Raw genomic sequence first — 56,102 nt, forward strand, 5'->3', positions numbered from 1 at the left:
CCGACCCCTCCCCCGCCCGCCCCTGGGTCCGCCCCCTGCTGAACCCCATGACCGCCCTCGCCGCGCGTGCCGCCGCCCCCGCCGCCCATGCCGCCCCTTCCGCCGGTGAACCCCCGGTACCCGCGTCCCCGGGGCGACGGCGGGCCGCCCGCCGGGTGACCGGCGCGGCCGGGCGACAATGGAGGGGTGTACAGCGAGTGGGCGCACCCGGTCGGCGGGGTCACCGTGTGGTCGCGGACGGACGGCGGCGGTGAGTACCGCGTGCTGCCCGACGGCTGCATGGACCTGATCTGGCACGACGGCACCCTCCTGGTCGCCGGCCCCGACACCGCGGCCCACGCCGCGCACGACCGGCCGGGCGCCGCCTACGCCGGACTGCGCTTCGCGCCGGGCGCGGGCCCGGGGCTGCTGGGCGTGCCCGCGCGCGAGATGCGGGACCTGCGGGTGCCGCTGGCGGACCTGTGGCCCGGGGCGCGGGCCCGGCAGCTGGCCGAGCGCGCCGGGGACGATCCGGTGGCGGTGCTGGAGCAGTGGGTCTCCCGCCGCACCCGCGAGGTGGGCCCGGCCGACCCGCTGCCGCGCCGGGTGGCCGGGGCGTTGGCGGCAGGGCGCACGGTCGCTGAGGTGGCCGGCCGGACCGGCCTGGGGGAGCGGCAGTTGCGGCGCCGCTGCGAGGCCGCGTTCGGGTACGGGCCGAAGACGCTGGCGCGCATCCTCCGCCTCCAGCGGGCGCTGGAACTCGCCCGCGCGGGCACGCCCTTCGCCGACGTGGCCGCGGAAGCCGGCTACGCCGACCAGCCGCACCTCTCCCGCGAGGTGCGCGCGCTGGCCGGCGTGCCGCTGGGCGAACTGGTCAGGAAGTAGCGCCCGTGGCGACCGAAGGCAGCGCCGCGAACAGCTCCACCGTGTTGCCGTCCGGGTCGTGGACGACGGCGTACCGCTGGCCCCAGAAGGCGTCCCACGGCTTGAGGTGACCCTCGTGACCCGCGTCCGTCAGCTCGCGGTAGCAGGCGTCCACCCCTTCGGGACTCCCGCAGTCGAAGGCGAGCGCCACCCGCGCGCCGACCGCCGGCGTCCACCCCGGGTCGAACGAGCGCACCGTCTCCACGGTGTCCCACGCCACCCGCAACCCCCCGGGCAGCACCACCTCCACATGCGGCTGCCCGTCGGCGTCGTCCGGCAACTCCAGCCCGAGCCGGCGGTAGAACGCCAGCGATGCGGCCATGTCGGCGACGGTGAGCGAGGCGAGGTCAAGGCGGGGCGTGATGTGTGCGTTCATGCCATCCACGCTAGGCGCCGCCCCCGAGGCGGGTCTTGAACGAAACGGACACCGTGCCGGCCGCGCCCCTTGGCGGGGTGACGCTCCTTCCACGGAGGAGCCGCACGAACCAAGGGGCGCGGGGAACCGCGCGACCAGCCACCGCCGGTGTCAGCCGCGAACGAGACCTCGGCAGCGACGGCGGGTTGCCGTTCACCCGCCCGGCACCACCGCCGGGTTGTCGGCGTTCGTCAGGGTCTCCCAGGCGACGAAGAGGTCGTTCGTGCCTGCGGGGCGGCGGGACTCGGTGAGGGTCTGGGTGTTGGTCATCGCGATGCCCATCCGGTTGTGGAGGGCGTTGAAGCCGACCTCGGTGACCGGTCCGAGCCCGAGGTCGAGCTGTCCGCCGCACAGCCAGGACGGCGGCGTGGTGCCCAGTTCGTACTTCGACTGGAAGCCGAGCGCCTGCCGCAGTCGCTCGCCGACCTGGGGGTAGAGGTCCTGGCCCTGGATCGCCGCGGTCTCGGCGATGTCGGAGATGGACGCGATGCCGTACCCGGTGTGGGTGAAGTCGCGGCAGGTCTCCTGGGTCAGACCGTCGACGAAGGTCGACTGGCCCTGCCAGTAACTGATGATCTGCGCGGAGGTGTTCAGCCCGCTGCCCGGCACGGTCTTGGGCAGCGATCCGTCCGAGGACAGGTAGATGTACGCCGGCACCCGGTTGAGGTAGCGCGCGATCGCCTTGTCGTAGTCGGACGAGTCGTTCAGGAAGATGGAGATGCCGACCGCGGCCTCCATCATCGTCAGCTCCCAGTTGCCGTTGCTGTTGGAGCCGTTGATCACCTCGGGCAGGTAGACGTTGCGCAGCATGTCGGAGAACCTGGCGATGTCCGACGAGGACCAGCCGTCGTACGTGTAGCGGATGATCTCCGCGGCGCGCGGCCACACCGAGCCCGCCCAGCCGGTCTGCAGCGGGGCGTTGCTGTTGGTGTGCTCGGTGATGGTCGACGCCCAGGCGTTCATCAGGTCGATGGACTTCTGCGCGTAGGCGCTGTTGCCGGTGATGTACCAGGCCAGCGCGTCGGTGTACGCGGCGATCGCGTCCTGCCGCTCGTCCGTGCAGCCGTAGTTGGGGTTGGAGTACGACCCGCACTCCACGTTGGCGCGCGGCTTGGGGGTGCGGGACAAGGAGGCGTACGAACTCCCGATCATCTGGTCGTACGCGTCCTTCCACGGCTCGGCGTTCGCCTGCACCTTGCCCTTGATGTAGTCGAGTTGGGGCAGGCTGACCATCACGCCGGGGTGGGTGAAGGTGGTCGGCGCGGCGGCCACGGCGGGGGCGGCGTGCGCGGCGGGCCGCGCGGCGGCGGAGGCCGTGGTGGAGGCTGAGGCGGTGCCGGTACCGGGCAGCGCGGCGACCGCGGTGCCGAGCGCGGCTGCCGCGGCGACCAGGATCATGGCGCGCCGGAAGCGTCTCCGGCCGCCGGCCGGCGGGGGAGTGCGGTGCGGGACGCTGTCGCGCATGGGGGGCTCCTCGGTCCGCGGTGGGGGTGCGGGTGCGGGTAGCGGTGCGGGGTAAGGAAACTTTCCTGTCCGTGGTACGGGAGGATCGCGCGGTGACGACAGTGCAGTCAAGGGGCTGAACGAAAGTCAATTGGCTGATCCGGCAGGCCCGTTGGGCGGTCACGGACTCAATCGCTGGTCACCGACGTGAACATGGTTCGGACCTCTGCGGCGCCGGCGCGGTCAGGCCGGATAGGCGTGCGTCTGGGCGGCCTTCACCGACGCCCACACCTCCGCGCCCTCGCGCAGGTCGAGTTCGGCGACCGCGGGCGCGGTCAGGTCCGCGGCCAGCGGCAGGCCGTCCTCCGCGCCGGCCAGCGCGATCCGGAACTGCGCGCCGTGCGACTCCATGCCGGTGATCCGGGCCCGCCAGGCGTTGCGCGCGGAGCTGTCGGGGCGCTGCCGGTGCAGGGCGACTGCGCTGGGCGGGAACGCCACGAACGCCGGTCCGGTCAGCTCCTCGGTGCCGGTCAGCGTGAACCGCGGCCCGACCCGGACCAGATGGCCGTCCGCCTCGCCCCGGTACAGGTTCAGGCCGACCAGCCGGGCGATGTAGTCCGTGCGCGGGTGGCGGGCGATCTCGGCGGGCGTGCCCTGCTGCACCACGGTGCCGTGCTCGACCACCACCAGCCGGTCGGCGAGCACCATCGCGTCCAGCGGGTCATGCGTGACCAGCACCGCGACCGCCTCGAACGCGGCCAGGTGCCGGCGCAGTTCGGCGCGTACGTCCAGCCGGGCGCCGGCGTCCAGGGCGGCCAGCGGCTCGTCGAGCAGCAGCAGCCGCGGGGCGGTGGCCAGCGCCCGGGCCAGCGCGACCCGCTGGGCCTGGCCGCCGGACAGCCGGCGCGGCTTGACGTGCGCGTGGTCGGCCAGGCCCATCCGGTCCAGCAGGCCGGCGGCGAGCGCGCGCGCCTCGGACCGGGTGGCGCCGTGGCAGCGCGGCCCGAACGCCACGTTGTCCAGGGCGCTCAGGTGCGGGAAGAGCAGGTAGTCCTGGAAGATCACGCCGACCGGGCGGCGCTCGGGCGCGACCCGCACCCGCCGCTCGGGCTGCTCCAGCACCCGGCCGTCCAGCCGCAGATGCCCCCGGGTCAGCTCGGTCAGCCCGGCCAGGGCGCGCAGCGACGTGGTCTTGCCGGCGCCGTTCGGGCCGAGCAGCGCCAGCACCTCGCCGGGGGCCGCGGACAGCTCCACGTCGAGCCGGAAGGTCCCGCGGTCCACCACGAGACGGGCGTCGAGACCGGTCTCCGGGTCGCCCCCGCCCGTACCGCGTTCGCCCGCCCCCGCGCCGCGCTCGCCCGCGCCGCGCTCGCCCGCGCCGCGCTCGCCCGCGCCGCGCTCGCCCGTACCGGGTCCGTCCGCGGCACCCGTGCCCGTACCGCCCTCGCCCGCGCTCATACCGCGCTCGCCCCCGTCCAGCGGTCGCGCAGGCCGGCGAGGACCGTGATGGAGACCGCGAGCAGCACCAGGCTGAGCGCGACGGCCGCGTCCGGGTCGTCCTGCAGCGCGAGGTAGACCGACAGCGGCATGGTCTGGGTGCGGCCGGGGAAGCTGCCGGCGAAGGTGATCGTCGCCCCGAACTCGCCGAGCGCGCGCGCCCAGGCGAGCACCGCGCCGGCCGCCACCCCGGGCGCGATCATCGGCAGCGTGACCCGGCGGAAGGCGGTGAAGCGGGACGCGCCCAGCGTCGCCGCGGCCTCCTCGTACCGGCTGTCGGCGGCCCGCAGCGTGCCCTCCACGCTGATCACGAGGAACGGCATCGCCACGAACGCCTCCGCGACCACCACCCCGGCCGTGGTGAACGGCAGGGTGATCCCGAACCACGAGTCGAGCCACTTGCCGACGATCCCGTTGCGGCCGAGCGCCAGCAGCAGCGCCACCCCGCCGACCACCGGCGGCAGCACCAACGGCAGCGTCACCAGGGCCCGTACCAGCCGGCGGCCGGGGAAGCGGGTCCTGGCCAGCAGCCAGGCCAGCGGCACCCCGAGCACCAGCGCCACGGCCGTCGCCGAAGTCGCCGTCTCCAGCGACAGCCGTAGCGCCTGCCACACCGCGGAGCTGGTCAGCAGGTCGGGCATGCCCCGCCAAGGGGCCCGCACCAGCAGCGCCAGCAGCGGCACCAGCAGGAACGCCAGGCCGACCACGGCGGGCAGCAGCAGGGGCAGCGGGACGGCGCCACCCCCGCCGCGCGGGCGCCGCGGCCGGGACAGCCGTCCCGGCGCCGTGGCGCCCGCGTTCTTCACCGCGGGGCTCACGGGTTGAGGAAGCCCGCCTGGGTGAGCACCTTCTGGCCCTCGGCGGACTTCACCAGGGCGATGAACGCCGCCGCGCCGTCAGGGTTCGGCGCGTCCTTCAGCGGCGCGATCGGGTACTCGTTGATCGCCTTCGCGGACTCGGGGAAGTTCACGCCCTGCACCTTGCTGCCCGCGCTGTTGACGTCGGTCTGGTAGACCACCGCCGCGTCGGCCTCCTTCAGCTCCACCTTCGTCAGCGCGGACTTCACGTCCTGCTCGTACGACTTCGGGGTGAGCTTGAGGCCGCTGGCGCTCAGCGCCTTCTGCGCGGCGGCGCCGCACGGCACGGTCTTGGCGCACAGCACGACCGACAGGCCGGACTTGGTGAGGTCCTTCAGGGTGCGGATCTGCTTCGGGTTGCCCGGCAGGGTGGCGATCTCCAGCTGGTTGCGGACGAAGTCGGCGGGCGTGCCGGCCGCGTCCCCCTTGTCGGTGACGGTCTTCATGGTGGCCGGGCTGGCCGCCGCGAACACGTCGGCCGGCGCGCCGCCGGTGATGCTCGCCGCGAGCTGGTCGCTGCCGCCGAAGCTGAAGACGACCTTCGTGCCGGGGTACGCCTGCTGGAAGTCCTTGCCGAGCGCCGTGAAGGTCTCCTTCAGGGAGGCCGCCGCGAACACCACCACGGTGCCGGAGACCTTCTTCTGCGCGCCGGTGGCCGACGCGCCGGACGAGGGCTTCTCGGAGGACGTCGACTTGTCCGAGGAGGACGACGAGGAGCAGGCGGAGAGCGCGAGCAGCAGCGCGGCACCGCCGGCCACCGCGCACAGGCCACGGGACCGTGCGGCACGGGTGGTCCGGGCGGACCGGATACGTCGGGTGGTCACAGAAACTCTCCCTCTCCGCCGCGCCGCCGGGCGCGGGCACGTGCAAGATGATAGTTCCGCATCTGCCAGGAGAAAGTCTGCTGTCACATTGCATAATCCAAACAACCGGCGGCCCCACCTTTGCTTGTGCGATCGCACGACGATCGCGTCAGAGCAGGTGGGGCCGCCGTCGGTCCGGCCGCGCCGGGCCCGCTACGGCCCGAAGCTGCGCCCTGTGGCCCGAAGCTGTGCCCTACGGCTCGAACCCGTCCCTCATGGCTCGAACCGGTAGCCCATGCCCGGCTCGGTGACGAAGTGCCGGGGCCGGGTCGGGTCGTCCTCCAGCTTCCGGCGCAACTGCGCCATGTAGACCCGCAGGTAGTTCGTCTCCGTCCGGTAGGACGGCCCCCACACGTCCCGCAGCAACTGCTTCTGGCTGACCAGCCGGCCCGGGTTGCGGACCAGCGCCTCCAGCAGGTGCCACTCGGTGGGGGTCAGCCGGACGTCCGCACCGTGCCGGGTCGCCTTCTTCGCGGCCAGGTCCACGGTGAAGGCCGCCGTCTCCAGCCGGGCGGCCGCCGGCCCCTGCTCCTGGTCGGAGCGGCGCCGCTCGGCCGCCCGCAGCCGGGCCAGCAGCTCGTCCATCGCGAACGGCTTGGTGACGTAGTCGTCCGCGCCCGCGTCCAGCGCCTCCACCTTCTCGTCGGAGCTGTGCCGGGCCGACAGCACGATGATCGGCACCCGGGTCCAGCCCCGTATCCCGGCGATCACGTCCACGCCGTCCATGTCGGGCAGGCCGAGGTCGAGCAGCACCACGTCCGGGTGCCGGTCGGCGGCCATCTGCAGCGCGGTGGTGCCGTCGTAGGCGGCGTCCACCTCGTAGCGGCGCGCCCGCAGGTTGATCACCAGGGCCCGGACGATCTGCGGTTCGTCATCGACGACGAGGATGCGCGTCATGGTCAACCCAGCTTCGCGAGCGCCAGGTTGAGGGTGACCACGTCGACGTACGGCGTGCCGAGGAAGCCCAGCGGCCGGCCGTGGGTGTTCGCCGCGACCAGGTGGCGCACCTCGGCGGTGCTCAGGCCGCGGGCCTTGGCCACCCGGTCGACCTGCTCGGCGGCGTACGCCTTCGAGATGTCCGGGTCCAGGCCGGAACCGGAGGCGGTGACCGCGTCGGGCGGCACGTCCTTCGGGTTCACCCCGTCGAACGCGGCGACCGCCGCCCGGCGCTCCTTGATCGCCTTGACCAGGTCGGGGTCGTTCGGGCCGAGGTTGGAGGCGCCGGAGGCCAGCGGGTCGTAGCCGCCGGACGACGGCCGCGGCTGGAACCACTTCGGGTCCGGCTTGGCCACCTCGTTCGGGTCGTTGGGGTTCTTCTTGGGCAGGTCGAAGTTCTGCCCGATCAGGCTGGAGCCGACGACCTTGCCGTCCAGCTTCACCTGCGAGCCGTTCGCCTTGGCGGGGAACGCCGCCTGGGCGACACCGGTGACCAGCAGCGGATACGCCAGCCCGCAGAGCACGGTGAAGACCAGGAGCATCCGCAGGGCCGCCAGATGACTGCGCACGATACGCATGAGGGGTTCCCCTTTCTCAGTTCAGTCCGGGGATGAACTGCACGACGAGGTCGATGAGTTTGATGCCGACGAACGGCAGGACCAGGCCGCCCAGGCCGTACACCCAGATGTTGCGGCTGAGCAGCGCCGAGGCCGACGACGGCTTGTAGCGCACCCCGCGCAGCGCCAGCGGGATCAGCACCACGATGATCAGCGCGTTGAACACGATCGCCGAGGTGATCGCCGAGGTCGGGCTGTGCAGGTCCATCACGTTGAGGTGGCGCAGGCCCGGGTAGACCCCGGCGAACATCGCCGGGATGATCGCGAAGTACTTCGCGACGTCGTTGGCGATCGAGAAGGTCGTCAACGCGCCCCGGGTGATGAGCAGTTGCTTGCCGATCTCGACGATCTCGATGAGCTTGGTGGGGTTGGAGTCCAGGTCCACCATGTTCCCGGCCTCCTTGGCGGCCGAGGTGCCGGTGTTCATGGCGACGCCGACGTCGGCCTGCGCGAGGGCGGGTGCGTCGTTGGTGCCGTCGCCGGTCATCGCGACGAGTTTGCCGCCGGCCTGCTCCCGTTTGATGAGCGCCATCTTGTCTTCGGGGGTGGCCTCGGCGAGGAAGTCGTCGACGCCGGCCTCGTCTGCGATGGCCTTGGCGGTGAGCGGGTTGTCGCCGGTGATCATCACGGTGCGGATGCCCATCCGGCGCAGCTCGTCGAAGCGCTCGCGCATGCCGGCCTTGACGACGTCCTTGAGGTTGATCACGCCGAGCACCGAGGCGGTGGTCGTCCCGTCCCGGCGGACGACCTCGCCGACGACCAGCGGGGTGCCGCCGCCGCCCGCGATCGCGTCGACCAGCGGGCCGACGTCCTCGGCGGGGCGGCCGCCGTTGTCCCGTATCCACTGCATCACCGCGCTCGTGGCGCCCTTGCGCAGGCTGCGCTGCCCGCCGTCCTCGGCGAGGTCCACCCCGCTCATCCGGGTCTGCGCGGTGAACGGCACGAACTCCGCCCGCGGCAGCCGTCCTTCGGCGCGCGCCCGCAGCCCGTAGCGCTCCTTGGCGAGCACCACGATCGAGCGGCCCTCAGGCGTCTCGTCGGCCAGCGACGACAGCTGCGCCGCGTCGGCGAGCCGCTCGGCGGTGACACCCTCGGCCGGCAGGAACTCCGCGGCCTGCCGGTTGCCGAGGGTGATGGTGCCGGTCTTGTCCAGCAGCAGCGTGGTCACGTCACCCGCGGCCTCGACCGCGCGCCCGGACATCGCCAGCACGTTGCGCTGCACCAGCCGGTCCATGCCGGCGATGCCGATCGCCGACAGCAGCGCCCCGATCGTGGTCGGTATCAGCGCCACCACCAGCGACACCAGGATCACCAGCGACTGCTCGGCGCCCGCGTAGATCGCGAACGGCTGGAGCGTCACCACGGCGAGCAGGAAGACGATGGTCAGCGACGCCAGCAGGATGTTGAGCGCGATCTCGTTCGGCGTACGCTGCCGGGCCGCGCCCTCCACCAGCGCGATCATCCGGTCGATGAAGGTCTCACCGGGCTTGGAGGTGATCTTCACGACGATCCGGTCGGAGAGCACCGAGGTGCCGCCGGTCACCGCGCAGCGGTCGCCGCCGGACTCGCGGATCACCGGCGCGGACTCGCCGGTGATCGCGGACTCGTCGACGGACGCGACGCCCTCCACGACGTCGCCGTCACCGGGGATGGTCTGCCCGGCCTCGACCACCACGTGGTCGCCCAGCCGCAGCGAGGAGGCGGGCACCTCCTCCTCCACTCCCGGCGCGCCGGGCCGGAAGGAGGCCAGCCGGCGGGCGACGGTGGCGGTCTTGGTCCGGCGCAGCGTCTCGGCCTGCGCCTTGCCGCGCCCTTCGGCGACCGCCTCGGAGAGGTTGGCGAACACCACGGTCAGCCACAGCCACACGGTGATCACCCAGGCGAAGACGCTCGGGTCCTTGATCGCGTCCAGGGTGGTCAGCACCGAGCCGACCTCGACCACGAACATCACCGGGTTCTTCACCATCACCCGGGGGTCGAGCTTGCGGCACGCGTCCGGCAGCGAGGTCAGCAGCTGCTTGGGGTCCAGCATGCCGCCGGAGACCCGGTGCTGCTCCTGGCGCTGCGGCGCCGGCCCCGGTGACGCGGGGGGTTCCAGAGTGGTCAGGGACGACATCAGTGCAGACCTTCCGCGAGCGGTCCCAGCGCGAGCGCCGGGAAGTAGGTGAGCCCGACCACGATGACGATCACCGCGGTGAGCAGGCCGACGAACTGCGGCCGGTGGGTGGGCAGCGTGCCCGCGGTCGCGGGCACCGGCTGCTGCTTGCCGAGCGAGCCGGCCAGCGCGAGCACGAACACCATCGGCAGGAACCGGCCGACGAGCATCGCCAGGCCGAGCGCGGTGTTGTACCAGTTGGTGTTGACCGACAGACCGGCGAACGCCGAGCCGTTGTTGTTGGCGGCGGAGGTGAAGGCGTACAGCACCTCGGAGAAGCCGTGCGCACCGGAGTTGAGCATCCCGGCCCGCTCGCCGGGCAGCGCCATCGCCAGCCCCGCGCCGACCAGCACCACCGCGGGGGTGGTGAGGATGTACAGCGACGCGAACTTCATCTCCCGGCCGCCGAGCTTCTTGCCCAGGTACTCCGGGGTGCGGCCGACCATCAGCCCGGCCACGAAGACCGCGATGATCGCCAGGACGAGGATGCCGTACAGGCCGGAGCCGGTGCCGCCGGGCGCGATCTCGCCCAGCATCATGTTGAAGATCGTCATGCCGCCGCCGAGCGGCGAGTACGAGTCGTGGAAGGAGTTGACCGCGCCGGTCGAGGTGAGCGTGGTGGACGTGGCGAACAGCGCCGACCCCCACACGCCGATCCGCTGCTCCTTGCCCTCCATCATCCCGCCGGCCGCGTGGCCGGCCGCGCTGTGCACGCTGTGCAGCTCGTTGACGGTGATCACGGCCACCGACGCGGCCCAGATCAGGGCCATCACGGCGAGGATCGCGTAGCCCTGGCGCTTGTCGCCGACCATCTTGCCGAAGGTGCGCGGCAGGCTGACCGCGATCACCAGCAGCAGGTAGATCTCCACCAGGTTGGTGAACGCGTTGGGGTTCTCGAACGGGTGGGCGGAGTTGGCGTTGTAGAAGCCGCCTCCGTTGGTGCCGAGTTCCTTGATCACCTCCTGCGAGGCGACCGGTCCGCCGGTGAGGCTCTGGTGGTCGCCGACGAGCGTGGAGATCGACTGCACGCCGTGGAAGTTCTGCACCGCGCCGGCCGCGACCAGCACGATCGCGAAGACGAACGCGATCGGCAGCAGCACCCGCAGCACGATCCGGGTCAGGTCCACCCAGAAGTTGCCGACCCGGTCGGTGCGCTTGCGGGTGAAGCCGCGGATCAGGGCCGCGACGACCGCGATGCCCACCGCGGCCGACACGAAGTTCTGCACCGCGAGCCCGGCCATCTGCACCAGGTGGCCCATCGTGGTCTCGCCCGAGTACGACTGCCAGTTGGTGTTGGTGACGAACGACGCCGCGGTGTTGAAGGCCACGCCCGGCGTCACCGCCTTCATGCCGATCGCCAGCAGCAGGTGGTTCTGGAGCCGTTGCAGCCCGTAGAGGAACAGCACGGACACCGCGGAGAACGCCAGCACGCTGCGCAGGTAGACCGGCCAGCGCTGGTCGGCGTCGCCGTCGACCCCGCCGACGCGGTAGATCAGCCGCTCCACCCGCAGATGCCGGGCGGAGGTCAGCACATGGGCCATGTAGTCGCCCAACGGCCGGTAGGACAGGGCGAGTACGGCGAGCAGCGCGAGGATCTGCAGCCAGCCCGCGAGGGTGTCGTTCACTAGAACTTCTCCGGGTGGATCAGGGCCAGCACCAGGTAACCGACCAGGGCCACGGCGACGACGAGTCCGACGACGTTCTCCGCGCTCACAGCCGCTCCACCCCCTTGGCTATGAGGCCGATGACGGTGAACACCGCGACGGTGAGAAGGATGAACAGGAGGTCTGGCATGCGAAGGCACCCCGGGCAGTCGGTCGAAGGGGACGGGACCGCCCACGAGCCGTGCGCCGGCCGGTGGGCGATGCCGACCGGTTGCCGGTCGGCCTCCTTACTGAATCCCTCCCCGGCCGGCCGGGAGCTCCCCGTTAGCGCCTTCCTGACGCGCTCACCTGCGGCCTTGACGGCGTCTTGACGCCGGGGCACGGCCGGGGCGGGGGCCGGGCAGAGCCGGCGGCTACGGCCGGTCCGGGTCGGGGTCCGGGTAGGGGACCGGCGCCGGCGCGGGACCCGCGGCGGGCAGCGACAGCACCATCGTCAGGCCGCCGCCGGGGGTGTCCTCGGGGGTGAGGGAGCCGTGCATCGCCTCGGCCAGGCCGCGGGCCAGCGCCAGGCCCAGGCCGAGCCCGGTGCCGTTGTCGCGGTCGCCCATCCGCTGGAACGGCTCGAAGGCCCGCTCGCGGTCCCGCGCGGGCATCCCCGGGCCGCGGTCGATCACCCGCAGCTCCACCCGGTCGCCCAGCGCGCTCGCGGTCAGCACGACCGGCCGGCGGGCAGGGGCGTGCCGTACCGCGTTGGCCAGCAGGTTGGCGATGACGCGCTCCAGCAGCGGCGGATCGGCCAGGACGGCCGGGGCCCGCTCCAGGCCGCGGGTGTCGATGCCCGGGGCGTCGGCGGGCAGCGACTCCAGCGCGGCCGGCAGCACCTCCTCCAGCGCGGTGGCCCGCAGCCGCAGCCGCAGGGCGCCCGCCTGGAGCCGGCTCATGTCCAGCAGGTTGTCCACCAGCCGGCTCAGCCGGGCCAGCGACTCCTCGGCGGTGGCGAGCAGCTCCTCGCGGTCCTCGGCCGAGAACTCCACGTCCTGGCTGCGCAGCGAGCTGACCGCGGCCCAGCCGACCGCCAGCGGGGTGCGCAGGTCGTGGCTGACCGCGGCGAGCAGCGCCGTACGCATCCGGTCGGCGGCCTTCACCGGCTCCACCTCGGCGGCGGCCTCGGCGAGCCTGGCCCGCTCGGCCGCCCCGGACACGTGGGCAGCGAAGGCGGCCAGCACGCGCTGGTCGGAGGCGGAGAGCGGCCGGCCGCGCAGCAGCAGCACCATGCCGTCGCCCGCGGGCACCCGGACGGCGGCGCCCGCGCCGCCGTCGTACGGGCCGGTGCCGGTGGCGGTGCTGATACCGGAGGCGGGGGTGGTCGCGGTGGCGGTGGCGGTGGCGGGGGGCCTGGTGCCGGTGGCGGTGCCGCGGGGGCCCTGCGGACCGCCGCCGCTCGCCGTGCCGCCGCCGACGGCCGTAACGCCGCTGCCCGCCGGGGCCGTGCCGCTCGGCTCCGCCGGGCCCGTACCGCTCGGCTCCGCCGGGACCATTTCGGCGCTGTCCATCCCGAACGTCTCGCGGGCCCGTTCCAGCAGCGCGGGCAGCGCGTCGCCGCCGCGGACGATGCTGCCCGCCAGGGACGACAGCGTCTCGGCCTCGGCGGTGGCCCGGGCCGCCCGGCGCGACAGCCGCAGCGAGCGGTCCACGACGGCCGCGACCGTGCCCGCGACCACCACGAACACCGCGAGCGCCAGGATGTTGTTGGGCTCGGCGATGGTGAACTGCCCCACCGGCGGGATGAAGTAGTAGTTCAGCAGCAGCGACGCGGTCACCGACGCCACCACCGCCGAGACCACCCCGCCGAAGCAGGCCACCCCGACCACCGCCAGCAGGAACAGCAGCGCCTCGCTGGTCAGGTTGAGGCTGCCGCGGTTGCCCGCGAGGACCGCGGTGAGCGCCAGCGGCAGCACCAGCCCGCTCACCGGCCCCGCCACCAGCCGCCAGGTGGTCAGGGTGCGGCGCCGCGAGGGCAGCAGCCGGCCGTGCCCGGCCCGCTCATGGGTGACCATGTGCACGTCGATGTCCGCCGAACTGCCCACCGTGGTCTCGCCGATGCCCCGCCCGGTCAGCAGCCGCTCCCACCGCCGCCGGCTGCTGGTGCCCAGCACCAGCTGGGTCGCCCCCACCCCGCGGGCGAACTCCAGCAGCGCCACCGGCACGTCGTCGCCGACCACCGAGTGGTAGCTGCCGCCCAGGCTCTCCACGAGCTGCCGCTGCCGGGCCAGCGCGGCCGGCGAGGCGCCCACCGCCAGCCCGTCGCTGCGCGCCACGTGCACCGCCAGCAGGTCCCGCCCCCCGTCGATGCCCGGCGGGGCGCCGCCCGCCGACCGGTCGGCGATCCGCGCCGCCCGGCGGATCAGCGTCTCGCCCTCCGGGCCGCCGGTCAGCGCCACCACCACGCGTTCCTTGGTCTCCCACACCCGCCCTATGCCGTGCTCGCTGCGGTAGTGGTGCAGCGCCTCGTCCACCCGCCCCGCCACCCACAGCAGCGCCAGCTCCCGCAGCGCGGTCAGGTTCCCGATCCGGAAGTAGTTGGCGAGGGCCGCGTCGACCTTCTCCGCGCCGTAGACGTTGCCGTGCGCCATCCGGCGGCGCAGCGCCTCCGCCGGCATGTCCACCAGCTCGATCTGGTGGGCGCGGCGCACCATCTCGTCTGGCACCGTCTCGCGCTGCGGCACCTCCGTGATCTTCTCGACCACGTCGTTGACCGACTCCAGGTGCTGGATGTTGACGGTGGTGACCACGTCGATGCCTGCGGCGAGCAGTGTCTCGACGTCCTGCCAGCGCTTGGCGTTGCGCATGCCGGGCGGGTTGGAGTGCGGCAGCTCGTCCACCAGCGCGACCTCGGGGCGGCGGGCCAGCACCGCCGCCAGGTCCATCTCGCCGACCACGGTGCCGCGGTACTCCCGCTCCAGCCGGGGCACCACTTCCAGGCCCTCCACCAGCGCCAGCGTGTGCGGCCGCTGGTGGCACTCCACCAGCGCCACCACCACGTCCGTGCCGCGCTCCGCCCTGCGGTGGCCCTCGTCCAGCATCCGGTAGGTCTTGCCGACGCCGGGGGCCGCGCCCAGGAACACCTTGAGCAGCCCGCGCCGGCCCGTCCGCCCGGCGGGTTCCCACGCGTCGCCCGTCGGCGGGGAGCCCGCGGCGTGGGAGTCCGAAGGGTGGGAGCCCGAGGGGTGGGAGCCCGAGGATTGCGAGAAGGGCGTGGTCGCTCGCGGCTGGACCTGTTCCGGGTTCTGGGCCTGGACCCGTTCCGGGTTCTGGGCCTGGGCGTGCGTGGGCGCCGGGCGGCGGGCCGAGGGCCCGGCCGGGTCGTGTTCCGGGATCATCCGGTCCACGCAAGCCGAGGGCACGCCGTGCGGGCGGGCGCGTTGACGACTTCCTGGCGCCGATCACCCGGACCTTGACGCGCTGTTGACACCGGCGCCGGGCCGTACGACGCACGGCCGGGACCCGTCGTAGCCCGGCCGCCGTCCCTGGACCCGGGCCCGGGAGTGTGCCACAGTGCGCCGATGCCCGCCTCCTCGCGTGACTCGTCGGCCGGTGCCGGCTGGCAGGACCAGGAACCCGGCCGCTACCGGGAGTTGATGCCGCCCCGGGTGGTCGAACTCTCCTGGCTGAACCCGGCCACCCTGTGGCGGGCCCGCAACGGCCCGCTCGCCTCGATCTTCGGCGACCCGACCGGGACCGACCGGCAGCGCTGGGTCGGCGCCCAGACCGAACGCGGCGCCGCCGAGGGCGACCTGGTGATCACCCGGGACGACCCCGACACGTTCTCCTTCATGCTGCTCGGGGACACCGGCGAGGGCGACGGCCCGCAGTACGCGGTGGTCCCCGGCCTGCTCAAGGAAGGCGCCGGAACCCGCTACGCGGTGGTGTGCAGCGATGTCATCTACCCGGTCGGCACCGGCAACGACTACCCGACGAAGTTCTTCCGCCCCTACCGCGACTACGACGCGCCGATCTACGCGATACCCGGCAACCACGACTGGTACGACGGCCTCACCGGCTTCATGCGGGTGTTCTGCCGCGCCCCGGCCCTGCCGCCCGCCGCGCGGGCCCGCCCGCTGTCGGCCGCGTGGTGGCGGGGCCTGCTGTGGGCGCGGCCGGACACCCCCGACGACGCGCTGCTGGACCAGGCCCGGCAGATGCGCTCCGCCCCCGCGCAGGCCGCGTCCCAGCCGGGCCCGTACTGGGCGATGGACAGCGGGCCGATACGGATCATCGGCATCGACACCGGGCTGCTCGGCGACATCGACCGGGAACAGGGCGAGTGGCTGCGCCGGGTCGCGCGCGGACCGCGGCCGAAGATCCTGGTCACCGGCTCGCCGATCTACGTCGACGGCGAACACCACCCGTGCGCGATAGCCGGCGGCGGCACCGTGGACGAGGTCGTCCGCGACCCCGCGCACCACTTCGTCGCCGCGATCGGCGGCGACATCCACAACTACCAGCACTACCCCGTGGACGTCGGTGGCCGCCGGATCGAGTACGTCGTCTCCGGTGGCGGCGGGGCGTTCATGCACGCCACCCACACGATCCCGCGGGTCTCGGTCGGCGGCGTCGGCGAGGACGACTTCCGCTGCTACCCGATGCGCGGCGACTCGCTCGCCTTCTACAGCCGGCTCTACGGGCGCAGGCTGCGGCTGCGGCGGCTCTTCGACCTCACCCCCGACCAGGCGTCCGCGGTCGTCGCGCACCGGCTGGGCACCACCCCGGTCCGCGCCTCCGACCGCACGGTGACGCTCAGGGCCCGCTTCGTCGCGTCCGTGCTGGGTGTCGCGTCCCACCGGCGCCGCCGGTCCAGGTTCCGGCTGCCGGTCCGCCGCACGCTCACCCAGGTGCTCTCCCCGGGCTCGGCGACCTACAGCCCGCCGTTCTTCAAGAACTTCCTCCGCCTGGACGTCACCCCCGAGGCGATCCGGATACGGTGCTACGCCGCCACCGGGCTGCGCGCCCACGAACTCGACCCGCCGGTCGAGGACGACTTCACGATCCCGCTGACGCCCACGACGCCGGCGGCGTAGGACCGGCCGGGCCCACGTGTGTCGCACCGGCCGGGTCGGGCTGCCCGGACGGGCCGGGGGGAGGGATAATCGGGCAGGTGGGCCGGCGGGAGAGCGACCGTGTGCCGGTCGCCGTCGCCCGGAACGGGAAGCCTGCCATGACCACAGCGCGTGATCTTCTGACCGTCACGATGGACATGCCGTCCAGCCGGACCGTGGAGCGCGGCGATCTGTCGCTCGGGCTCGCCGGCGCGGAACTGGTCGACCTACTGCGAGCGGGCGCGGCCACCCTGGACCGCGGCCGGATCGTGCCGGGGGCGCGGCTGCCGCACGAGGACCGGCTGCTGGGCGAGGCCGCCGTCGCGATGTCCCGCACGCTGCCGTTCGAGACCCTCGACGACTGGCTGTGGCGCCGCGGCCGCGGGCTGCCCGCCGTGTATCTGGCCGCCTTCACCGACGAGGGCCGGCTCACCCGGCAGCGCCGGCGGCGCTGGTGGGTGTTCGGCGGCAGCCGGATGGTGCTGCTGGACACCGACGACCGCCGCCGGGCCGGCCACCGCTGGGCGGCCGACGAGCCGGTGCTGGTCGCCCTCGCCACGACCATCGGCGTCACCGGGCACCGGCCCGACCCGTCGCCCCCGCCGCCGGACCCGTCGGCGGGCCTTCCCGCGCCCGACCCCGCCGACCCCGTCGACCTCCCGCCCGACCTCGCCGCACAGGTCGCCGACCCCTCCGTCGCGGCCGTGCTCTCCGCCGTCGTCCACGCCGTCGCCGAACTCTCCGACGAGCGCCGCCGCCGCGCCAACCGGCTCAAGGACGCCCACACGACGACGCTGCGCCGCGGCTACTGACCGCCCGGCCCGGGGCCGCCCGGAGCGGCCCGGCCCGGGGGCGCCGGGGCGGGGCCGGTTAGGGTCGTGGCGTGGTCACCCTTGCCGAACTCGCCGAAGACCCGCACCCGCACCTCGCGGAACTGCGCGAACGCGCGCCCGTGGTGTGGCTGCCCGCGCTCGGCGGATGGATGGTGACGGGCCGGGCACTGGCCGTGGAGGTCATGCGGGACGCCGCCGCGTTCACCGTGGACGACCCGAGGTTCACCACGGCGCGGGTGGTCGGCCCGAGCATGCTCTCGCTGGACGGACCCGAACACGCCCGCCACCGGGACCCGTTCGTGGCCCCGTTCCGGCCGCGCGCGGTGCATGCCGCGTTCGGCGAGATCGTACGGCGCGAGGCCGACCGGCTGCTCGACGGCCTGGCGCCGCGCGGCGCCGCCGAGTTGCGCCGGGACTTCGCCGGGCCGCTCGCGGCGGTGGTGATGGCCGAGGTGCTGGGGCTGACCGACGTCCCCGTCCCGGCCATCCTGGGCTGGTACGACCAGATCGTGCGGGCCGTCGACCGGCTCACCCACGGCGAGGACGCGGGAGCCGAGGGCCCGGCCGCGTACCAGGCGCTGCGCGCGGCGGTCGCCGGCACCCTCGACGCGGGCGCCGCGGACTCCCTGCTGGTGGCCGCTGCCGCCGACGGCCGGCTCGACCTGCCCGAACTGGCCTCCAACGCGGCCGTGTTGCTCTTCGGCGGCATCGAGACCACCGAGGCGATGATCGCCAACGCGCTGCTGCACATCCTCGCCGAGCCCGAGCTGGTGGCCCGACTCCTCGCCGATCCCGACCTGTTGGACAACGCGGTCGAGGAATCCCTGCGGCTGGAGCCGGGCGCCGCCGTCGTGGACCGCTACGCCACCCGCGACACGGACCTGGCGGGCATACGGGTCCGGGCCGGCGACCTGGTCACCGTCTCGCTGGCCGGCGCCAACCGCGACCCCGCGGTCTTCCCCGACCCGGACTGCTTCGACGTCCACCGCCCCAACGCCCGGCTCCAGTTGGCGTTCGCGCACGGCCCGCACTTCTGCGTCGGCGCGCACCTGGCCCGGCTCGAAGCCCGCGTCGCCCTGCGGGCCTGCTTCGAACGGCTTCCCCACCTGCGGCTCGACGCGAGCCGCCCGAGCGCCCCGCGCGGCCTCGTCTTCCGCAAGCCCCCCACCCTCGCGGCCCGCTGGCACTCCTGACCCGGTGCCCACCCGCGCGCCTACGGCTCCCGTGGACGTGCCCGCGAAGTCCCTTTCCTCGCAAGGCGGTTCGGGGCGCCCCGGTCCGCTGGGTGCCGTGCCGGCGGCGCTACGGCGCCGTCGTGCGCGTCGCGGGTTCGTGGTCGGCGGCCGGCGTCGGGCGGGGGACCAGCCCCCCGGTGCGCAGGAGGTGCCCGGCCGTGTCGAGCCCGGCGCCCAGCGCGAACGCGGCCGGTTCGTCGAGTTCGCCGATCGTGGTGCGCCCCTGCTCGGCGCGGACCGCCCGCACGGACGCCGCCTCGACGTCCTCGTGGTCGAGCAGTTCGGGGCTGTGGCTGGTGACGAGGACCTGCCGCCGGTCGGCCGCGTCGCGCAGCGCCTCCCGCAGGACGGCGGCGGCCGCCGGGTGCAGCGCGGTCTCCGGCTCCTCGACGGCGACCACTCCGTACCGTCCGTCGACCGGCGCGAAGAGCGCGAGCAGCACGCCGAGGGCGCGCAGCGTGCCGTCCGACACCGAGGGCGCGGTGAACTTCCAGGGATGGGCGGAGCCCGCGGTGTCCTGGGTGAACTCCACGGTCTCCGCGCCCTCCAGCACCCGCCGGCGGGTACCGCGCAGGCCCGGCACGATCCGCTGCAGATAGCTGTCGAGGCGGCGCAGATCCGCCCCGTCGGCGACCCGGCGCAGCCGGTGCAGCACGGCCGCGGCGTTCGCGCCGTCGCGCAGCAGCGCCCGGCCGTCCCGCGGCGGCGTCGGCGCCCGCATGGCTGCCGGGTCGAGGCTGAACGACCGGATGCCCGCCAGCCCCGCGTGCGCGGCCGCGAACGCCTTGTGCCGGCCGAGCTCCGCCAGCAGCAGGCGGCCCGGGTCGGCCGGCGGCAGCTTCCGCTCGGTGCTCGTGGTCAGCGTGCCGTCCGCCACCCGGAAGGCGGCGCGGGCCTCGCCGGCCGCCACCTCGCAGCGCTCCCGGGCGATCCGGAACCCGCCCTTGCGCGCGGCCGCGACCTGCACGCCGTACGTGCCGGTGAGCGGGCCGCGGCCCTCGTCGGGGCCCTCGAAGGACAGCCGCACCGAGAAGCGGTCCGGGTGGCCCGGGGCCCTGCGCCGCACCTGCGCCGCGCCGCCACGCTCGCGCAGCGCCTCCGCCAGCGAGCCGCCGACCCCGTCGGACACCAGCCGCAGCGCGTCGAGGAAGTTGCTCTTCCCCGCGCCGTTGGGGCCGACGAGGAAGACCAGGTCCCCGAGCCGGACGTCTGCTTCGGCGAGGCTGCGGTACTGCTTGAGCCTGACGCGCGTGACACGGAAGTGACTGGGCTCCATCGCCCCAGTCTGGCAGCAACGGCCGGCCGTACGCGCCCTTGCCGCGTCGCGTCGCCCGGCCCGCGCTCCCCGGCCCGCGCGTCTGCCGTGCCGCCGCCGGCCGCCGGCTCCCGTACGGTCCGATGTCTTCTTGCCGGATCGGCAAGGCGGATCGCGGGTCGGGCAGGGTTCGCCGGATGATCGGGTCCGGGCGGTCCGTGAGGCCCGCCCGGCCCCAGCATCCCCATCCCCATCAGGGAGGACCCATGACCCAGCACACCGGCGACGGACTCGGCACGCACCGGATGATCGCGACGCCCGCGGGGCGTACCCACGTGGTGGAACGGGGGAGCGGGCCGCTGGTGCTGCTCGTGCACGGCTTCCCCGAGTCCTGGTACTCCTGGCGCCGCCAGCTGCCCGCGCTGGCCGCGGCCGGGTACCGCGCGGTCGCGATCGACGTCCGCGGCTACGGCCGGTCCTCGAAGCCGGCCGACCCGGCGGCGTACCGGATGCTGGAGCTGGTGGCGGACAACGCCGCGGTGGTGGAGGCGCTGGGCGAGCGCTCCGCGGTGGTGGTCGGCCACGACTGGGGCGCGACGATCGCGGCGAACAGCGCGCTGCTCCGGCCGGACGTGTTCCGCGCGGTGGGCCTGCTGAGCGTGCCGTACGCCCCGCGCGGCGGCCCGCGGCCCAGCGAGATCTTCGCCGGGATGGGCGGCGACGAGGAGTTCTACGTCTCCTACTTCCAGCAGCCCGGCCGCGCCGAGGCCGAGATCGAGCCCGACGTGCGCGGCTGGCTGGCCGGGTTCTACGCCGCGCTGTCCGCCGAGACGATGCCGCCGCCCGGGGCGCCGGACCCGCACTTCGTCACGCGCGGTGGGCGGCTGCGGGACCGCTTCCCCGCCGTGGCGGGCCCGGGCCCGGGTGCCGGTTCCGGTCTTCCCGGCTGGCTCAGTGAGGCCGAACTCGACTTCTACGCGGGCGAGTTCGAGCGGACCGGGCTGACGGGCGCGCTGAACCGCTACCGCAGCATGGACCGGGACTGGGCGGACCTCGCCGCCTACGACGGCGCCGCCATCACGCAGCCGTCCCTGTTCCTGGGCGGCTCCCTGGACGCCTCCACCACCTGGCTGGCCGACGCGATCAAGGCGTACCCGGTCACCCTGCCGGGCCTGGTCGGCTCCCATCTCCTCGACGGCGGCGGCCACTTCCTCCAGCAGGAGCGTCCCGAGGAGGTGAACCGGCACCTCACAAAGTGGCTGGCCGCGCTGCCCGCGTGAACCGTACGGTTCGGCCCGGACGCTTCTATGCTCGGGGCACGTGACGGGCGATCCAGCGCAAGCAGTGGAAGCAGCGGAAGAAGGTACGGCCGCGATGCCAGCAGACCCAGGGCCCCGGCCGGCCACCGGCGGTCGTACCCCGGCCAAGCCCGTCGGGGTGGTGGGCGCCGGCCTGGTCGGCCTGGCCGTGGCGCGCCGACTGGCCCTGCGCGGCGCCGAGGTGGTCGTCTTCGACAAGGAGGCGGAGGTCGCCGTCCACCAGTCGGGGCACAACTCCGGCGTCGTCCACTCCGGCCTGTACTACCCGCCCGGCTCGCTCAAGGCCACGCTGTGCCGGCGCGGGGTCGGGCTGCTCAAGGACTTCTGCGCGCGGCACGAGCTGCCGTACCGGGAGATCGGCAAGGTCGTCGTCGCGCACTCGCCCGCCGAGGTGGAGCGGCTGGGCGTGCTGGAGGAGCGGGCCCGCGCCAACGGCGTGCCCGGGGTGCGCCGGCTCGACCCGGCCGCGCTGCGCGACATCGAGCCCGAGGTCAGGGGACTGGCCGCGCTGCACTCCCCGACCACCGCCATCGTCGACTTCCGCGCGGTGGCGCGGGCGATGGCCGGCGAAGTGGCCGCGGCCGGTGGGCGGCTGCTGCTCGGCAGCGAGGTCACCGCGATCCGGCCCGGGCCGGGCGACGGGGTCACCGTGGTCTGCGGCCCGCAGGCGTACGCGCTGCGCGGCGCGGTGATCTGCGCGGGACTGCAGTCCGACACGGTGGCGCGACTGGCGGGTGACGCGCCCTCGCCCGCGATCCTGGCGTTCCGCGGCGAGTACTACCGGCTCCGTCCGGAGCGGGCCGGACTGGTGCGCGGGCTGGTCTACCCGGTGCCGGACCCGGCCTACCCGTTCCTCGGCGTGCACCTCACGCCCCGGGTGGACGGGAGCGTCGACATCGGCCCGAACGCCGTGCTCGCGCTGGCCCGCGAGGGCTACCGGCGCCGCGACGTCAACCCGCGCGAGCTGGGCCGGGCGCTGGCCTGGCCCGGCACCCGCCGGCTGGCCCGACGGCACTGGCGGGCCGGGCTGCACGAACTGCACGGCTCGCTGTCGAAGCGCGCCTTCACCGCCGAGGCCGCGCGCTACGTCCCCGCCCTGACCCCCGCGGACCTGGTGGCCGCGCCGGCCGGCGTCCGCGCGCAGGCGCTCGACGAACACGGCGACCTCGTCGACGACTTCAGGATCTCCGCACTCGGCCCGGTCACCGCCGTACGCAACGCCCCCTCTCCCGCGGCCACTTCGTGCCTGGCCATCGCGGAACACGTGGTCGAGCGGCTCACCTTCCCGAGCTGAACTCCCGAACTGACCTTCCCGAGCTGACTTCCCGAACTGACCTTGCCGAGCGGATCAGCCGCACCGGGCGACGGGCGAGGGGCCAGGGGCGTCCGGCCCGTTCCCGGGTCATGCCGGCGGCGCCCCCGTCTCGGTCAACTCGCCGCCGGCCAGCCGCAGCCACCGGTCCACGCCGATCCGCTCCAGGAACCGCTCGTCGTGGCTGACCACCACGAACGCGCCCCGGTACGCCGTCAGGGCGCTCTCCAGCCGCCCGGCGCTGACCAGGTCGAGGTTGTTCGTCGGCTCGTCCAGGAGCAGCAGTTGCGGGGCCGGCTCCGCGCACAGCACGCAGGCGAGGGTGGCGCGCAGCCGCTCGCCGCCGGAGAGCACCCCGGCCGGCAGGTGGGCGCGGGCACCCCGGAAGAGGAAGCGCGCGAGCAGGGTCATCCGGTCCGCCTCCGTGCGGTGCGGCGCGAACGCGGCGAAGTTCTCGGCGACCGTACGGTCCAGGTCCAGCAGGTCCAGCCGCTGCGAGAGGTAGGCGATCCGCCCGTCGGCCCGCCTGATCCGCCCGCTCCGTGCGTCGAGCCGGGCGCCGGAGCCGGAGCCGGGGTCGGTACCGGCGTCGGAATCAGTACCGGCACCGGCTCCTGATGAGCCGTCGGGGCCGGCGGAGCCCTGGATCAGCCGCAGCAGCGTCGTCTTGCCCGCGCCGTTGGGGCCGGTCAGCGCGATGCGCTCGGGGCCCCGGACGGTCAGGTCGATTCCCGCGCCGGCGAACACCTCCCGGCTGCCGAGCCGTACCCGCATCCCCTCGCCGAGGAAGACGGTGCGCCCGGCGGGGACCTCGGTGTCCGGCAGTTCCAGGGTGATGCCCTGCTCGTCGCGCAGCGCGCGCTCGGCGTCGTCGAGCCGGGCCCTGGCGTCGCCGACCCGGGCGGCGTGCGTCTGCCCGGCCCGGCCCGCGGACTCCTGGGCGCCGCGTTTCATGGTGCCGGCGAAGATGCGCGGCAGGCCCGCGCTCTTGAGGGTGCGGGCGGCGTTGCCCGCGCGGCGCTCGGCCCGCTCGCGGGCCTGCTGCAACTCGCGCTTCTCCCGCTTCCACTCCTGCTCCGCGCTGCGGACGTTCTTCTCCGCGACCTCCCGCTCGGCCCGCACGGCCTCCTCGTAGGCGGTGAAGTTGCCCCCGTACAGGCGCAGTTCACCGCTGTCGAGTTCGGCGATGCGCTCCATACGGTCGAGCAGCGCGCGGTCGTGGCTGACCAGCAGCAGGCAGCCGTGCCACTCCTCCAGCACGTCGTACAGCCGGTGGCGGGCGTCGAGGTCGAGGTTGTTCGTGGGCTCGTCGAGCAGCAACACGTCGGGGCGCTTGAGGAGTTGGGCGGCGAGGCCGAGCGAGACGACCTGACCGCCGCTGAGGGTGCCCAGCCGGCGGTCGAGCGCGAGGCCGGGCAGGCCGAGCCGGTCGAGTTGCGCGCGGGTGCGCTCCTCGATGTCCCAGTCGTCGCCGATCACCGTGAAGTGCCGCTCGTCCACGTCGCCGGACTCGACCGCGTCCAGCGCCCGGATCACCGCGGCGACCCCCAGCACCTCGGCCACCGTGAGGTCACCGGTCAGGGGGAGGGTCTGCGGCAGGTGGGCGAGCGTGCCGGTGACGGTCACCGACCCACCGCTGGGCCGCAGTTCGCCGGCGATCAGCCGGAGCAGCGTGCTCTTGCCGGCGCCGTTGGGCGCGACCAGGCCGGTGCGGCCGCCGCCCGCGGTGAAGGAGAGGCCGTCGAAGACCGGTGTGTCGTCGGGCCAGGAGAAGGACAGGTTCGTGCAGACGACGGAAGCGTCGGACATGGGAGGACCTCGGGGTGTCACGAGGGCAGACGGAGACCTCTGCCCTGGGGGCATGGGGAAAAGGGCACGACGGCACAGCCACGGCGGCGGCGCTTCCACGCGCCTGCCGGTGGCCGGTCAGCTCCGGGTCTCACCCGGAGATGTCGTCGTCACCCGCCATGCCTGGTCTCCTCGGTAGTGCCGTTCGGCGATTCACCCGACGATCAACGTCGGCCACCGAGTGTAGTGCCTTCGCGGGCGCCGCGCGTTCCGCCGGATCAAGGGTCCAGGTCCAGGTCCAGGCCCGGGCCCAGGCCCAGTTACAGGGCGACGCGGGAGGAGAGCGACGACGTGTCGGCGCGGCACCGGTCCGCCGCCCGAAATCAGGGTGCTGCCAGGACTCGCTTCCCCCTAGGTTCGGCCCCATGGCTGACGAGAGTTTCGGGCATCCACGGCTCGCCGCGATCTACGACCCGCTCGACCCCGACCGCGGCGACCTCGACGCGTATCTGCGGATCGCGGCGGAGTTCGAGGCGCGCAGCGTGCTGGACATCGGCTGCGGGACCGGGGTCTTCGGCCTGCTGCTGGCCGATCGCGGGATCGAGGTCACCGGGGTCGACCCGGCCCTGGCGTCCGTGGCGGTGGCCCGGGCCAAGCCGGGGGCCGAGCGGGTGCGGTGGCTGCACGGCGACGCCACCGACCTGCCGCCGCTGGCGGTGGACCTCGCGACGATGACGGCGAATGCCGCCCAGGAGATCGTCGACCCGGGGGCGTGGCGGCGGACCCTGCGTGGCGCCTACGAGGCCCTGCGGCCCGGCGGGCACCTGGTGTTCGAGACCCGCGATCCGGCCCGGCGCGGCTGGGAGGAGTGGAACCGCGAGTCCACCTACGGGGTGACCGAGATCCCCGGCGTCGGCGCCGTCGAGACCTGGGTCCGACTGACCGACGTCAGCCTGCCGTTGGTGACGTTCCGCTGGACCTACGTCTTCGCGTCCGACGGGGAGGTCCTGACGTCGGACTCGACCCTGCGCTTCCGCGAGCGGGAGGAGGTCGAGCGGGACCTCGCCGCGGCCGGCTTCGTGACGGAGGAGGTCCGCGACGCCCCCGACCGGCCGGGCCGGGAGTTCGTCTTCCTGGCCCGCCGCCCCTGAATCCGGCGAGCGGCGAGCGGCGCGTCGAACGTCGAGACCGGTCTCGCGGGGACGGACCCGCCCGCCGCGCTCTCCGCTCGCTCAGCGCCGGGCGTGCCGGCCTGGTCCGTGCGAAGGGGGCGACTGCGTGGCGCGGGTGGCCCGTTCCGACGGCGTGGAGTGGTCGGACGGCGTGGCATGCGCGGACGGCGTGGCGTGCGTCGCGTGCGTGGGGTCCGCGGGCCGTACCGGCTCCCCGTCCGACGGGCGGTGGTCGGCGGCGACCAGCAGGGGAATCGGCAGCCGCTCCCGCAGCCGGGTCACCGTAGGGGTCGCCAGGCGGCGCAGCGCCAGGCTGGTGAGGTAGGCGACCGGCAGGGCGAGCAGCGCGGAGCCGATGACGTCGTGGGGGTAGTGGGCGCCGACGTAGACCCGGGTGAAGCCTTCGAGCACCGCGAAGAGCACGGCGATGGCGCTGAGCCGGCGGTCCAGCAGGAAGAGCGCGGCCACGGACGCGGCGGCCACCGTGGTGTGACCGCTGGGGAACGCGTAGTCGCTGGGCACGGGGCAGGTCTCGACGATGAAGGCGTGCGGGAGCGAGCGGCACGGCCGCTGCTCGGCCACGATCTTCTTGACCACCTCCGCGCAGGCGAAGGCCACGCCGACGCTGACCGGCACGGCCAGTGCCAGAGTCATCGCGGCGCCGTCCCGCCGCCGGGCCCGCCACCAGCCCACGACCATGAGGACCGCGAAGACCCCCAGTTGGACGTTGGTCCACCATTCGACGAAGCCGTTGAGCCACCGGGTGTCACGGGCCAGGTCCGTGATCGAGGTGAACAGCGAACCGTCGATGTGCGACCCGTCGAAGGCCAGCAGTGCGGAGCCTGCGGTCATCAGCACCGTCTTTCGGAACTGGCTCGGACCGTGTCCGTTCCTGGCCGGTCGTCACCGTGGAGGCAGAGTGTCTACAGAAATGTAGACGATGAACTCCTGACGGCCAATTCGTGAACGGCGACCGTCATTCGGGTGAACGATCAGCCTACACGCCGGCTCACGGCGGTGGCCGAGGGGCCTGCGTGCCCTCTGGCCAGGTGCACCGGCAGGCTTCGGTAGCCCTGGAGGAAGGTGGAGTAGACCGGGACCGGCGGGCCGGTGAGTTCCACCTCCTCGACCGTGGTGGCGAGCGCGGCGAGCAGGGCGTGCAGGCTCACCCGGCCGAGGAAGGCGCCGAGACAGAAGTGGGGGCCGCGGCCGAAGGCGATGTGCTGGTTGGGGGTACGGGACAGGTTCAGGGTGCGCGGCGAGTCGAAGACGTCCTCGTCGTTGTTGGCGGAGACGTTCCACAGGGTCACGATGTCGCGGGCCCTGATCCGCTGCCCGCCGATGACGGTGTCGACGGCCGCCGTCCTGGCGAAGTGCAGTGCCGGCGTCGCCCAACGCAGCAGCTCCTCCACGGCCGTGTCCAGCGGTATCCGCCCCTCGCGCAGGTCCCGCCACTGCCCGGGATGGAGCGCGAGAGCGTGCACCGCGCTGATCGCGGCCATGCGCGAGGACTCGTCGCCGCCCAGGATCAGGCTGTAGCAGTTGAGCGCGATGTCCTCCAGGGGCAGTCGGGCGCCCTCGACCTCGGCGGTCGCCAGCATGCTGACCACGTCGGAGTCCGGCCGGACCCGGCGCCGGGCCGCGAGGTCCATGAAGTAGAGCACGATCTCGTTGCGGGCGCTGAGCGCGTCGAGTTCGTCGGGCTCCGCGGTGGCCGAGGACAGGGTCCGCTTGTTCCACTCCAGCAGCTGTCCGCGGTCTTCCCAGGGGATCGCGAGGAGGTCGCAGATCGTCTGGATGGGGAGGTGATCGGCGACCTCGGTGGCGAAGTCGAACGTGCCCGGCCCGGCCACTTCGGCCACCAGCGCCGCCGTACGGCTCCGTACCCGCTCCGCGACGTCCGAGAGCATGCGGGGTGAGAAGGCCCGCAGCATCAGGTTGCGCAGGTCCCGGTGGCGCGGCCGGTCGGTGACCGCCAGCATCCGGCCCCCGGCGGAGTCGTCGCCGCGCAGCAGGACGTCGAGGACCGTGCCGCGCGCCGAACTGAGCGTCTTCGGGCTGTTGTAGCACCCCTGTACGTCGGCGTGGGAGGCCACCACCCAGAACCCCGGGCGCCCGTCCGCCCCCTCGTGCCAGTACACGGGGCTGGTACGGCGCACCTCGCGCCAGAACGAGTGATGCGCGTCACCGGCGAACGTCGCCGGATCGGTGAGGTCGAAGGCCCGTGCCGTGGAGCCCGTGCTCATCGCGACCGCTCCTCGGACCGGCCGGGCGCGTTCACCGCGGACGCCGCCACCGGTGCCGGCGCGCTCCGCACCGCCTGTGCCAGCTCGGTGAGCGTCTGTGCCTGCAGCACCGATCGCATGGTGACGCCGAGTCCGAGCTCGCCACGGATGCGGATCGCCAGTTTGGCCGCGACCAGGGAGTTGCCGCCCAGCTCGAACAGGTTGTCACCGGGGCGCACCGCGGGCAGCGACAGCAGCTCGGCGACGAGCCGGCACAGGGCCTGCTCGGTGGACTCGTCCCCGGCGGACCCGTCCTCGCAGGACCTGTCCCCAGCCAACCCGTCCTCGCGGGACTCGTCCTCGGCTGACCCGTCCTCGGCGGACCCGCCCTCCCCCGCGGTCGCGGTGGGCGGGTGGAGAACCGTCGCCCGGGGCCGGTCGTGCAGGGCCCGCCGGTCGATCTTGCCGTTCACGGTCAGGGGAACGGTGTCGAGGACCACCACGCTCGCCGGCACCATGGCGGCGGGCAGCGCCTGGGCGACGTGCCGGCGCAGGGCGGCCGGGTCCGGCGCGCAGCCGGGCCGCGGCTGGACGTATGCCACGAGCACGGCGTCCGCCAGGACACCGTCGACCACGGCCGCCGCCACCTCGACCTCCGGATGGTCGGCGAGCCGGGCCTCCACCTCCCCGAGTTCGATACGGACACCCCGCAGCTTGACCTGCCCGTCGGCCCGCCCGGCGAACAGCAACTCGCCGTCCGCGCGCAGTCCGCCGCGGTCGCCGGAACGGTACATCCGGCTCCCGGGCGGTCCGAACGGGTCGGGGAGGAACCGGGTGGCCGTCAGCCCGGGACGGTTGAGGTAGCCGCGCGCCAGGCCGGCCCCGGCGAGGTACAGCTCGCCCTCCTCGCCCTCCGGGACCGGCCGCAGCCGCTCGTCCAGCACGTACACCCGGCCGCCGGTCCAGGGGACGCCGATGGTGACGTCGTCCGTGGCCGCCAGCGGCCCCGAGATGGTGGCCCCGACGGTGACCTCGGTCGGACCGTATCCGTTGAACATCCGCCGGCCGGGCGCCCAGGCGCGTACGAGGGCCGGGGTGCAGGAGTCGCCGGTCGACATGATGGTTCCGCCCTTGAGGACGCTCGCGCTGTCGGTGAGGCTCAGCACGGCGGGCGGCAGCACGGCATGGGTGATGTCGTGGCGAATCATCAGGTCGGTCAACTGGCGGCCGGGCAGGACCGCGTCGGCGTCCGCGAGCACGAGCGTGGCGCCCGAGGTGAGGGCGAGCGAGAGGTCCCAGAAGGCGGCGTCGAAACTCACCGACGCCCATTGCAGCACCCGTTCCCCGGGCCGGGCGCCGAACCGGGCCCGCTGGGTGGCGACCAGGTCGGGAACGCCCTGGTGGGTCACCGCCACGCCCTTGGGAGTGCCGGTGGACCCGGAGGTGAAGATCACGTACAGCAGGTGGTCGGACGTCAGCGGCGACAGCCGCTCCTCCTGCCGGATGTCACCGGCGGGCTCCCGCCCGCACGCCGCCCGGGTGTCGGGATCGTCCAGCACGAGTTCGGGCACGCCGGGTGCCGTGACCGCGGTCCGTCCGGCGCGCACCAGCAGGACGGGCGCGGCGTCGGCGGTCATGCCGGCGAGGCGCTGCGCGGGGTGGGCCGGGTCCAGGGGGAGGTAGCCGCCGCCCGCCTTGAGCACGGCGAGCAGCGTGGTCACGAGGTCCACGGACCGGGGCACCGCCACGGCGACCAGGGCGTCCGGGCCGACGCCCAGCGCGATCAGCCGTCGGGCCAGCCGGTTGGCGCGGTCGTTCAGTTCGCCGTAGGTGACAGTGGTGTCTCCGTGCACCACCGCGACCGCGTCCGGGGCACGCCCCACCGCCGCCTCGAAGAGTTCCGGGAACAGGAGAACCGGGTGGTTCGCCGTGTCGGGTTCCATAGCGTTTCCTCTCCGTGCCCTCAGCTTTCCGCCAGGCGCGGGCGCACCTGGTCGGCGAACAGGGTCAGGGTGCGTTCCATGGACTTCAGCGACTGCTGGCCGAAGTCGATCTGCCACAGCAACACCTCCGGCCCGAGCGCCTCCTGGATGGCCCGAATCCTCTCCACGGCCCGGTCCGGGCTGCCGAAGACAGCCGTCGACTCCAGTTCGGCGTCGCCCACCGCGTTGCCGAACTTCTTCGTCACGGCGGCCTGGTAGCCCTCGTACGCGGGTGAGGTGCGGTTCTGCCAGGACGCCGCCGCCTCGCTGAACCTGGACCAGTGCCGGCGAAGCAGGGTCCTGCCCTCTTCCCGGGCGTCCTCGTCGGACTCGGCGAGCAGCAGCGGGACGCTCACCGCGACCTTCGGGCGGCGTCCGTCTCCCGCGCCGGCCGCGAAGCGCTGCCGGTAGACGTCCATGAGTTCACGGGTCACGGCCAGGTCGTCGGTGCGCGGCGGCGAGGAGATGAGCAGGTTGAGGCCCATGTCGCCGATCCACTCGAAGCTGGAGCGGGTGACCAGCGCCGCGGCCCACACCGGCGGGTGCGGTCGCTGGGCGGGCGGCGGGTAGGAGGTGGCGTCCCGGTACGAGAAGTACGGGGTGTCCTCGCTGACCGACGGCTCGGTCCACAGCCGCAGGACCGCCCGGACCGTGTGCCGGAAGCGTTCCTGGCTGCTGTCCAGGTCCACGCCGAACGCCTCGAACTCGTACGGCAGGAAGGCGCGGGCGAAGCCGACGTCGAGCCGGCCGCCGCTGATGGCGTCCGCCTGGGCGGTCTGCGCGGCCAGTTGGACCGGGTGGTGGAAGGACGCCTGGATGCCTCCGGTCATCAGCCGGACCCGCCGGGTGACCGTGGAGACGGCGGTGAGGAAGGCGAGCGGGCTGGGGCAGTAGCCGCCGTACGGGCGGAGGTAGTGCTCCGTCATCTTCACGTACTCGTAGCCGAGGCGGTCGGCCTGCCGGCAGATCTCCAGCAGGTTCGCGTAGTACTCCTGGCCCGAGCGCTCCTGCGGGCCGGTGTCGGGCAGCAGTGAGAGGCCGAACTCCATTGCCTGTCCTCCTGGTTCGGATAGGTGTCAGTGGCGGGCGGGGTTGACCGGGCAGGGCTCCGGGTCGAGGGACCAGAAGCGGCGCAGCCCGTAGAGGAGCGGTCCGGGCTGCCGGGCGGGCGGCGGGCTCACCTCGAACACTTCGCCGAACACCACGGTGTGGTCGCCCACGGTGACGGTGCGCGCGACGCGGCAGTCGGCGATGGCATGCGCGTCGTCCACCAGGTGCGGCCCCGCGAAGCCGGGTCGGTGCGTCCACCGCACCCGGTCGAAGCGGTCGGCGGCGCCGGAAGCGAACACCTGTGCCGCCGAACGGGCCCCGTCGTGCAGGAGGTTGACCGCGAAGGACGAGGTGTCCAGCAGGGCCCCGAGCGTGGGGCTGGCCTGCCGCACGCAGACCAGCAAGGTGGCGGGCTCGACGGCGACGCTGGACAGCGACGAGCAGGTCAGGCCACGCGGCGGCTCGCCGGGACGCATCGCCGTCACCACCGCCACGCCGGAGGGGAACGTCGCCATCAGGGAACGGAACCGGTCCGGCCCGACGGCCGGCGGGCGCGTGTCGGCCGTCGTCGCGGCGGAGGCGGGCGAGGCGGGTGAGGGGGTGGGCGAGAGGGGCGAGGCGGGCGAGAGGGGCGAGCGGCGTCCCACGGACTCAGCCTCCGGTCCCGGCCGACCGGGCCGCCAGGTGCGAGAAGTACTCGTACTGGCTGGGCAGTCGGCCGACGAGGGTGCGCACCTGGTCGCGTACGAGCCGCAACTCCTTCTGGGCGGCGGTGTCGTCCAGTACGTCCAGGACGGGCAGCGGCCGGGTGGGCAGACCGCCGAGACCGAGGAGCATCGCCACGTACGAATAGGGCTCGAAGCCGTGGAAGTGCGGGTACACGGACTCCTGGTCGGGCAGCCGGTGCCGCCACAGCTCCACGCGTTCGGCGAGCCCGTCGGGCATCGGACGGTGTTTGGTGTCCCGCCAGTAGTCGTTGTCCTGCCGCGCCGCCGCGTAGTAGTGCAGGAACAGGAACTCGCGTACGCCGTCCATGACATGGGCGACCTGCCGGTTGTAGGCGGCGCGCAGCCCCTCGTCGTCGGCGCCGGACGGGAAGTGCCGTACGAGTTGTTCCGCGGCGTTCTGGATGAAGAAGATCCCGGTGGACTCCAAGGGCTCCACGAAGCCGCTCGACAGCCCGATGGCGACGCAGTTCTCGTGCCACGAGCGCTCACTGCGGCCGATACGCATCCGGATGTGGTTGGCCTCCAGGGCGTCCGCGTCGGGGCCGACGAAGGAGCGCAGGGTCCGCTCCGCCTCCTCGGGGCTGCAGTAGTCGCTCGCGTACACGTAGCCGGTGCCGAGCCGGCCGAAGAGCGGGATGGTCCAGATCCAGCCCGCGTCCTGCGCGGTGGCCGTGGTGCACGGCCTGATACCGCGGGCCTTCATGTCGACGGGGACGCGCAGGGCCACCGCGCTGTCGTTGGGCAGGCTGTCCTGGTACGAACGGAAGGGCACGCCGAGCGCCTTGTTGATCAGCAGGCCCCGGAAGCCGGTGCAGTCCACGAACAGGTCCCCGGCCAGCGGGCCGTGCTCCTTCGTCAGGACGTGCCGGATACGACCGCGCTCGTCCAGGGCGACATCGGTCACGTCGTCGCGCACGTGCCGCACCCCGCGGTCCACCCCGTAGCGGGCCAGGAACCCCGCGAGGAGCGTGGCGTCGAAGTGGTAGGCGTAGGGGAACTGGGTGGTGTGGCCCTCGGGCGTGGCACGGAACATGCTGTCCTCGCGGTCCTCCACGAAGTCCTGTTCCATCAGCGCGTCGTCGAGGTAGCGGGGTGAGCTCTGCGCGTCGCACAGCGCCGCCAGCACCGAGGTGTCCTGGTCGAAGCGGCCGCCGCCGCTCCGGTGCAGCCACCAGTCGGCGAGCGAGTACCCTTCCACGATCCGGGGCCGTTCGAACGGGTGGTAGAAGTGGTGCCCTCGGGCCCGCCAGTTCTCGAAGCGGATCGCGAGTTTGTACGTGGCATGGCACTCGGGCATCCACTCGTGCTCCGCGAGCCCGAGGCTTTCGAAGAAGCGCCGGACCGTACTGAAGGTCGCCTCGCCGACACCGATGGTCGACACGTTCGCCGACTCCACCAGCGTCACCGCGACGCGGTCCTCGAACTGCGCCTTCAGGTAGGTGGCAGTCATCCAGCCGGCGGTGCCTCCGCCGACGATCACCACGCTTTGCGTCATGTTCCCTCGTCTCGGGTCGGTGTTGGGGGCCGGTCACCAGGTGACCGGGATCTCCGGCGAGGCCAGGACGACGGACGCGTCCACGACCTCGATGTCGCCGGCCGGGACGGCGAGCCCGAGCCCGGGAAACCGCCGTAGCAACGCCGGGTAGGCGACTTGCAGTTCGAGGCGGGCGAGGCTGGCACCGATGCACTGGTGGATGCCGAAGCCGAGCGCCAGATGGTGGTTGGGGGTACGGGCGAGGTCGATGGTCTGCGGGTCGGGGAACTGGTCGGGATCGCGGTTGGCCAACTCGGCCGCCCCGATGACCCCCTCGCCCGCGCGGATGCGGACACCGCCCAGTTCCATGTCCACCTTCGCCACCCGGCGCCGGCCCGTGTGGGTCACCGTCAGCACCCGCAGCAACTCCTCGACCGCGGTGGCCACCTGGGACTCGTCGCCGTCGCGCAGGAGCGCGGCCCGCGCCGGGTCGGCCAGCAGGACCATCGTGCCGAGGCCGATCATGTGGGCCGTCGTGGCGTGGCCGGCGACCAGCAGCAGCGCGGCCGTCCACGCCGCCTCCTGCCGGGACAGCTCGCCCGTCCGTACCCGGTCCCGGGCCAGCCTGCCCAGCAGGTCGTCCGTCGGCTCGTGTTCGCGGGCGCGGATCAGCTCCACGAAGTACGCCTCGACCTCGTTGCTGCTGCGGGTGACCGTGTCGGCGTCCGAGTGGATGTCCAGCCGGATGCGCAGGTGCTTGTCGATGAACTCGTGGTCCTGGTAGGGCACACCGAGGATGCGGCAGATCATCATGGACGGCAGCGGGATCGCGAGGGCCTCCATCAGATCGACGGGGCCGGTGCGGGCGGCCATCTCGTCGAGCAGGTGCGCGACCGTCTCCTCGACGACCGGACGCAGGGCGGCGATCCGCCGTACCCCGAACTCGGCGATCAGCATGCGCCGGTGCCGGGCGTGCTCCGGGTCGTCCATGCCCACGAAGGTGGGCGCGATACGGTCGCGCAGCACCTGGCCGAGCGAGCTGGCCGGGAAGCCGGGCAGGTCCCGGTGGACGCTGAACCGGGTGTCGGAGAGCACGGTGCGGACGTCCTGGTAGCGGGTGACCAACCAGGGACTCCTGCCGCTCCACAGGGACACCGGGAACACGGGTTCCTCGCGGCTGCGGCGCAGGAGTTCCTCCGGAGGGGCGAAGGGACAGCCCGCGGGGCGGGGCATGGGATAGCGCGGTGGCGTCCCGGCAGGATCGGTGGACATGGGGTCTCCTGTTCGGCGTGCGGCGGGTGGGAGGCCGGCGGGGGCCGGGGCTGGGGGCCGCGGCGGGGCAGCGGGCACTCGGCGCCGGAGCGCGTCATGCCGAGGTGGGCGGGGTGGGGCGGCGGGGATAGCGCTCGCGCAGGGCCGGGCCGGCCGCCGGGCCGGCCGCGAACATGAACTCGGCGGTGTCCAGCGGCCGGCCGGTGCTCCGGTCGACCACGACGGGGTCCGCCTCCACGCCGGTGCGGGCGTCCACCAGGATCAGGCCGCGCCGCTCGGGCGGCAGCCGGTGGTTGCCCCAGGCCGTCATGACGAGGACCAGGGGGCGCAGCGAGCGTCCGAGTTCGGTGGGGCGGTAGGCGGTTCGGCCGGCGGCGCCTGCGTCCGGATCGGGCTCGGGCTCGAAATCGGGCTCGGGATCGATGCCGGTGTCGGCGTCGGCGTCATGGCCTGAGGCGCCGTCTCCGCCGCCGTTCGTCCCGTCGGCCGGCGCCGTCGTCAGCAGCCCGGCGGTGACCAGTGCGGACAGCCGGTCGGCCAGCAGGCCGGCGGGCGTCCCCAGGTTGCGCCGGATCTCCTCGAACCGGGTGAAGCCGTCGTACGTCTCGTGGAGGATCTCCAACGTCCACCACGGTCCGATCTGTTCGGCGGTCCTGGCCAGCGGGCAGTCGGGGATACGTGTGGGCACGGCCGCGGCCTCCGCCCTCATCCGCACAGCCGGACGGGACGCAGATCCGTCCAGTGCGTCTCGATGTAGTCCAGGCACCGGGCGCGGGCGTCCGGGCCGGACACGCAGCGCCAGCCCGCGGGAACCTCGGCGAACTCCGGCCACAGCGCGTGCTGTCCGTCCTCGTTGGCCACGACGCGGAAGCGCGCCTGCTCGTCGTCGAACGGGTTGCCGCTCATGCCGTCGTCCGGTCCGCGAGCCCGGTGGGTGCGGTTCCTGCGGTGTGGAGCTGTCCGCGCAGCCGCCGCAGTTCGGTGAAGGGCAGGGTGACACGTGCCATCAGGTAGTCGGCACCGCTGGTGCCGCCGGTTCCCGGCCCCACGCCGATCATCTTCGACATGAGCGTCAGATGGCCGAGCTTCCAGTGCCAGTAGCGGTTGCCGATGTCCAGCAGCGCTTCGATGATCCGGTGGTACGCCCCGGCCTCCGGGCCGCGACGGCACACTTCCCCGACCGAGGTGCCGCTGAGCGCCACGGCCGCGGTGAGGGCCTCGTAGAGCCGTCCCGACCGCCGGTCGTCGCCGAGGAACTCGTCGAGGTGGCGGAACTGCTCCGACTCCGCCCCGCTCGCGCTGCCCACGTAGGGGCGGAACTCCGCGAAGTGACGGATCGGCAGCTTCTCCAGCGCCGCGACCTGTTCCACCAGGATGCGCAGCAGCTCCGCGGCGCGTTCGAGGAACTCCACGCTCGACTCGGCGTCGGCGAGGCCGTGTTCGGGCTGCAGGTAGTCCGACGCGGCCTCGACGTCGGCGATGATCTGCTTCAGCCACAGCTCGCAGGACTGGTGGGCGACGACGAAGAACTGCTCGGAGAGGATCACCGCCCGCCTGCCGCTGTCGGTGGTGCGGGGCACCTGCAAGGACAGCAGGGTGTCGAGGTTCAGGTAGTCGGCGTACGTCAGTTCAGCCATGTGCCCGCTCCACTTCGCAGGTTCGGGCGAAGTGGATGATCTTCTCCACTCCGAGGGGCAGCAGGTCGGGGTCGCCGCAGAAGGCGATGCGCACCAGGGACCGGGCCCACCGGGGGACGTCGAGCGACAGCACCTGGCCCGCCGCGGACAGCCTCGGCCGCAGCGCGAACCCGGCCGCCGGCACCACCGCCACGGAGTGGGTCTCCAGCAGCCGGTCGGCGAAGGTCCGCGCGTCCAGCCCGGTCGAGGAGACGTCCAGGACGGCGTACCAGCCGCCGGCCGGCAGTTCCGCGAGCAGGCCGGCCGCACACAGCGGCGGCAGCAGCACGTTGCGGTTGTGCGCGACCAGCTTGGCGTTGGCGGCGACGGAGTCCCGGGCACCGAGAGCGGCGAGGCCCGCGTACTGGATCGGCGTCGAGGGCGAGATGATGCCCGCCTCCTGGACGACGCTCATGGCGTGCGCTGTCCGGTCGTTCGCGCAGGCCACGTAGCCCAGGCGGTATCCGGTCATGGCCGCGCTCTTGGAGAAGCTGTAGACGCTGTGCACGATCCGCTGGTGCTGGGGCAGGTCGCGTTCCAGCGACGCCATCGAGAAGTGCTCGCCCTCGTACACGTAGTGCTCGTACGCCTCGTCGCTGACGACCTGCCAGCCCCGCTCGCGGGCCCCCTCCAGCAGGACCCGCTGGGCTCGCGCGTCGAGCACGACGCCGGTCGGGTTGGCCGGCGAGTTGATCAGCAGCAGCCGGGTGCGGGGGCCGGCCGCCGCCAGGATCGCCTCCGGGTCGGGGCGGAAACCCGGGCCGAGCGGGTAGAACACCGGCCGGAGCCCGGCGAGGAGGCTCTGCTGCAGGTGCACCGGCCAGTGCAGTTCCGGCAGCAGGATCTCCGCACCGGGCTCGGCCAGCGCCCGCAGCAGCGCGGTCAGGCCCTGCGCGGAGCCCGGCGTGACGAAGATCCGGGAGACCGGCGCGTCCAGTCCGTTCTCGGCGGCCAGCTTGCCCGCCAGGGCCTCGCGCAGGGCGAGAATGCCCTCCACGCCGGTGTACTTGGTGTCACCGCGCCGCAGCGCGTCGTGCAGCGCGTCGGCCGCTTCCTGCGGCGGGTCGAAGTAGGGGTCGCCGACGTGGAGTTTCAGTACGGGTGTCGCCGTCTGCCGCTCCTTCGCCTCCGCCGCACGGAAGATCTCGTGCAGGGCGGACGACGGTACGGTGGCGGCCGGTGGGGTCTGGTCGGTCACATCGGCTGCGCTGCTGGGATTCATGCCACCTCCGGGTGCTGTCGCTGTTCTTCGCCGGTCATGCGGTCCGGCCGCCGTCCACGGGGATCAGCGCGCCGGTCATCCAGCCGGCCATCTCGGGGTCCACCAGGGCGCACACCCACCGGCCGATCTCCTCGCCGCGGCCGAAACGCCGCAGCGGGGTCGCCTCGGTGAGTTTCCGCGCCAGTTCGTTCCTTTCGGAATCCGACAGTCCGGTCTCGTGCCACATCGGTGTGTCGACCGGGCCGGGCAGAATGGCGTTGACCCTTATCTCCGGGGCGAGTTCTCTGGCCAGGGAACGGGTCAGGCTGTTGAGTGCCGCTTTGCTCGCGCCGTAGCAGGAGCGCTCCGGCATCGACAGGACGCCGCCCACGGAGGATATGTTCACCACCGTGCCGGAATTCCTGCGCAATTGGGGAATCGCGCACCTGATCAGCTCGGCGGGTGCCCACACATTGACCCGGAGCATGGCCATGAAATCCTCGTCCGCCGCGTCCTGAAGGGCTCCGAAGCGGGCCAGCCCCGCGTTGTTCACCACCGCGTCCAGCCGTCCGAAGCGCGCGACGGCCGCGGCCACGATCCGTTCCGCGGCCCCCTTCTCGGCCACGTCGGCGGTCACCGGATGGACCGCCTCGCCGCTCCGCGCGGCCAGTTTGGCCAGCGGTGCCGCGCGCCGTCCGACGGCGGTCACCCCGGCCCCCGCGGACGTCAGGCACTCGGCGACCGACCGGCCGATGCCGCTGCCGGCTCCGGTCACCAGCACGGACATTCCCTCCAGCGGCCGGTGCGCGAGGCGCGCCTTGGGTTCAGACACGATGCCGCTCCCGCCGGTCGGCGCCCACGACATCCTCGACCAGGCCCCGCGGGTCGACCCGCGGGTGGAAGTGGCCGCCGGGACGGGCGCGCAGGGTGAACTCCCCGGTCGTGCAGGCCGACCACGACCGGACCTGCGCCTCGCCGGCCAGGGGGTCGTCGGGGCTGTAGTAGCAGCGGACGGGACACGGAAGCGGCGCGGTGCCGGCCCGCGGCGCGTACGTCTCGTTCGCCGTCACGTCCGCCCGCAGCGCGGGCAGCACGAGGTCGCGGAACTCCTCGTCGTCCGCGAACTCCGGATCGATGGTGCCGAACGCCTTCACCGCGGACCACAGTTCGGCGTCCGTCAGCCGGTGCGTGGTCCCGCCGCCCGCGTCCTCGGGCCCGGGCGAACCGGAGACGCACAGCCGCGTGGGCGGCGATCCGGCGTCCCGCAGGGCCACCGCCGTCTCGTAGGCGACGAGTGCGCCGAGGCTGTGCCCGTACAGGATCAGGGGCGAGGCGGGCAGTCCGAGCAGCTCGGTCGCCACCAGCGAAGCGGTCTCACGGATGCCGACGACGGGCTCGGCGAACCGGTCGGCCCGCCCCGGGTACCGCACGGCCATGAGCTCGGTCCCCGGCGGCGTCAGAGCGGCCCATTCGCGAAAGCCGCCGGCGAATCCGCCCGAATGAGGAAAGCAGACCAACCGGAATTTCGAATTCCGGATGCTGTTGAATTTATGCAGGAACTCCTTAGGCACCGTCGACCCCCCGTGGTCAATAAGTTGCCTTCTCGCTGTAGAGCACCCTGGCAGGCAGGGCAAGGTCCTTCGCGGCATCTTTCATCGATCTTTCGGAACTGGATAGAGATGAAAGAACCGTGCAAGAAATCTTGTTCCGGAGAACCCCGGCGATGGTGTGGTGGGACGCGACGTTCTGTGATCCCGAACATGTACAGCGCGCCGAAAGGGGCAGCCATGGACACGCTCGTGCACGCCGGAGCAGCGCTCGCTGTCGTCCTCCTGCTCGCCTTCCTCGGCAGACACACGGCCAGACTCCTGCGGCAGCCCGAGGTGATCGGAGAGATCACGCTCGGGCTGGCCGCCGCACCGGTGGCCATCGCGATCGGCGGGCACGGCCTGCTGGACTCCGCCCTGCCGACCGGCGTGGTGGCGGACCTCCGTCAGGTCGGGCACATCGGCCTGGTGCTGTTCCTGGCGGGCGTCGGGCACGAGTTGCGGCGCGGCGCCCGGGCGGGCCGTGGCCGGGCCGTGGCCGTGATCGCGGCCGGCGCGACCCTGATCCCGCTGCTGGCCGGATCGGTGGTGGCCTTCTGGGTCCTCGCCCACGGCGGGCCGGCGCTGCGCGGCACCGCTCCCGCCCCCGCGCTCGCCCTGCTGCTCGCCGTCTCCCTGACGGTCACCGCGCTTCCGGTTCTCGCCCGCATCCTGGCCGAGCGCGGCCTGACCGACACCTCGGCGGGGCGGCTGGCCCTGGGCGCCGCTCTCGTCGTCGACGTGGTGACCTGGGTCCTTCTGGCGCTGGCGCTCGGCATGGCGGCCGGCGGCTCCGGCCGCTTCCCGCGACTGCTCGCCGTGGCGGCCGGCGGCGTGGCGGGGCTGTTCCTGCTCCGGTTCCTGGTCGGCCTGCGACCGGTCGCGGTGCTGCGGGACCGGTGGCCGTGGGCGTGCGCGGTCCTGGTCGCATGCGCCGCGCTGGGCTGCTCGTACTCGCTCCAACGGGCGGGCCTGACCGAGTTCTTCGGCGCGGTGCTGCTCGGGCTCGCGCTGCCGGCCGAGGGCTGGGAGCGGATCGTGGCCCTCGTGTCGGCGGCCGGGCGCGCGCTGGCGCCGGTGTTCTTCGTCGTCACCGGCCTGACGGTCTTCGCCCGGCAGGTCGAGGAGGTGCCGTGGTTCGCGGTCCTGCTGGTGACGGGCCTGGGCATCGGCGGCAAGGTGCTCGGCGGATACGCGGGGGCCCGGCTGGCCAAGGAGCCGCCGCTGGAGTCCCTGCGTATCGGAGTGCTGCTCAACACCCGCGGGCTCACCGAACTCGTCGTGCTCCAGGCCGGTTTCAACGCCGGGCTGCTGACGCCCGCGATGTTCCTCGGCTACGTCGTCATGGCCCTGGTGACGACCGCCGCCACCGGTCCCGCCTGCGCCGCGATCGACCGGGCGTCGAGCCGCGCCCCCCTGGTGACGCCGCTGCCGGAGGCCGGCTGACGGAGCGTCATCGTTCGGCGGCGGCCGCCCCCGTGCGGGGCGGCGCGGGCGTCCTTCCCGCGGTCCTCATTCGTGGGGGACGTCCAGCGCTCGGAGCACCAGCCGGTGGAGCGTCTCCCGTTCGTCGGCGTCCAGCCGCGCCAGAGCCGCGTCGGTCGCCTCGTCGACGAGGTGGGCGCCGCGTTCGAGCGTCCGCACCCCGCCCGGTGTGATGGACAGCGCGTAGCGCCGCCGGTCGGTGGGGTCGGGCCTGCGCTGGACGGTGCCCTCGCCCTCCATCACGTCGAGCAGCCTGACCAGGTCGCTGCGATCCATCTGCAGCAGGTCGGCCAGCTCGCGCTGCGACATGTCGCTGTACTCCGTCAGGCACAGCAGCACGAAGTGGGCCTGTGCGGACAGCCCGTCCTGTGCGAAGGCGCTCTTCATCCCGCCCCGCATCTTCCGGCCCAGGTGGGACAGGGCGAATCCCGGCAGCTGCATCAGTACCGGCGGCCGTGGCCGGGTCGACCGAGAGTTCGACGTCATCACCGCACCCTAGACCATCCATGGGAAAACCCATGGAACAGTCAGTGCTTTGGTGGGAATATCAATAGTAGGATTCCCCACGTATCTTGTGCCACTGTCCCCACGCCCGGCGAGCGGAGCCGACCTTGACCAGTACGACCCAGTCCTCTCCACGCCCACCGGACACGCTGCCGAAGGTCCCCGCGGAGGTGTGGCGCGTCGCGGCGGTGGTGATCACCGGCTCGTTCATGTCCACCCTCGGCTCGTCCCTGGTCAACGTCGGCCTCAAGACGATCGCCGGGGTGCTGCACGCCCCGCTGAGCAACGCCCAGTGGGTGGCCACCGGTTACCTCATCGCGTTCGCGGCCGCGTTACCGGTCACCGCGTGGCTCAGCCGGCGGATGGGCGCCGGCCGGCTCTGGCTGTGCGCGCTGGCGGGGTTCACCGTGGCCTCCGCCGCCTGTTCCCTGGCGCCGAACCTCGGCGCACTGATCGCGCTGCGCGCCGTCCAGGGGCTGTGCGGCGCCCTGCTCGTGCCGACCGGCCAGACCGTGATCGGCGAGATCGCGGGGCCCGAGCGGATGGGGCGGGTGCTGAACGCCACGAAGATCGTCGTGGTGCTCGGTCCCGTCATCGGTCCCACGATCGGCGGGCTGCTCATCCGGTCGCTGTCCTGGCACTGGCTGTTCCTGGTCAATGTCCCGGTCGGCGTGGTCGCCCTCGCCCTCGGCTCCCGGCTCGTCCCCAGGGGCGTCCCCACCAAGGGGCGCCCCTTCGACTTCGGCGGCTTCCTTTTGATCGCGGCGGGACTGCCGCTGGTGCTCTACGGCATCACGATCGCCGAGCGCCAGGGGCTGACCGACACCCGGGTGCTCGCCACCCTGCTGTCCGGGATCGTCGCGATGGCGCTGTTCGCCTGGCGCAGCCTCACCGTCGACACACCCGTGCTCGACCTGCGGCTGTTCCGCAACCGCGTCTACACGGCCGCGACCACCTCGGTGTTCTTCACCGGCGCCGCCCTGCTCGGCACGATGATCCTGCTGCCGCTGTACTACCAGCTCATCCGCCACGAGGGCGTGGTCACCTCGGGGCTGCTCATGCTCGGCATCGGCTGCGGGTCCGCGCTGTCCATGCCGTTCGGCGGCCCGATCACCGACCGAGTCGGCGGCGGCATCGTCTCCGCGGCCGGCCTGACGCTGAGCCTGGCCGGCGTGCTGCCGATGGCGTTCCTCGACGCGCGCACGGGATACCTGATCCTGCTGCCGCTGCAGGCCGCCGTGGGCTTCGGCCTCGGGCTGTCCGCCATGCCGTCCCTGTCGGTCGCGTACGCCACCGTGCCACGTGAACGACTCCCCGACGCCACCTCGGAGGCCAACATCATCCAGCGGGTGGGAGGGGCGGTCGGCACCGCCGTGCTCGTGATGGTCCTGGAGACGAACGGCACGGCCACCGACAGCTCGTTCCATCGGGCGTGCTTCTGGCTGGCGGGGGCGGTCTTCATCGCCCTGTGCCAGTCGCTGTGGCTGACGAAGGTGGAGAGCTCACGACGCAAGCAGGAATTGACACGCCGAAGTACACCGAAGGGATAACAGCATCGGCGCGCCACTTCCGCCCACCGACAAGTTTCTCGGGTTGGAGGAAAAATGTCACCGCGCTCGACGTTTCCTGATGTGCTGCTCATCAGATGGCCCGCCCAGTCGGAACTGCGTGAAGAGTGCCAACGGGGTGGTATCCCGCATCTCCTGGTCGTCGAAGGCGGTGCACCACCGCCCTTATGTGTCCATCCGTACGAGGACTGGGTGCGTCCCCCGATATCCCAGGACGACCTGGACATCCGCATTGCCACCCTGCGGACGCGGGTGCGCACCCGCCGTCCCTCGCTGAACTCGGCCGACGTGCTGGGGTTCGGCAGCCGCTCGGTCGGCCTGACCGCCACGCAGAGCTGGCTGATGGGCCTGTTCATCGAACGTTTTCGAGAAGTGGTGCAGCGCGACGAACTGTTGCTGCGGCTGCGTGAGCGGTCGGCCGACCTGCCGACACGAAACGCGTTCGACCTGCACATCATGCGCCTGCGGCAGCGGCTGTCCATCGTCGGCCTCACCCTGGACACGGCATGGGGGCACGGATACGTCTTGCAGCCGGTGACGGACCCTTCCCAGACCAATGGGCCCTGTTCCCGATGCGGACGCCGGGCCGCCTCCCTGACCGCCGCGGGTTCCACCGAAGGTTCCCCGGAACCGTCCGCCGGAGCGGCGCTCGAAGAAACACCGCGCAGAGGCATACTCGCCCGCCGCGCCTCCCCAGGGGGCCGAGCGGCTCGGTGAGGCCCGGGCGAGTGTCCGGCAGGCGGGTGCCGACCGGACCGGGCCTTGACCCCGGATCTTGGATCGCCGGCTCTTTCGGCCCGGGAGAGTCCCGGGCTCGAACGTTGCGTGGAAGGACCCGGCGAGCGCGTTGTCCGCCGGGCCGCTGACCATGCTCGTGGACCGCGTCCAAGATCAGGGGGCAAGGCCCGAGGTGGGTCCGAAAGGACGCAGACGTGAGTCGGGTGAGCTTGTGACGAGAGACGATGACGACATGCCGCAGTAAACCGGGCCTTTACTGCGGCAGGCGCAGACGGGCCGCTTCAAATCCGCTGGAGCGTCAGGTCATGTGACGCCAAACTGCGCGCTCTGCGTGGTCATGCTGGACCGCACATCGCTGCTGTTCAGCACTACCGCGTCCACTCGTACGCGTGATCAGATACGAATTCGGCAAAGGCGCGCGGCGGACGGCCCGTCAGTTCAAGCACCGCAGTGCTGACCTGGTCTTCGCGTCCCTCCTTGATTCCGTGCTCGACGGCGGCAAGGGCGGCAGCGAACTCCGTCGGCATCCCGGAGGCGCGGTAGGCGGCAGCCTGTTCCTTCTCCGCGATACGCTCCACCCGAACCTGTCTGCCGGTCTGCGCGGTGATGATCTGCGCGGCCTGTGGATAGCTCATCCCGTGCGGCCCGGTGATCAGGTAGTCGCTTCGAGCGTCCACCTCCAGGTCGGCCAACAGCGCGGCAGCGCTGGCCGCGACGTCCCGCGCGTCGACCCACCCCAGCTCGCCGTCACCGGCTGCGGTGCGGATCTCACCGAGTCGATGGATGTGCTCGGCCAGTGGGTGCGGGCGCAGGAAGTTCTGCATGAAACCAGACGCGCGGAGTACGACACCTCCGGGTTGAGCCTGAACCTGAGCGGCCATCTCCACAGCGCTGGGCGCGTTCGGCAGCACAATGGCGGAGCCGAGCATGACGAGGCGCCGGATACCGGCCCGTTGCGCTTGGCGCAGGAAGGGCTCGACCAGAGGCAGCGGGTCCACACTCTCCACCGGTGCAAGCAGGAAGACCCGGTCCGTCCCGTCGAGCGCAGGTCCAAATGTGGCCGGGTCATTCCAGTCGAAGCGGATCGCATCAGGATCGGCTGCGGCCGGGTTCCGGCTGGCGACCCGAGCCCGCACGCCAGCATTGCGGAGCACTTGCACCAGCGTCTTGCCGGTCTTGCCGGTCCCTCCGGTCACGAGCACTCCGGCCATCAGGCGTCCTTCCTTTCAAGCGAGTCGATCAGCCCGGCGAGCCCCCCGGCCGCGGCGGCCCCCGACAGCGGGCTCCAGTAATCCCGATACAGAGCGATCAGCCCGTCGCGGACCGTGAGAACCACGATGTAGTCCAGGCGGTAGGGCTGGGAAGTGGCCACGGTGCGGCCGGTGGCCGTCCACTCCACCACGACGGTGTCCGTTTGATCCGTGGGCCGCACGGTAAGCGCGGCCACCTCCTTCATGTCCATCAGCTCCGGATAGTGAGCGAGGTAGGCGCGTACCTCCTCACGTCCGCGGAGAACGCGAGCGGAACTCCCGGCTGCGAAGGGGAACTCCGCGATTCCGTCAGGCGCCCACAGATCAGCCACGGCACTCATGTCCTTGGCCAGCATCAGGTCGATCATGCGGCGAAAAACTTCCTCAGGCGTGCTGGACACTATTTCTCCTCGTAGTCAACAAACCAACCAGAGCACCATGCACGGAAGTTCTGTGGGCGCGGAACGGACAGCCAAGCCCCGGACCACCAGTGCGAGGCTTGGAACTCGTCACACGATGATGCGGACGGGTTGTTGAGGCGTCGCCAGATCCGGCGCTGGCCCAGTTGTCGCCGGTTGGGGATGCTGTCGTCGCCCTTGTCCCCGAGCAGGGCGTCCGGGCGTTCGCGGGGGGTGCCCGACTCGGCCGGCGACGGGGCGGTGTTTGCTGCCGGTCTCGCGGCGGTCGACCGGCGAGGTGCCAGTCGCTCGCCCGCGACTCGGCTGCTCCTAGCAGGCGATCGCCGGCACGACCTGCTCGGCCACCACGATCCGCAGTCGCCGCGACGAATGCGTCCGGTTCGGCATCTTCGCCCGGCTCAAACGGATCGCGCTGGGTTCCTACGACCGGATCGTCGGCCTCGTCCTCGATCAGACCGCACCTGGACGCCGGCCATCGACGCCTTCTTCGACCTCGCCGACCCGATCATCACAGTTCATCCGCCACGTTCGCCAGAAAGTTCCGATTTACGTCGATCAGGTGATCAAGTGCTGCTCTGGCGGCGGCCAGGCTGTCGATTGTGGTCGAAAGGCGATTTCGCTCCTGATTCATTGCGGTCAAAGCTTCCCGGGCTCTGTCCCTGTTGGGCTCCGTCATGCAGGGGACCATTCGAGCGATGGTTCTGCTGGACATTCCGGCGGCCAGGAAGCCCTGAATCAGCGCCACCCGCTGGACGTGATCATCGTCGTAGTACCGCTGGCCGCTGGGGGACCTTGCGCTGACCAGCAAGCCCTGCTGCTCGTAGTAGCGCAGTGATCGACGGCTTGCTCCTGTCCGGGCGGACAGTTCACCGATCCGCATCTCAACCCCTCGTGTGCACTGGGTCACAGCGACTTGCCCTTGACATCGATGTGAGCGTTTAGGTTAACCCCGTGGCTCGCGATCCGCCGCCAGGGCACCTGGTTGCCGACCCCTCGCGTCCGCGAGCACGAAAAGGAGAAGTCTGTGATCAAGTTCGCTTTCATGATCAACCGTGTCGATGGAATGACCTTCGAGGAATTTGTTGAGCATCATCGAAATCGCCACGCCCCGTTGTTCACCTCCATTCCGGAAGCGCGAGAGTACGTGAAGAAGTACACCGTCTCCCACCCGGTGCCGGCCGAAGGGTATCCGAGCCCCGCCTACGACGGCCTCACTGAAATCTGGTTTGAAAGCTGGGCGGATCACGACGCCTTCTTCGCGTCCAAGAATTACAAGGAGCTGGTGAATCCGGACGAGAGTAGGTTCATCGATATGAATTCAGTGGCAGTAATGGTCACTGAGGAAAGGGTTGTGGTCTAACCCGTTGGCGCTTCATGTCGCGGGCGATGCGGCGGGCGTCAACCTGGGGCGGATTTCCTTGGGCTTGTCGCGATCACGCATCCGCCGATCGTTCCCGCCCCGACGGTAGCCCTGGTGGCGTCGTGGGCCTTCTCCGTATACCTGGGGCTCTGACAGCCCGGTCATGGCAGCGCAGGTACAGGTCTCTCCGATGATCACAGAGCGTCGCCACTCCATGATCGCCGGGACCTGTGCCTGTCTTGCGGCTGGGTGCCACCAGCACTCCTATTCGCGCGCCCTCCTGGCTGTCCCTCCCGTGACAGGATGGAAGTGTGAGCAGCCAGGAACTCGCAGACTTTCTCCGCCGCCGCCGCGAGGACCTGCGACCAGAAGACGCGCCGGCCGAAGCGACGCTTTCATCAAGCCGGCGTGCCCGTCGCACACCCGGACTGCGCCGCGAAGAGGTAGCCGCGCTGGCGCAGGTGTCGGTGAGTTACTACGAACGACTGGAACAGGCACGGGCACCCCGGCCCTCACCGCAGGTGCTGTCTGCGCTGGCGACGGCTCTCCGGCTCACTGAAGCAGAGCGTGACCATCTGGCCCGCCTGGCCGGGCAAGTGCTGCCGGCAGCGAACGACGGCGCTCCAGAGCACGTACCCGAGGATGTCCAACAGCTACTCGGCAGACTTGACCGCATCCCTGCCTACATCGTCAACGACCGGCAGGACATCGTCGCCTGGAACGCAGCAGCCGCAGCTCTGATCACAGACTTCTCCCGTCTCTCACCTGACGAGCGCAACGTCACCCGCATGTCGACGAGATTCCGTGACACCCTCTGCACCGGCGCGCCCGGTTCGGAGTCCGATTTCTCTCAGCAGGCAGCCGCTCAATTGCGCGCAGCCAGCGTTCGGTACCCCACGGACAACGTGCTCGCAGGGCTGATCAACGAGTTCGCAACCCACGATCCGGATTTTGCGAGCATCTGGCGTAACCACGCTGTACGCCCCACCCCCAGCGTGCGAAAGAACCTGCACCACCCCACGCTGGGCGAGCTGGAAATCGACCGGCACACCCTCAGCCTGCCCGGCTCAGGTTTCTCCTTGGTGATGTACACGGCAGAAGTCGGCAGCCCCAGCGCCGCTGCGCTAATGAGACTTTGACCGCTGCCACTACGGAAGCCACCGCCTCCGGCGGCCGCGCCGGTCGGCCCGTGTGGCCCTCCTCGATCTCCCGCTGGAGGTCCCGAAGCATAAGGCAGCGGGCCACGAAGATGGTCTTCTGGGCGCGGTCGACCTCCAGCATCGCCGCGTAGGTGGGGTGGGAGGCGTTGCGGGTGAAGCGCCGCAGGATCGCCTCGGTGGCGGCCGTCCGGGTCCGGGTCGTGGTGCCGCCCTCGATCATCCGGTCGTACTGCTGGGCGATGAGTGCCCAGCGGATCGGGGACGGCCTTCAGGGTGCCGTGACCCGCTTCCATACAACGTAAGCAAGGCCCGTAATTGGGTGGCGCGGGTGGTGGGGGAGCCGCTACGGTGCGGGTGTTCGCAGAGCGGTGCCCCGGGTGGGGTGGCCGTGTCGGTCGTGTGTGTGACCTGGGAGGTGTGACCCGATGGCTGTTTCCGTGACGGGTGTTGCCCGTATTCAGCTGATCGTGCAGTTCACCTCTGTGGTCTCCGGCTGACCTTTTCTGCTGTTCGTCGCGCCTGTGGGGCGCGCGGGCCGGGGCCCTGTTCGAAGGGTTTCCCTTGTCTTTCTCTTTTCGTGATGCTTCCTCGCATGCTCTCGTGCCTTATGGCTGGGACGACGTGTGGGAGGCGGAGTTCGTGCCGTACGCCGAGCGTGGGCTGGTGCCCGGGCGGGTGGTGCGGGTGGACCGTGGACGGTGTGATGTGTTCACGGCTGAGGGTGTGGTGCGTGCCGACACCGAGTACGTCGTGCCGAAGGACCCGATGCGCGTGGTGTGCACCGGGGACTGGGCCGCGCTCGACCCGGCCGGCCATGACCCCCGTTTCGTGCGGGAACTGCTGCCCCGGCGCTCCCGGTTCGTCCGTTCCACGTCGTCGAAGCGGTCGGAGGGCCAGGTGTTGGCGGCGAACCTGGACCACGTGGCGGTGTGCGTCTCGCTCGCCCTCGAACTGGACCTGGGACGGCTGGAACGGTTCGTCTCGCTGGCCTGGGAGAGCGGCGCACAGCCGGTCGTGGTGCTCACCAAGGCCGACCTGGTGCCCGACACCACCCATCTGCTCGCCGACGCGGAAGCCGCCGCGCCCGGGGTGCGGGTGGTGGTGGCGAGCGCCGAGAGCGGTGAAGGGCTCGACGAGCTGGGCGAGTTGCTCGCCGGGGGCAGCACGGTGCTGCTCGGGCAGTCCGGCGCCGGCAAGTCGACGCTGACCAACGCCCTGGCCGGGGTGTCCGTCCAGGAGGTGCAGGCCACCCGGGACGCCGACGGCAAGGGCCGGCACACCACGACCACCCGGGACATGGTGCCGCTGCCGGACGGGGGAGTGCTCATCGACACCCCCGGGCTGCGCGGCGTCGGGCTGTGGGACGCCGAGACCGGACTCGGCCAGGTCTTCGCGGAGATCGAGCAACTGGCCGCGGACTGCCGCTTCCCGGACTGCTCGCACCAGGCCGAGCCAGGGTGCGCGGTGCTCGCCGCGCTGGACGACGGCACCCTGCCGCAGCGCCGCCTCGACAGCTACCGCAAGCTGCTGCGCGAGAACGCCTGGATCGCCTCCCGCACCGACCAGCGACTGCGCGCCGAACTGCGCCGTGAGTGGAAGCAGCGGTCGGCGGCCGGCCGGGAGATGTACGAGCGCAAGCGCGGCGGGGGCGGCGGCCACCGCCACGGCCAGGTCCGCTGACCGGCGGCCGGCTCAGCGCGGCCGGCTCAGCGCGGTCGGCCCTCCGCGCTCCTCATCCGGTGCCGCCACGACGTCCGTGGCGGCGCCGGACCCCGATCGGGCTTCCCTCGCTCCAGAAGGAACCGATGATCCCGGCGATGACGAGCGCCACGATCACGATTCCCAAGATGACGCTGTAGGCCATGCCATGACCTCCTCACATCCGCGCGGCCTTCACCGCACCGTCACTTTCGCTGCCTGATCGTGACCTTCCCGTTGCATGACGGTCTCAATCCACTTCTCAACATGGCTTCTCAGTAGACCTGTTGAGCGTTGGCGAAAATATGACGGTAGGTAAGTCGCGCGATGCGTAAACCGGATGAACGGTTGAAGTGCTGGTCGGCTTCCGCCCCGATCTCGGCGCCGCCCATCCGCCGCTCATCCCCGCCCATCCGCCGCTCATCCCCGCCCATCCGCCGCTCATCCCGCCCATCCCGCCCATCCCGCCGACCCTCACGCCGACGCGCGCACCACCAGCTGCGTCCGCGTCACGATCGACGACAGCGCGGGCCCGCCCGACTCGGCCGCGCCCGCCTCGATCCGGCGCAGCAGCAACCGCGCCATCATCCGGCCCATCTCCTCGATGTCCTGCCGGATCGTGGTCAGCGGCGGGTCGGTCCAGTCGGAGACCGACACGATGTCGTCGAAGCCGATCACCGCCACGTCCTCCGGCACCCGCCGTCCCCGCGTGCGCAGCAGCCGCAGCGCGCCCGAGGCCATCACGTCGGACGCCGCGAACACCCCGTCCAGGTCGGGGAAGTCGTCCAGCAGCCGGGCCATCGCCTGGGAACCGCCGTCGGGGGTGAAGTCGCCCTCGGCGATCAGCCGCGGGTCGATGTCCGGCAGCGCGTCGCGGAAGCCGTCCAGCCGGTCCACCGAAGCGGTCTGGTCCAGCGGGCCGGCGATGTGGCCGATCCGGCGGCGGCCCAGGTTCAGCAGGTGCTGGACCGCGTCGCGGGCGCCGCCGCGGTTGTCGCAGTCGACGTAGAGCGTCTCGCTGTCGGACCAGTCGGGGCGGCCGCCTATCACCGTCGGCACCCCGGCCCGGCGGGCGAGCGCGGGCAGCGTGTCGTCGTCGTGCAGCGAGAAGATCAGCGCGCCGTCCACGTGGCCGCCGCCCAGATAGCGGCCCACCCGCTCGTAGTCGCCGGCGCCCTCGGTGAGCAGCAGCACCAACTGGTTGTCGTGCGCGGTCAGTTCCTTGCTGATGCCGCGTACCTGCTGGGCGAAGAACGGGTCGGCGAAGAACCGCGTCTCCGGCTCGGCCACGACCACCGCGATGGCGTCGTTCCGCCGGGTCACCAGGGCGCGAGCGGCCTGGTTGGGCACGTAGCCCAGCTCGTCGACGGCCCGCCGGACCCGCTCGGCCAGCGGCGCGCGCACCCCCTCGCTGCCGTTGACCACGCGGGAAGCGGTCGCCCTGGACACCCCGGCCCGTGCGGCCACGGCCTCCAGCGTGGGGCGGGGCACGAAGCTCGGGTCGGACAACGGAGGGCTCCTTCGCACGCGGATAACGAAAATTTCCGGACCATTTCGATACGGACAGCGTATCGGGTCCGGCTGACCGCGTGAGAGCGCTCTCTCGGTGTGTCCCCAGGGTTGCGGGTGCCGACACCCGCACCGGTCCGCCCGGGCGCGCCGCCGCGTGGGCCGCCCCCGCGTGGGCGTGCGCGGGCGGCCCGGCGGGCGGACAGGTGGACGGGCGGATGGTGCGTACGTACGGACGGACGGTGCGTACGGTCCCGCGTCCGGTGAGCGGCGCCGGATCAGCGGCCGCTCGCCGAAGCCGCTCGCCGAAGCCGCTCGGCGTGATCCGGCGACTCCCAGGGCGAACGGGTCAGGCGGGTTCCTCGGCGGCGGCCTCTTCGGTGGAGTGGGAGTCAGTGAGGGTGAGGGCGCCGCCTGCCGCGACCAGGCCGACGACGACCGCCAGCACCGCGTAGGTGACCCGCTCGCCGTGGAAGAACGACGCCACCAGCGCCTTGCTCCAGGTCCCCGCGGGCAACTGCGTGGTGACCAGCGCGGCGATCAGGGTGCCGACCAGGGCGGTGCCGACGCTGGTTCCGACCTCCTGGGCGGTGTCGTTGAGCGCGGCGCCGATCGACGTGCGGTTGCTGGGCATCGCGTCGACGAGTGCGATGGCGCAGATCGTCATGACGGTGCGCAGTCCGATGGTCATCAGGACCATGCAGGCCGCGATGGCGCCGTACCCGTGGTCGACGCCCCAGGACAGGCCGGCCAGCGAGCCGGCCAGGCAGGCCGCGCCGACCAGGCAGGCGATCCGGTGGCCGAACCTTCCCGCCAGCCACTCGGACAGGGGAGTGGCGGCGATCATGGTCACGATCATCGGGAGGTTCGCCAGGCCGGCCCGGACGGGGCTCCACCCGTAGGCGTACTGGAAGTGGAGGATCAGCCCGAACATCACCGCGGCCATCGCGATGGCCGTGCCGATCTGCGCGATGGCGGCGCCGCGCACGGTGCCGTCGGAGAAGAGGCGCAGGTCCAGCATGGGCGAGGGGCTGCGGCGCTCGTGCCGTACGAACGCGACGCCCGCGGCGATGGCGCCGAGGACGGCGGTGAGCGTGACGGCGGAGTGCCAGCCGTGCTCGACGCCGCTGGTCAGCGAGTAGCAGGCGAGGCCGATGGTGGTGACGCTCAGCGCGGCGCCCGGCAGGTCGAGCCGGTCCTGGGTCAGGTCCTCCGGCCGGTCGGCCGGGACGCCGAGACGGACGCCGACGGCCGCGAACAGCGCGATCGGGGCGTTGACCACCAGGAGCCACTGCCACCGCACGTGGGCCAGGGCGGTGCCGCCCAGCAGGGGGCCGAGGACGAAGCCGGACATCCCGACGATGATCATCAGGGTCATCGCGCGCATCCGCAGCGCCTTGTCGTCGAACAGCCGGAAGACCAGCGAGTTGGTGATGGGGGCCATCGCGGCCGCGGCGATGCCGAGGCCGGCCCGCAGGGTGATGAGTTCCCCCGCGGTGGTGACCGCGACGACGCCGAGGCTCAGCAGGCCGAACACGGCCAGGCCGACCAGCAGCACGCGTCGGCGCCCGAGCCGGTCGGCCATCGATCCCGCCGTCAGCAGCAGGCCGCCGAAGGTCAGCGAGTACGCGCCGGTGACCCACTGCAGCGCGGTCGTGCTGCCGTCGAGGTCCCGGCCGATCGTGGGCAGCGCGATCGACAGCAGGGTGTTGTCGACCATCTCCACGAAGAAGGCCAGGCAGAGCGCGGCCAGGGGAATCCACGCCGCGCGCAGCGACGGATAGGTACGCGATGCGGCGGGCGCGGTGGAAGGGGCGGTCGTGGTCATGGCGGGCCTCCTTTCGGAACGTCGCCGAGTATCGAACGACGTTCGACCATAGAACGTGGTTCGATGAATGTGCAAGTTGTGAAAGGATGTGCACCATGACAGGCCCGCGACCACGACCCGCCGATCGTCCTTCCCGAGGGCGGCGACGTGCTTCGCACTCCATCGAGGCGGTTCTCACCGCGGCGGTGGCCCTGCTCGACGAGGCGGGCGAGCCGGCGCTGACCCTCCGCGCGCTCGCGGCCAGGCTCGGCACCGGCGTCGGCAGCATCTACTGGTACGTCTCCGGCAAGGACGACCTGCTCGAACGTGCCGTCGACCACGTGCTCAGCGGGGTGCTGACCGCCGTCGAGGGGCGGGCCGACAGCAGTGACCCGATCGACGACCTGCGCGTGATGGCCGTCATGCTGTTCGACGCGATCGTGGACCGGCCGTGGCTGGGCGTGCACTTCATGCGCGACATCGACGTCCAGGGCAACTCGTTGCGGCTCTACGAGAAGCTGGGGCAGCAGACGCTCCGGCTCGACCTCACGCCACGGCAGCGGTTCCACGCCGTGTCGGCGATCGTGGGCGTCGTGGTCTCCAACGCCGCCGACATGGGGCAGGAGCCGCCCGAGGAGGTGGTCGAGGGATTCGTGGACCGCGACGAGTTCCTCGGCCGCTACGCGACGACGTGGCGCGGGCTCGACGCCGGGGAGTACCCGTTCCTGCACGACATCGTCGACGAGTTCGACGGGCACGACGACAAGGAGCAGTTCCTCGCCGGCCTGGACCTGACGCTGGCGGGCATCCGCTTCCAGGCCGGAGCCTGACGCCGGGGCAGCCGTTCCCGACCCGCACCCCCGCACCCCCCGCACCCCCCGCACTCCCGCACGGCCCACACGGCCCGAACGGCCCCGAGTGGCAACGGCCTTTCTGCGCTTCGCCTAGGACCTTGGTCCGGGTTCTTTCAGCCGAGCGGCGGATGCCGGGGCGGGGGCGCGGCGGGAGGATGACCGTATGACGACCAGGACCGCACGGACCGAACTGAACGAAGCCGAGCTGGCGTATCTGCGCGGGCAGTTCCTCGCCAGGCTGGCCACCGTCGACGCGAAGGGGCGCCCGCAGGCGAACCCGGTGGGCTTCTTCCTGCGCGAGGACGGCGCGGTGGACATCGGCGGCTTCGCGATGGGTACCACCAAGAAGTGGCGCAATGTCGCCGTCAATCCGAACGTGTCCCTCGTGGTGGACGAGATGTCCCGCCCGGGCGACCCCCGTACCGCCCGCGGCGTCGAGATCCGCGGCACCGCCGAGCAGGTGGAGGGGCCGCACGAGTACGGCGAGCGGATGAGCCCGGAGCTGATCCGTATCCACCCGTACAAGATCATCAGCTGGGGCATCGAGGGCTCCGCGGTCTGACGCGCGGGCGGGACGCCGGCCGAGGGCGCCGGGCGCGGGACGATGCCGCCGGGCTCGGTCCGACGCTGGCGGCGCCGGCTACCCCGCGATGACCGCGCCCACCCACGCGCCCGCCACGATCAGGCACGCCATCAGCTCGACCAGGACGGACCCGCCGACCGTACGCATCACCCGGCGGGTCGCCGTCCAGGCGGCGCGGTGGCCGCCGAGCCGGACCCGCTCGTGGACGTACACGGTGCCGGCGAAGCCCAGCGGCGCGCCCACCACCGGGAGCACGAAGAACCCGGGGATCGCCACCCCGCTCGCCGTCATCACCGTGTGCCAGGTGACGCCGGAGTCGCGAATCCGCCGGGACGGCATCAGCCACAGCACCACCTGGGCGACCGCCAGCAACCCCGTCGCCCCGGCGAGTACGCCCCAGGTCAGGGTGGTGTGCTGCGAGGTGGCCCACCACAGCACGGCGCCCCAGCACAGCAGCGTCCCCGGTACCCCAGGTGCCGATACGCAGACGATGCCGAGCAACATCACCGCGCCGATCAGGCACAACTGTGCGGTCCCCATGAGAGCCACCCTGCCGGAATCCGGGCGCGTTCGCTGTCCGGCGACGCGCCCGACGCACCGGTGTTACCGGATCGCGTCCCCCGGCCGGGTGCGAGACCGGCCTGCCGCATGCCGCCAGGGAACCGTACGCCCGATGCGGGCCGCGGTGGGCCGGATTCGGACGGATCGCGCCCGGTGCACGCCTCGCGTACGCCCCCCCTGCGCGCCCCGCGTACGCTCCCGCGCGCCCCCGCGCACGGATCACGCCGGGCGGGCGGCCCCGGGTCAGGGCTCGTCGCGGGCGATCCAGCCGCGTTCGTAGGCGTGCCAGCCGAGCTGGAGGCGGGTGCTCACGCCGGCGATCTCCATCAGCCGCTTCACCCGGCGCTGCACCGTGCGCAGGCCGAGGTCGAGCTGTTTGGCGGTGGAGGTGTCGGTCAGGCCGGCCAGCAGCAGGGAAAGGATGCGCAGGTCGGTGTTGTCGGGCTGCGCGTTCCGCTGCTCGGCGAGTATGCCGCCCGGCTCCAGGCGCAGTGGCATGGCCTGCCGCCACACGCCCTCGAAGAGCTCCGTCAGCGCCTCCAGCAGGCCGCTGGCGTGCACCACCAGCGCGGCGGGCTCGGCGCGGCGGCCCAGCGGCACCATCGCCAGCGTCCGGTCGACCACCACGAGCTTGGTCGGCACCCGTTGCACCACCCGCACCTGCTCGTCGCGGTCGAGCGCGGCGGCCAGTTCGGTGAGCCCGCTGTGCCCGGTGACTGCTTCCCGCTCCAGCACCACGCGGTACGTCACCCCGCGCCGCGCCGCGTCGGCCTCCGCGTCGTTGTCCACGCCGTCGACCGCGACCGGACGGCCGCTGACCAGGGCGCACACCTCGCGCTCGGCGCCGAACTGGAGTTGGAGGAAGCGCTGGGCCACCGCACCCGCGCCGGTGACCACTTCGACGAGGTCGTGCACGGCGGGTTCTGCCGCCTCGGCCCTGAACTCGGCGGCGAGCACGGCCGCGGCCAACTCGGCCTGCTCCAGGGCGTGCCGCCGGCTGGTCAGCAGCGCGGACAGCGCGACCGCCGGCGGCGCGACCACCCAGCGGCCGGGCCGCGCGGAGGACTGGGCGACCAGGCCGTGCCCCTCCAGCCGGCGCAGCAGCCGGGCGGCGTCCTCCTCGGGCAGCGCCAACCGGTCGGCCAGCTGGCCGAGTTCGGCCGCGCCGAGCGCGACCAGAGCGCGGTAGGCCGATTCCTGTGCCTCGTCGAGGCCGATGGCGCCGAGCAACGAAGGCCCCTCCTCGGGATGGGCGGCTGTGCGACACCGACGGCGACGGCGGCATGGCGGGAATGAGCCGCGGCGGTTTCCCGCCGTGGACATCCTCCCCTCCTTCGGGTGCCCTCTGCCACTGTGATCCACATCGCAGCCGGTGTCATACCCGGGGAGCACGTGCGAACCGCGCGCGCCGGGCCGGCCCTGGCCGTGGGGGCTGGGCCGACCCGGCGTTTCGCGTTTCCCGGTCCGCTCGGCGGTGGACAATAAGGGCATGAGCCAGCAGGGCGACGCACGCGGCAGCCAAGAGGACGACTGGTGGCGGCAGTTGTACGACGAGGAGGTCGCCGCCGGAGCTTCGGGCGCCGGGAACGACTCCCTCGACGCGCACTTCGACTCGGCGCTGAACGCGATGACGCCGCCGCCCCCGCCCCGGACCGAGACGCTGCGGCTGCGGCGGCCCACCCCGCCGCCCCCTCCGCCGTCATGGCAGCGGCCGAGCCGTCCGGCGCCCCCGCCGCCACCACCGCCGCGCCAGGAGGAGCGCACGGCTCCTCCGCCGCCGTCGTGGGACCCGTGGGCGGCCGCACCGACCTTCGCGGAGCCGGCACCGATGCCGGTACAGCGGCAGCCCGAGCGGGAGTTGGCGCCGGAGCCTTTCGCGGAGCCGGCCGCGGAGCCGGCGACGGCGCCGGAACGGGAGCCCGTCCGGGAGCCCTTCGCCGCGGAACCGGTGTCCGCCCGGTCCGAGCCACCCGCGCCGCCGGTGCCGCCGGCCGAGGAGGCGCGGACCGAGCCCGGGCCGGAACCGGAACCGCCGTCAGATCCGGAACCGGCGTCAGAACCGGTGCGCGACGCGGTGCGCGAGGCCGAGCCGCGACCCGCGGTCGAACCGGA

54 protein-coding genes and 1 pseudogene (1 of these 55 running past the window's edge) are annotated in these 56,102 nt (G+C 72.6%); 18 read left to right on the forward strand and 37 right to left on the reverse strand.

From position 1 onward, the window contains the following. Positions 1-186 precede the first annotated feature (186 nt). Positions 187-864, forward strand: coding sequence for a helix-turn-helix transcriptional regulator (locus AB0399_RS24750; protein ID WP_366412834.1), 678 nt, complete (start codon positions 187-189; stop codon positions 862-864). Here the strand turns inward: AB0399_RS24750 and AB0399_RS24755 are convergent. From AB0399_RS24755 to AB0399_RS24805, 11 genes are all read right to left on the reverse strand, one after another. Further along, entirely contained in the window at positions 854-1,267 is a 414-nt protein-coding gene (locus AB0399_RS24755) for a VOC family protein (RefSeq protein ID WP_366412870.1), read from the reverse strand. The two genes, AB0399_RS24750 and AB0399_RS24755, sit on opposite strands and share 11 nt — an antisense overlap. Positions 1,268-1,471: 204 nt before the next feature. Beyond that, on the reverse strand, positions 1,472-2,782 hold the full coding sequence (locus AB0399_RS24760; protein ID WP_366412835.1) for an alginate lyase family protein: 1,311 nt from the start codon (positions 2,780-2,782) through the stop codon (positions 1,472-1,474). 222 nt (positions 2,783-3,004) lie between these two features. Next, complete coding sequence (locus AB0399_RS24765) at positions 3,005-4,219, reverse strand: ABC transporter ATP-binding protein (RefSeq protein WP_366412836.1); 1,215 nt, start codon at positions 4,217-4,219, stop codon at positions 3,005-3,007. Then, on the reverse strand, positions 4,216-5,031 hold the full coding sequence (locus AB0399_RS24770) for an ABC transporter permease (RefSeq protein ID WP_328474636.1): 816 nt from the start codon (positions 5,029-5,031) through the stop codon (positions 4,216-4,218). Before AB0399_RS24770 ends, AB0399_RS24765 begins: the two co-directional genes overlap by 4 nt. A 41-nt stretch (positions 5,032-5,072) precedes the next feature. Further along, positions 5,073-5,882, reverse strand: a complete 810-nt coding sequence (gene modA, locus AB0399_RS24775) for a molybdate ABC transporter substrate-binding protein (protein WP_328474638.1) — start codon at positions 5,880-5,882, stop codon at positions 5,073-5,075. A gap of 309 nt (positions 5,883-6,191) precedes the next feature. Beyond that, positions 6,192-6,875, reverse strand: a complete 684-nt coding sequence (locus AB0399_RS24780; protein WP_366412837.1) for a response regulator — start codon at positions 6,873-6,875, stop codon at positions 6,192-6,194. A gap of 2 nt (positions 6,876-6,877) precedes the next feature. Continuing rightward, positions 6,878-7,492 (reverse strand): potassium-transporting ATPase subunit KdpC, encoded by a 615-nt coding sequence (gene kdpC / locus AB0399_RS24785; protein ID WP_329363759.1) that lies wholly within the window; start codon positions 7,490-7,492, stop codon positions 6,878-6,880. 16 nt (positions 7,493-7,508) lie between these two features. Further along, positions 7,509-9,563: a potassium-transporting ATPase subunit KdpB gene (kdpB, locus tag AB0399_RS24790; RefSeq protein ID WP_329373803.1), complete on the reverse strand. Its 2,055-nt coding sequence runs from the start codon at positions 9,561-9,563 to the stop codon at positions 7,509-7,511. Between the two features lie 83 nt (positions 9,564-9,646). Then, positions 9,647-11,311: a potassium-transporting ATPase subunit KdpA gene (kdpA, locus tag AB0399_RS24795; protein ID WP_329363757.1), complete on the reverse strand. Its 1,665-nt coding sequence runs from the start codon at positions 11,309-11,311 to the stop codon at positions 9,647-9,649. Continuing rightward, the gene (gene kdpF, locus AB0399_RS24800) at positions 11,311-11,400 is read right to left on the reverse strand and encodes a K(+)-transporting ATPase subunit F (RefSeq protein ID WP_329363756.1); all 90 of its coding nucleotides are present in this window, start codon (positions 11,398-11,400) and stop codon (positions 11,311-11,313) included. Before kdpF ends, kdpA begins: the two co-directional genes overlap by 1 nt. A 303-nt stretch (positions 11,401-11,703) precedes the next feature. Next, positions 11,704-14,670 (reverse strand): ATP-binding protein, encoded by a 2,967-nt coding sequence (locus tag AB0399_RS24805; RefSeq protein ID WP_366412838.1) that lies wholly within the window; start codon positions 14,668-14,670, stop codon positions 11,704-11,706. A 183-nt stretch (positions 14,671-14,853) separates the two neighbouring features. Between AB0399_RS24805 and AB0399_RS24810 the strand changes: the two genes are divergently transcribed. The 3 genes from AB0399_RS24810 (at position 14,854) to AB0399_RS24820 (ending at position 18,412) form a co-directional block, all read left to right on the forward strand. Beyond that, entirely contained in the window at positions 14,854-16,368 is a 1,515-nt protein-coding gene (locus tag AB0399_RS24810) for a metallophosphoesterase (RefSeq protein ID WP_366412839.1), read from the forward strand. A gap of 137 nt (positions 16,369-16,505) precedes the next feature. Further along, positions 16,506-17,198 (forward strand): GPP34 family phosphoprotein, encoded by a 693-nt coding sequence (locus AB0399_RS24815; RefSeq protein WP_329363750.1) that lies wholly within the window; start codon positions 16,506-16,508, stop codon positions 17,196-17,198. Positions 17,199-17,269: 71 nt separating this feature from the next. After that, positions 17,270-18,412, forward strand: coding sequence for a cytochrome P450 (locus tag AB0399_RS24820; RefSeq protein ID WP_366412840.1), 1,143 nt, complete (start codon positions 17,270-17,272; stop codon positions 18,410-18,412). Positions 18,413-18,521: 109 nt separating this feature from the next. Here AB0399_RS24820 and AB0399_RS24825 read toward each other — a convergent pair whose 3' ends face one another. Next, a complete protein-coding gene (locus AB0399_RS24825) occupies positions 18,522-19,730 on the reverse strand; it encodes an AAA family ATPase (RefSeq protein WP_366412841.1) in 1,209 nt (402 codons plus the stop codon). 245 nt (positions 19,731-19,975) lie between these two features. Between AB0399_RS24825 and AB0399_RS24830 the strand changes: the two genes are divergently transcribed. Together AB0399_RS24830 and lhgO are read left to right on the forward strand one after the other, a co-directional pair. After that, the gene (locus AB0399_RS24830) at positions 19,976-20,989 is read left to right on the forward strand and encodes an alpha/beta hydrolase (protein ID WP_366412842.1); all 1,014 of its coding nucleotides are present in this window, start codon (positions 19,976-19,978) and stop codon (positions 20,987-20,989) included. Positions 20,990-21,083: 94 nt separating this feature from the next. Beyond that, positions 21,084-22,322, forward strand: a complete 1,239-nt coding sequence (gene lhgO, locus AB0399_RS24835) for an L-2-hydroxyglutarate oxidase (RefSeq protein ID WP_366412843.1) — start codon at positions 21,084-21,086, stop codon at positions 22,320-22,322. 108 nt (positions 22,323-22,430) lie between these two features. Here lhgO and AB0399_RS24840 read toward each other — a convergent pair whose 3' ends face one another. Next, a complete protein-coding gene (locus tag AB0399_RS24840; protein WP_366412844.1) occupies positions 22,431-24,149 on the reverse strand; it encodes an ABC-F family ATP-binding cassette domain-containing protein in 1,719 nt (572 codons plus the stop codon). Positions 24,150-24,553: 404 nt separating this feature from the next. Between AB0399_RS24840 and AB0399_RS24845 the strand changes: the two genes are divergently transcribed. After that, entirely contained in the window at positions 24,554-25,279 is a 726-nt protein-coding gene (locus AB0399_RS24845) for a class I SAM-dependent methyltransferase (protein ID WP_366412845.1), read from the forward strand. A gap of 81 nt (positions 25,280-25,360) precedes the next feature. Here the strand turns inward: AB0399_RS24845 and AB0399_RS24850 are convergent, their stop codons facing one another. From AB0399_RS24850 to AB0399_RS24910, 13 genes are all read right to left on the reverse strand, one after another. After that, positions 25,361-26,152 carry a phosphatase PAP2 family protein gene (locus tag AB0399_RS24850; protein WP_366412846.1) on the reverse strand — a complete coding sequence of 264 codons (792 nt, stop codon included), beginning with the start codon at positions 26,150-26,152 and terminating at the stop codon, positions 25,361-25,363. A 140-nt stretch (positions 26,153-26,292) separates the two neighbouring features. Beyond that, a complete protein-coding gene (locus AB0399_RS24855; RefSeq protein ID WP_366412847.1) occupies positions 26,293-27,546 on the reverse strand; it encodes a cytochrome P450 in 1,254 nt (417 codons plus the stop codon). Then, on the reverse strand, positions 27,543-29,468 hold the full coding sequence (locus tag AB0399_RS24860) for a non-ribosomal peptide synthetase (protein ID WP_366412848.1): 1,926 nt from the start codon (positions 29,466-29,468) through the stop codon (positions 27,543-27,545). Before AB0399_RS24860 ends, AB0399_RS24855 begins: the two co-directional genes overlap by 4 nt. 20 nt (positions 29,469-29,488) lie before the next feature. After that, positions 29,489-30,556, reverse strand: coding sequence for an LLM class flavin-dependent oxidoreductase (locus AB0399_RS24865; RefSeq protein WP_366412849.1), 1,068 nt, complete (start codon positions 30,554-30,556; stop codon positions 29,489-29,491). Positions 30,557-30,583: 27 nt separating this feature from the next. Continuing rightward, positions 30,584-31,072: a flavin reductase family protein gene (locus tag AB0399_RS24870; protein WP_328470568.1), complete on the reverse strand. Its 489-nt coding sequence runs from the start codon at positions 31,070-31,072 to the stop codon at positions 30,584-30,586. Positions 31,073-31,208: 136 nt separating this feature from the next. Beyond that, positions 31,209-32,780 (reverse strand): tryptophan halogenase family protein, encoded by a 1,572-nt coding sequence (locus tag AB0399_RS24875; RefSeq protein ID WP_329363729.1) that lies wholly within the window; start codon positions 32,778-32,780, stop codon positions 31,209-31,211. Positions 32,781-32,813: 33 nt separating this feature from the next. After that, the gene (locus AB0399_RS24880) at positions 32,814-34,031 is read right to left on the reverse strand and encodes a cytochrome P450 (protein WP_366412850.1); all 1,218 of its coding nucleotides are present in this window, start codon (positions 34,029-34,031) and stop codon (positions 32,814-32,816) included. 94 nt (positions 34,032-34,125) lie between these two features. Next, entirely contained in the window at positions 34,126-34,719 is a 594-nt protein-coding gene (locus AB0399_RS24885) for a helix-turn-helix domain-containing protein (protein ID WP_366412851.1), read from the reverse strand. Positions 34,720-34,736: 17 nt separating this feature from the next. Continuing rightward, complete coding sequence (locus AB0399_RS24890; protein ID WP_366412852.1) at positions 34,737-34,937, reverse strand: MbtH family protein; 201 nt, start codon at positions 34,935-34,937, stop codon at positions 34,737-34,739. Beyond that, entirely contained in the window at positions 34,934-35,668 is a 735-nt protein-coding gene (locus AB0399_RS24895) for a tryptophan 2,3-dioxygenase family protein (protein ID WP_366412853.1), read from the reverse strand. Before AB0399_RS24895 ends, AB0399_RS24890 begins: the two co-directional genes overlap by 4 nt. Further along, positions 35,661-36,929: a pyridoxal phosphate-dependent aminotransferase gene (locus tag AB0399_RS24900; RefSeq protein ID WP_366412854.1), complete on the reverse strand. Its 1,269-nt coding sequence runs from the start codon at positions 36,927-36,929 to the stop codon at positions 35,661-35,663. Before AB0399_RS24900 ends, AB0399_RS24895 begins: the two co-directional genes overlap by 8 nt. Before the next feature lie 34 nt (positions 36,930-36,963). Beyond that, positions 36,964-37,740, reverse strand: coding sequence for an SDR family oxidoreductase (locus AB0399_RS24905; protein WP_366412855.1), 777 nt, complete (start codon positions 37,738-37,740; stop codon positions 36,964-36,966). Continuing rightward, positions 37,733-38,557, reverse strand: coding sequence for an alpha/beta fold hydrolase (locus AB0399_RS24910; RefSeq protein WP_366412856.1), 825 nt, complete (start codon positions 38,555-38,557; stop codon positions 37,733-37,735). The genes AB0399_RS24905 and AB0399_RS24910 overlap by 8 nt, the downstream gene beginning before the upstream one ends. A 138-nt stretch (positions 38,558-38,695) precedes the next feature. Between AB0399_RS24910 and AB0399_RS24915 the strand changes: the two genes are divergently transcribed. After that, positions 38,696-39,940 carry a cation:proton antiporter gene (locus tag AB0399_RS24915; RefSeq protein WP_366412857.1) on the forward strand — a complete coding sequence of 415 codons (1,245 nt, stop codon included), beginning with the start codon at positions 38,696-38,698 and terminating at the stop codon, positions 39,938-39,940. Between the two features lie 66 nt (positions 39,941-40,006). On the opposite strand, the gene AB0399_RS24920 is transcribed toward AB0399_RS24915, so the two are convergent. Further along, a complete protein-coding gene (locus tag AB0399_RS24920) occupies positions 40,007-40,465 on the reverse strand; it encodes a MarR family winged helix-turn-helix transcriptional regulator (protein WP_328470588.1) in 459 nt (152 codons plus the stop codon). A gap of 125 nt (positions 40,466-40,590) precedes the next feature. Between AB0399_RS24920 and AB0399_RS24925 the strand changes: the two genes are divergently transcribed. Beyond that, on the forward strand, positions 40,591-42,033 hold the full coding sequence (locus tag AB0399_RS24925; protein ID WP_329363712.1) for an MDR family MFS transporter: 1,443 nt from the start codon (positions 40,591-40,593) through the stop codon (positions 42,031-42,033). Positions 42,034-42,087: 54 nt separating this feature from the next. Beyond that, the gene (locus AB0399_RS24930) at positions 42,088-42,768 is read left to right on the forward strand and encodes a helix-turn-helix domain-containing protein (protein WP_329363710.1); all 681 of its coding nucleotides are present in this window, start codon (positions 42,088-42,090) and stop codon (positions 42,766-42,768) included. Between the two features lie 389 nt (positions 42,769-43,157). Here AB0399_RS24930 and AB0399_RS24935 read toward each other — a convergent pair whose 3' ends face one another. Further along, positions 43,158-44,000: an NAD(P)H-binding protein gene (locus AB0399_RS24935; RefSeq protein ID WP_366412858.1), complete on the reverse strand. Its 843-nt coding sequence runs from the start codon at positions 43,998-44,000 to the stop codon at positions 43,158-43,160. Beyond that, positions 44,000-44,407 carry a nuclear transport factor 2 family protein gene (locus AB0399_RS24940; RefSeq protein ID WP_329363707.1) on the reverse strand — a complete coding sequence of 136 codons (408 nt, stop codon included), beginning with the start codon at positions 44,405-44,407 and terminating at the stop codon, positions 44,000-44,002. The genes AB0399_RS24935 and AB0399_RS24940 overlap by 1 nt, the downstream gene beginning before the upstream one ends. A 346-nt stretch (positions 44,408-44,753) precedes the next feature. Here AB0399_RS24940 and AB0399_RS24945 point away from each other — a divergent pair. After that, a pseudogene (locus AB0399_RS24945) lies at positions 44,754-44,918 on the forward strand (IS5/IS1182 family transposase); the annotation flags it as partial. Between the two features lie 48 nt (positions 44,919-44,966). On the opposite strand, the gene AB0399_RS24950 reads toward AB0399_RS24945, so the two are convergent. Then, positions 44,967-45,338: a MerR family transcriptional regulator gene (locus AB0399_RS24950; RefSeq protein WP_329363705.1), complete on the reverse strand. Its 372-nt coding sequence runs from the start codon at positions 45,336-45,338 to the stop codon at positions 44,967-44,969. Between the two features lie 144 nt (positions 45,339-45,482). On the opposite strand from AB0399_RS24950, the gene AB0399_RS24955 reads away from it, so the two are divergent. Beyond that, complete coding sequence (locus tag AB0399_RS24955; RefSeq protein WP_366412859.1) at positions 45,483-45,818, forward strand: EthD domain-containing protein; 336 nt, start codon at positions 45,483-45,485, stop codon at positions 45,816-45,818. A gap of 311 nt (positions 45,819-46,129) precedes the next feature. Beyond that, positions 46,130-46,957: a helix-turn-helix transcriptional regulator gene (locus AB0399_RS24960; RefSeq protein ID WP_366412860.1), complete on the forward strand. Its 828-nt coding sequence runs from the start codon at positions 46,130-46,132 to the stop codon at positions 46,955-46,957. Here the strand turns inward: AB0399_RS24960 and AB0399_RS24965 are convergent. After that, positions 46,872-47,198 carry a Tn3 family transposase gene (locus AB0399_RS24965; protein WP_366412861.1) on the reverse strand — a complete coding sequence of 109 codons (327 nt, stop codon included), beginning with the start codon at positions 47,196-47,198 and terminating at the stop codon, positions 46,872-46,874. The two genes, AB0399_RS24960 and AB0399_RS24965, sit on opposite strands and share 86 nt — an antisense overlap. Here AB0399_RS24965 and AB0399_RS24970 point away from each other — a divergent pair. Both AB0399_RS24970 and rsgA read left to right on the forward strand, forming a co-directional pair. Beyond that, positions 47,131-47,280 carry a hypothetical protein gene (locus tag AB0399_RS24970; protein ID WP_366412871.1) on the forward strand — a complete coding sequence of 50 codons (150 nt, stop codon included), beginning with the start codon at positions 47,131-47,133 and terminating at the stop codon, positions 47,278-47,280. The genes AB0399_RS24965 and AB0399_RS24970 overlap by 68 nt on opposite strands. A 298-nt stretch (positions 47,281-47,578) precedes the next feature. Continuing rightward, complete coding sequence (gene rsgA, locus AB0399_RS24975; RefSeq protein WP_366412862.1) at positions 47,579-48,658, forward strand: ribosome small subunit-dependent GTPase A; 1,080 nt, start codon at positions 47,579-47,581, stop codon at positions 48,656-48,658. 52 nt (positions 48,659-48,710) lie between these two features. Here rsgA and AB0399_RS24980 read toward each other — a convergent pair whose 3' ends face one another. From AB0399_RS24980 to AB0399_RS24995, 4 genes are all read right to left on the reverse strand, one after another. Further along, the gene (locus tag AB0399_RS24980; RefSeq protein ID WP_328470765.1) at positions 48,711-48,842 is read right to left on the reverse strand and encodes a hypothetical protein; all 132 of its coding nucleotides are present in this window, start codon (positions 48,840-48,842) and stop codon (positions 48,711-48,713) included. A gap of 109 nt (positions 48,843-48,951) precedes the next feature. Then, positions 48,952-49,110, reverse strand: a complete 159-nt coding sequence (locus AB0399_RS24985; protein WP_366412863.1) for a hypothetical protein — start codon at positions 49,108-49,110, stop codon at positions 48,952-48,954. Between the two features lie 40 nt (positions 49,111-49,150). Continuing rightward, positions 49,151-50,185 (reverse strand): LacI family DNA-binding transcriptional regulator, encoded by a 1,035-nt coding sequence (locus AB0399_RS24990; RefSeq protein WP_328470767.1) that lies wholly within the window; start codon positions 50,183-50,185, stop codon positions 49,151-49,153. Between the two features lie 349 nt (positions 50,186-50,534). Next, positions 50,535-52,013, reverse strand: coding sequence for an MFS transporter (locus AB0399_RS24995; protein WP_366412864.1), 1,479 nt, complete (start codon positions 52,011-52,013; stop codon positions 50,535-50,537). A gap of 161 nt (positions 52,014-52,174) precedes the next feature. On the opposite strand from AB0399_RS24995, the gene AB0399_RS25000 reads away from it, so the two are divergent. Both AB0399_RS25000 and AB0399_RS25005 read left to right on the forward strand, forming a co-directional pair. Next, on the forward strand, positions 52,175-52,822 hold the full coding sequence (locus AB0399_RS25000) for a helix-turn-helix domain-containing protein (protein WP_329373800.1): 648 nt from the start codon (positions 52,175-52,177) through the stop codon (positions 52,820-52,822). A 187-nt stretch (positions 52,823-53,009) separates the two neighbouring features. Further along, positions 53,010-53,408, forward strand: coding sequence for a PPOX class F420-dependent oxidoreductase (locus AB0399_RS25005; protein WP_329363692.1), 399 nt, complete (start codon positions 53,010-53,012; stop codon positions 53,406-53,408). Between the two features lie 78 nt (positions 53,409-53,486). Here AB0399_RS25005 and AB0399_RS25010 read toward each other — a convergent pair whose 3' ends face one another. Both AB0399_RS25010 and AB0399_RS25015 read right to left on the reverse strand, forming a co-directional pair. Next, on the reverse strand, positions 53,487-53,969 hold the full coding sequence (locus AB0399_RS25010) for a DUF456 domain-containing protein (RefSeq protein WP_329363691.1): 483 nt from the start codon (positions 53,967-53,969) through the stop codon (positions 53,487-53,489). 264 nt (positions 53,970-54,233) lie between these two features. After that, positions 54,234-55,220: a helix-turn-helix domain-containing protein gene (locus AB0399_RS25015; protein ID WP_329363689.1), complete on the reverse strand. Its 987-nt coding sequence runs from the start codon at positions 55,218-55,220 to the stop codon at positions 54,234-54,236. Positions 55,221-55,479: 259 nt separating this feature from the next. Between AB0399_RS25015 and AB0399_RS25020 the strand changes: the two genes are divergently transcribed. Continuing rightward, a protein-coding gene (locus tag AB0399_RS25020; RefSeq protein WP_366412865.1) for a protein phosphatase 2C domain-containing protein crosses the window boundary here: on the forward strand, positions 55,480-56,102 show its beginning. 1,828 nt of this gene lie beyond the right edge of the window; only the first 623 of its 2,451 coding nucleotides appear in the window; the start codon lies at positions 55,480-55,482; the stop codon falls past the right edge of the window.

The organism is Streptomyces sp. NPDC088194 (genome assembly GCF_040702025.1).
Lineage (GTDB): Bacteria > Actinomycetota > Actinomycetes > Streptomycetales > Streptomycetaceae > Actinacidiphila.

Coding starts and splice junctions, on each gene's coding strand:
- AB0399_RS24760 (WP_366412835.1), bottom strand. CDS start 2,782: ATGCGCGACAGCGTCCCGCACCGCACTCCCCCGCCGGCCGGCGGCCGG.
- AB0399_RS24940 (WP_329363707.1), bottom strand. CDS start 44,407: ATGATCGACCTGATGCTGGCCAAGGACATGAGTGCCGTGGCTGATCTG.
- AB0399_RS24825 (WP_366412841.1), bottom strand. CDS start 19,730: ATGGAGCCCAGTCACTTCCGTGTCACGCGCGTCAGGCTCAAGCAGTAC.
- AB0399_RS24910 (WP_366412856.1), bottom strand. CDS start 38,557: ATGCCGCGAAGGACCTTGCCCTGCCTGCCAGGGTGCTCTACAGCGAGA.
- AB0399_RS24840 (WP_366412844.1), bottom strand. CDS start 24,149: ATGTCCGACGCTTCCGTCGTCTGCACGAACCTGTCCTTCTCCTGGCCC.
- AB0399_RS24985 (WP_366412863.1), bottom strand. CDS start 49,110: ATGGGCGGGGATGAGCGGCGGATGGGCGGGGATGAGCGGCGGATGGGC.
- AB0399_RS24965 (WP_366412861.1), bottom strand. CDS start 47,198: ATGATCGAGGGCGGCACCACGACCCGGACCCGGACGGCCGCCACCGAG.
- AB0399_RS25010 (WP_329363691.1), bottom strand. CDS start 53,969: ATGGGGACCGCACAGTTGTGCCTGATCGGCGCGGTGATGTTGCTCGGC.
- AB0399_RS25005 (WP_329363692.1), top strand. CDS start 53,010: ATGACGACCAGGACCGCACGGACCGAACTGAACGAAGCCGAGCTGGCG.
- AB0399_RS24920 (WP_328470588.1), bottom strand. CDS start 40,465: ATGACGTCGAACTCTCGGTCGACCCGGCCACGGCCGCCGGTACTGATG.
- AB0399_RS24815 (WP_329363750.1), top strand. CDS start 16,506: ATGACCACAGCGCGTGATCTTCTGACCGTCACGATGGACATGCCGTCC.
- AB0399_RS24895 (WP_366412853.1), bottom strand. CDS start 35,668: ATGGCTGAACTGACGTACGCCGACTACCTGAACCTCGACACCCTGCTG.
- AB0399_RS24980 (WP_328470765.1), bottom strand. CDS start 48,842: ATGGCCTACAGCGTCATCTTGGGAATCGTGATCGTGGCGCTCGTCATC.
- AB0399_RS24935 (WP_366412858.1), bottom strand. CDS start 44,000: ATGGCCGGAGTGCTCGTGACCGGAGGGACCGGCAAGACCGGCAAGACG.
- AB0399_RS24860 (WP_366412848.1), bottom strand. CDS start 29,468: ATGGAACCCGACACGGCGAACCACCCGGTTCTCCTGTTCCCGGAACTC.
- kdpB (WP_329373803.1), bottom strand. CDS start 9,563: ATGCTGGACCCCAAGCAGCTGCTGACCTCGCTGCCGGACGCGTGCCGC.
- AB0399_RS24890 (WP_366412852.1), bottom strand. CDS start 34,937: ATGAGCGGCAACCCGTTCGACGACGAGCAGGCGCGCTTCCGCGTCGTG.
- AB0399_RS24855 (WP_366412847.1), bottom strand. CDS start 27,546: ATGAGCACGGGCTCCACGGCACGGGCCTTCGACCTCACCGATCCGGCG.
- AB0399_RS24930 (WP_329363710.1), top strand. CDS start 42,088: ATGTCACCGCGCTCGACGTTTCCTGATGTGCTGCTCATCAGATGGCCC.
- AB0399_RS24805 (WP_366412838.1), bottom strand. CDS start 14,670: ATGATCCCGGAACACGACCCGGCCGGGCCCTCGGCCCGCCGCCCGGCG.
- AB0399_RS24850 (WP_366412846.1), bottom strand. CDS start 26,152: ATGACCGCAGGCTCCGCACTGCTGGCCTTCGACGGGTCGCACATCGAC.
- AB0399_RS24765 (WP_366412836.1), bottom strand. CDS start 4,219: ATGAGCGCGGGCGAGGGCGGTACGGGCACGGGTGCCGCGGACGGACCC.
- AB0399_RS24870 (WP_328470568.1), bottom strand. CDS start 31,072: ATGGCGACGTTCCCCTCCGGCGTGGCGGTGGTGACGGCGATGCGTCCC.
- kdpC (WP_329363759.1), bottom strand. CDS start 7,492: ATGCGTATCGTGCGCAGTCATCTGGCGGCCCTGCGGATGCTCCTGGTC.
- AB0399_RS24875 (WP_329363729.1), bottom strand. CDS start 32,780: ATGACGCAAAGCGTGGTGATCGTCGGCGGAGGCACCGCCGGCTGGATG.
- lhgO (WP_366412843.1), top strand. CDS start 21,084: ATGCCAGCAGACCCAGGGCCCCGGCCGGCCACCGGCGGTCGTACCCCG.
- AB0399_RS24880 (WP_366412850.1), bottom strand. CDS start 34,031: ATGTCCACCGATCCTGCCGGGACGCCACCGCGCTATCCCATGCCCCGC.
- AB0399_RS24830 (WP_366412842.1), top strand. CDS start 19,976: ATGACCCAGCACACCGGCGACGGACTCGGCACGCACCGGATGATCGCG.
- AB0399_RS24995 (WP_366412864.1), bottom strand. CDS start 52,013: ATGACCACGACCGCCCCTTCCACCGCGCCCGCCGCATCGCGTACCTAT.
- AB0399_RS24780 (WP_366412837.1), bottom strand. CDS start 6,875: ATGACGCGCATCCTCGTCGTCGATGACGAACCGCAGATCGTCCGGGCC.
- AB0399_RS24950 (WP_329363705.1), bottom strand. CDS start 45,338: ATGCGGATCGGTGAACTGTCCGCCCGGACAGGAGCAAGCCGTCGATCA.
- AB0399_RS24915 (WP_366412857.1), top strand. CDS start 38,696: ATGGACACGCTCGTGCACGCCGGAGCAGCGCTCGCTGTCGTCCTCCTG.
- AB0399_RS24845 (WP_366412845.1), top strand. CDS start 24,554: ATGGCTGACGAGAGTTTCGGGCATCCACGGCTCGCCGCGATCTACGAC.
- AB0399_RS24865 (WP_366412849.1), bottom strand. CDS start 30,556: ATGGAGTTCGGCCTCTCACTGCTGCCCGACACCGGCCCGCAGGAGCGC.
- AB0399_RS24900 (WP_366412854.1), bottom strand. CDS start 36,929: ATGAATCCCAGCAGCGCAGCCGATGTGACCGACCAGACCCCACCGGCC.
- AB0399_RS24810 (WP_366412839.1), top strand. CDS start 14,854: ATGCCCGCCTCCTCGCGTGACTCGTCGGCCGGTGCCGGCTGGCAGGAC.